The organism is Amycolatopsis sp. cmx-4-61, from assembly GCF_046548775.1.
Lineage (GTDB): Bacteria > Actinomycetota > Actinomycetes > Mycobacteriales > Pseudonocardiaceae > Amycolatopsis.
This window is the reverse complement of the sequence record NZ_JAEBEI010000016.1, coordinates 57,145-111,060: the sequence shown is the minus strand read 5'-3', so window position 1 is coordinate 111,060 and position 53,916 is coordinate 57,145. Positions and strand designations below refer to the sequence as shown.

Annotated in this window: 53 protein-coding genes, 1 tRNA gene and 2 pseudogenes (1 of these 56 only partly in view); 34 read left to right on the top strand and 22 right to left on the bottom strand. The window is 72.9% G+C overall.

Annotated features, from left to right (window positions below; genetic code table 11):
• Positions 1–28: 28 nt before the first annotated feature.
• A complete protein-coding gene (locus tag ACLJOU_RS34470) occupies positions 29–1,081 on the bottom strand; it encodes an NlpC/P60 family protein (RefSeq protein ID WP_410573437.1) in 1,053 nt (350 codons plus the stop codon).
• A gap of 535 nt (positions 1,082–1,616) precedes the next feature.
• On the opposite strand from ACLJOU_RS34470, the gene ACLJOU_RS34465 reads away from it, so the two are divergent.
• Both ACLJOU_RS34465 and ACLJOU_RS34460 read left to right on the top strand, forming a co-directional pair.
• Positions 1,617–2,447 carry a peptidoglycan-binding domain-containing protein gene (locus ACLJOU_RS34465; protein WP_410573436.1) on the top strand — a complete coding sequence of 277 codons (831 nt, stop codon included), beginning with the start codon at positions 1,617–1,619 and terminating at the stop codon, positions 2,445–2,447.
• An 83-nt stretch (positions 2,448–2,530) separates the two neighbouring features.
• On the top strand, positions 2,531–3,349 hold the full coding sequence (locus tag ACLJOU_RS34460) for an LLM class flavin-dependent oxidoreductase (RefSeq protein ID WP_410573435.1): 819 nt from the start codon (positions 2,531–2,533) through the stop codon (positions 3,347–3,349).
• On the opposite strand, the gene ACLJOU_RS34455 is transcribed toward ACLJOU_RS34460, so the two are convergent.
• Positions 3,291–4,241, bottom strand: a complete 951-nt coding sequence (locus tag ACLJOU_RS34455; protein WP_410573434.1) for a threonine/serine dehydratase — start codon at positions 4,239–4,241, stop codon at positions 3,291–3,293. The two genes, ACLJOU_RS34460 and ACLJOU_RS34455, sit on opposite strands and share 59 nt — an antisense overlap.
• 85 nt (positions 4,242–4,326) lie before the next feature.
• Here ACLJOU_RS34455 and ACLJOU_RS34450 point away from each other — a divergent pair, with 85 nt between their 5' ends.
• The gene (locus ACLJOU_RS34450; protein ID WP_410573433.1) at positions 4,327–5,208 is read left to right on the top strand and encodes a LysR substrate-binding domain-containing protein; all 882 of its coding nucleotides are present in this window, start codon (positions 4,327–4,329) and stop codon (positions 5,206–5,208) included.
• On the opposite strand, the gene ACLJOU_RS34445 is transcribed toward ACLJOU_RS34450, so the two are convergent.
• Positions 5,192–5,737 carry a helix-turn-helix domain-containing protein gene (locus ACLJOU_RS34445; protein ID WP_410573432.1) on the bottom strand — a complete coding sequence of 182 codons (546 nt, stop codon included), beginning with the start codon at positions 5,735–5,737 and terminating at the stop codon, positions 5,192–5,194. The genes ACLJOU_RS34450 and ACLJOU_RS34445 overlap by 17 nt on opposite strands.
• A gap of 63 nt (positions 5,738–5,800) precedes the next feature.
• Between ACLJOU_RS34445 and ACLJOU_RS34440 the strand changes: the two genes are divergently transcribed.
• On the top strand, positions 5,801–6,679 hold the full coding sequence (locus tag ACLJOU_RS34440; protein ID WP_410573431.1) for an alpha/beta fold hydrolase: 879 nt from the start codon (positions 5,801–5,803) through the stop codon (positions 6,677–6,679).
• A gap of 4 nt (positions 6,680–6,683) precedes the next feature.
• Here ACLJOU_RS34440 and ACLJOU_RS34435 read toward each other — a convergent pair.
• A pseudogene (locus ACLJOU_RS34435) lies at positions 6,684–7,608 on the bottom strand (LysR family transcriptional regulator).
• Positions 7,609–7,681: 73 nt separating this feature from the next.
• Here ACLJOU_RS34435 and ACLJOU_RS34430 point away from each other — a divergent pair.
• From ACLJOU_RS34430 to ACLJOU_RS34415, 4 genes are read left to right on the top strand one after another with little or no spacing between them, the layout of a single operon-like run.
• A complete protein-coding gene (locus ACLJOU_RS34430; protein ID WP_410573430.1) occupies positions 7,682–8,605 on the top strand; it encodes a DMT family transporter in 924 nt (307 codons plus the stop codon).
• A 10-nt stretch (positions 8,606–8,615) separates the two neighbouring features.
• A complete protein-coding gene (locus tag ACLJOU_RS34425) occupies positions 8,616–9,512 on the top strand; it encodes an NAD(P)H-binding protein (RefSeq protein WP_410573429.1) in 897 nt (298 codons plus the stop codon).
• Positions 9,509–10,123: a CPBP family intramembrane glutamic endopeptidase gene (locus ACLJOU_RS34420; RefSeq protein ID WP_410573428.1), complete on the top strand. Its 615-nt coding sequence runs from the start codon at positions 9,509–9,511 to the stop codon at positions 10,121–10,123. The genes ACLJOU_RS34425 and ACLJOU_RS34420 overlap by 4 nt, the downstream gene beginning before the upstream one ends.
• 6 nt (positions 10,124–10,129) lie before the next feature.
• A complete protein-coding gene (locus tag ACLJOU_RS34415; RefSeq protein ID WP_410573427.1) occupies positions 10,130–10,732 on the top strand; it encodes a SecDF P1 head subdomain-containing protein in 603 nt (200 codons plus the stop codon).
• Between the two features lie 3 nt (positions 10,733–10,735).
• Here ACLJOU_RS34415 and ACLJOU_RS34410 read toward each other — a convergent pair whose 3' ends face one another.
• Positions 10,736–11,206 carry a MarR family winged helix-turn-helix transcriptional regulator gene (locus tag ACLJOU_RS34410; protein WP_410573426.1) on the bottom strand — a complete coding sequence of 157 codons (471 nt, stop codon included), beginning with the start codon at positions 11,204–11,206 and terminating at the stop codon, positions 10,736–10,738.
• 82 nt (positions 11,207–11,288) lie between these two features.
• Here ACLJOU_RS34410 and ACLJOU_RS34405 point away from each other — a divergent pair, with 82 nt between their 5' ends.
• From ACLJOU_RS34405 to ACLJOU_RS34395, 3 genes are all read left to right on the top strand, one after another.
• Positions 11,289–11,930 (top strand): FMN-dependent NADH-azoreductase, encoded by a 642-nt coding sequence (locus ACLJOU_RS34405; protein WP_410573425.1) that lies wholly within the window; start codon positions 11,289–11,291, stop codon positions 11,928–11,930.
• A 108-nt stretch (positions 11,931–12,038) separates the two neighbouring features.
• Positions 12,039–12,545, top strand: coding sequence for an ATP-binding protein (locus ACLJOU_RS34400; RefSeq protein WP_410573424.1), 507 nt, complete (start codon positions 12,039–12,041; stop codon positions 12,543–12,545).
• Positions 12,546–12,610: 65 nt separating this feature from the next.
• Entirely contained in the window at positions 12,611–13,237 is a 627-nt protein-coding gene (locus ACLJOU_RS34395) for a response regulator (RefSeq protein WP_410573423.1), read from the top strand.
• Here ACLJOU_RS34395 and ACLJOU_RS34390 read toward each other — a convergent pair.
• On the bottom strand, positions 13,218–16,583 hold the full coding sequence (locus ACLJOU_RS34390; RefSeq protein ID WP_410573422.1) for an indolepyruvate ferredoxin oxidoreductase family protein: 3,366 nt from the start codon (positions 16,581–16,583) through the stop codon (positions 13,218–13,220). The two genes, ACLJOU_RS34395 and ACLJOU_RS34390, sit on opposite strands and share 20 nt — an antisense overlap.
• Before the next feature lie 148 nt (positions 16,584–16,731).
• Here ACLJOU_RS34390 and ACLJOU_RS34385 point away from each other — a divergent pair, with 148 nt between their 5' ends.
• Entirely contained in the window at positions 16,732–17,172 is a 441-nt protein-coding gene (locus tag ACLJOU_RS34385) for an Lrp/AsnC family transcriptional regulator (RefSeq protein WP_410573421.1), read from the top strand.
• 341 nt (positions 17,173–17,513) lie between these two features.
• On the opposite strand, the gene ACLJOU_RS34380 is transcribed toward ACLJOU_RS34385, so the two are convergent.
• From ACLJOU_RS34380 to ACLJOU_RS34370, 3 genes and pseudogenes are all read right to left on the bottom strand, one after another.
• A complete protein-coding gene (locus ACLJOU_RS34380; RefSeq protein ID WP_410573420.1) occupies positions 17,514–18,497 on the bottom strand; it encodes a hypothetical protein in 984 nt (327 codons plus the stop codon).
• Positions 18,498–18,574: 77 nt separating this feature from the next.
• Positions 18,575–20,193 (bottom strand): annotated as a pseudogene (locus ACLJOU_RS34375) (thiamine pyrophosphate-binding protein).
• Positions 20,190–20,963 carry a cyclase family protein gene (locus ACLJOU_RS34370; protein ID WP_410573419.1) on the bottom strand — a complete coding sequence of 258 codons (774 nt, stop codon included), beginning with the start codon at positions 20,961–20,963 and terminating at the stop codon, positions 20,190–20,192. Before ACLJOU_RS34370 ends, ACLJOU_RS34375 begins: the two are co-directional and overlap by 4 nt.
• Positions 20,964–21,072: 109 nt before the next feature.
• Here ACLJOU_RS34370 and ACLJOU_RS34365 point away from each other — a divergent pair, with 109 nt between their 5' ends.
• The 9 genes from ACLJOU_RS34365 to ACLJOU_RS34325 all read left to right on the top strand — a co-directional run bounded on the left by ACLJOU_RS34365 (position 21,073) and on the right by ACLJOU_RS34325 (position 31,471).
• Positions 21,073–21,468 carry a GntR family transcriptional regulator gene (locus ACLJOU_RS34365; RefSeq protein ID WP_410573572.1) on the top strand — a complete coding sequence of 132 codons (396 nt, stop codon included), beginning with the start codon at positions 21,073–21,075 and terminating at the stop codon, positions 21,466–21,468.
• 10 nt (positions 21,469–21,478) lie between these two features.
• Positions 21,479–22,363, top strand: a complete 885-nt coding sequence (locus tag ACLJOU_RS34360) for an ABC transporter ATP-binding protein (protein ID WP_410573418.1) — start codon at positions 21,479–21,481, stop codon at positions 22,361–22,363.
• Positions 22,360–23,331 (top strand): ABC transporter permease, encoded by a 972-nt coding sequence (locus tag ACLJOU_RS34355; RefSeq protein WP_410573417.1) that lies wholly within the window; start codon positions 22,360–22,362, stop codon positions 23,329–23,331. The genes ACLJOU_RS34360 and ACLJOU_RS34355 overlap by 4 nt, the downstream gene beginning before the upstream one ends.
• 138 nt (positions 23,332–23,469) lie before the next feature.
• Entirely contained in the window at positions 23,470–24,993 is a 1,524-nt protein-coding gene (locus ACLJOU_RS34350; protein WP_410573416.1) for a trypsin-like peptidase domain-containing protein, read from the top strand.
• Positions 24,990–27,263 (top strand): tetratricopeptide repeat protein, encoded by a 2,274-nt coding sequence (locus ACLJOU_RS34345; protein ID WP_410573415.1) that lies wholly within the window; start codon positions 24,990–24,992, stop codon positions 27,261–27,263. The genes ACLJOU_RS34350 and ACLJOU_RS34345 overlap by 4 nt, the downstream gene beginning before the upstream one ends.
• Positions 27,264–27,267: 4 nt before the next feature.
• A complete protein-coding gene (locus tag ACLJOU_RS34340; protein WP_410573414.1) occupies positions 27,268–28,683 on the top strand; it encodes a VWA domain-containing protein in 1,416 nt (471 codons plus the stop codon).
• Positions 28,680–29,804 carry a hypothetical protein gene (locus ACLJOU_RS34335; protein ID WP_410573413.1) on the top strand — a complete coding sequence of 375 codons (1,125 nt, stop codon included), beginning with the start codon at positions 28,680–28,682 and terminating at the stop codon, positions 29,802–29,804. Before ACLJOU_RS34340 ends, ACLJOU_RS34335 begins: the two co-directional genes overlap by 4 nt.
• Positions 29,801–31,093, top strand: a complete 1,293-nt coding sequence (locus ACLJOU_RS34330; RefSeq protein WP_410573412.1) for an ABC transporter substrate-binding protein — start codon at positions 29,801–29,803, stop codon at positions 31,091–31,093. Before ACLJOU_RS34335 ends, ACLJOU_RS34330 begins: the two co-directional genes overlap by 4 nt.
• A gap of 24 nt (positions 31,094–31,117) precedes the next feature.
• Positions 31,118–31,471 carry a CU044_2847 family protein gene (locus ACLJOU_RS34325; protein WP_410573411.1) on the top strand — a complete coding sequence of 118 codons (354 nt, stop codon included), beginning with the start codon at positions 31,118–31,120 and terminating at the stop codon, positions 31,469–31,471.
• A gap of 3 nt (positions 31,472–31,474) precedes the next feature.
• On the opposite strand, the gene ACLJOU_RS34320 is transcribed toward ACLJOU_RS34325, so the two are convergent.
• On the bottom strand, positions 31,475–32,329 hold the full coding sequence (locus ACLJOU_RS34320) for an SAM-dependent methyltransferase (RefSeq protein WP_410573410.1): 855 nt from the start codon (positions 32,327–32,329) through the stop codon (positions 31,475–31,477).
• A gap of 88 nt (positions 32,330–32,417) precedes the next feature.
• Positions 32,418–32,612, bottom strand: a complete 195-nt coding sequence (locus ACLJOU_RS34315) for a hypothetical protein (protein WP_410573409.1) — start codon at positions 32,610–32,612, stop codon at positions 32,418–32,420.
• 207 nt (positions 32,613–32,819) lie between these two features.
• Here ACLJOU_RS34315 and ACLJOU_RS34310 point away from each other — a divergent pair, with 207 nt between their 5' ends.
• Positions 32,820–33,563 (top strand): sugar phosphate isomerase/epimerase family protein, encoded by a 744-nt coding sequence (locus tag ACLJOU_RS34310; protein WP_410573408.1) that lies wholly within the window; start codon positions 32,820–32,822, stop codon positions 33,561–33,563.
• Positions 33,560–34,660 carry a Gfo/Idh/MocA family protein gene (locus tag ACLJOU_RS34305; protein ID WP_410573407.1) on the top strand — a complete coding sequence of 367 codons (1,101 nt, stop codon included), beginning with the start codon at positions 33,560–33,562 and terminating at the stop codon, positions 34,658–34,660. Before ACLJOU_RS34310 ends, ACLJOU_RS34305 begins: the two co-directional genes overlap by 4 nt.
• Here the strand turns inward: ACLJOU_RS34305 and ACLJOU_RS34300 are convergent.
• Positions 34,657–35,244 (bottom strand): TetR/AcrR family transcriptional regulator, encoded by a 588-nt coding sequence (locus ACLJOU_RS34300; protein ID WP_410573406.1) that lies wholly within the window; start codon positions 35,242–35,244, stop codon positions 34,657–34,659. The two genes, ACLJOU_RS34305 and ACLJOU_RS34300, sit on opposite strands and share 4 nt — an antisense overlap.
• 123 nt (positions 35,245–35,367) lie before the next feature.
• Here ACLJOU_RS34300 and ACLJOU_RS34295 point away from each other — a divergent pair, with 123 nt between their 5' ends.
• Both ACLJOU_RS34295 and ACLJOU_RS34290 read left to right on the top strand, forming a co-directional pair.
• The gene (locus ACLJOU_RS34295) at positions 35,368–36,144 is read left to right on the top strand and encodes a DeoR/GlpR family DNA-binding transcription regulator (protein WP_410573405.1); all 777 of its coding nucleotides are present in this window, start codon (positions 35,368–35,370) and stop codon (positions 36,142–36,144) included.
• Positions 36,141–37,343, top strand: a complete 1,203-nt coding sequence (locus ACLJOU_RS34290) for an MFS transporter (RefSeq protein WP_410573404.1) — start codon at positions 36,141–36,143, stop codon at positions 37,341–37,343. The genes ACLJOU_RS34295 and ACLJOU_RS34290 overlap by 4 nt, the downstream gene beginning before the upstream one ends.
• 80 nt (positions 37,344–37,423) lie before the next feature.
• Here ACLJOU_RS34290 and ACLJOU_RS34285 read toward each other — a convergent pair whose 3' ends face one another.
• The 3 genes from ACLJOU_RS34285 to ACLJOU_RS34275 all read right to left on the bottom strand — a co-directional run bounded on the left by ACLJOU_RS34285 (position 37,424) and on the right by ACLJOU_RS34275 (position 40,156).
• Positions 37,424–37,981: an SEFIR domain-containing protein gene (locus tag ACLJOU_RS34285; protein WP_410573403.1), complete on the bottom strand. Its 558-nt coding sequence runs from the start codon at positions 37,979–37,981 to the stop codon at positions 37,424–37,426.
• A gap of 74 nt (positions 37,982–38,055) precedes the next feature.
• A complete protein-coding gene (locus ACLJOU_RS34280; RefSeq protein ID WP_410573402.1) occupies positions 38,056–38,874 on the bottom strand; it encodes a MerR family transcriptional regulator in 819 nt (272 codons plus the stop codon).
• Positions 38,858–40,156 (bottom strand): amidase family protein, encoded by a 1,299-nt coding sequence (locus ACLJOU_RS34275; RefSeq protein ID WP_410573401.1) that lies wholly within the window; start codon positions 40,154–40,156, stop codon positions 38,858–38,860. The genes ACLJOU_RS34280 and ACLJOU_RS34275 overlap by 17 nt, the downstream gene beginning before the upstream one ends.
• A 333-nt stretch (positions 40,157–40,489) precedes the next feature.
• Here ACLJOU_RS34275 and ACLJOU_RS34270 point away from each other — a divergent pair, with 333 nt between their 5' ends.
• A complete protein-coding gene (locus ACLJOU_RS34270) occupies positions 40,490–40,936 on the top strand; it encodes a nitroreductase family deazaflavin-dependent oxidoreductase (RefSeq protein ID WP_410573400.1) in 447 nt (148 codons plus the stop codon).
• A 138-nt stretch (positions 40,937–41,074) separates the two neighbouring features.
• On the opposite strand, the gene ACLJOU_RS34265 is transcribed toward ACLJOU_RS34270, so the two are convergent.
• Complete coding sequence (locus ACLJOU_RS34265; RefSeq protein WP_410573399.1) at positions 41,075–41,506, bottom strand: Hsp20/alpha crystallin family protein; 432 nt, start codon at positions 41,504–41,506, stop codon at positions 41,075–41,077.
• 105 nt (positions 41,507–41,611) lie between these two features.
• Between ACLJOU_RS34265 and ACLJOU_RS34260 the strand changes: the two genes are divergently transcribed.
• From ACLJOU_RS34260 to ACLJOU_RS34250, 3 genes are all read left to right on the top strand, one after another.
• The gene (locus ACLJOU_RS34260; RefSeq protein ID WP_410573398.1) at positions 41,612–42,220 is read left to right on the top strand and encodes an HSP18 transcriptional regulator; all 609 of its coding nucleotides are present in this window, start codon (positions 41,612–41,614) and stop codon (positions 42,218–42,220) included.
• A gap of 61 nt (positions 42,221–42,281) precedes the next feature.
• Positions 42,282–42,515 carry a DUF6480 family protein gene (locus ACLJOU_RS34255; protein ID WP_410573397.1) on the top strand — a complete coding sequence of 78 codons (234 nt, stop codon included), beginning with the start codon at positions 42,282–42,284 and terminating at the stop codon, positions 42,513–42,515.
• Between the two features lie 29 nt (positions 42,516–42,544).
• Complete coding sequence (locus tag ACLJOU_RS34250; RefSeq protein ID WP_308670572.1) at positions 42,545–42,718, top strand: hypothetical protein; 174 nt, start codon at positions 42,545–42,547, stop codon at positions 42,716–42,718.
• Here ACLJOU_RS34250 and ACLJOU_RS34245 read toward each other — a convergent pair.
• The 4 genes from ACLJOU_RS34245 to mdlC are packed head-to-tail and all read right to left on the bottom strand — an operon-like array spanning position 42,715 to position 47,147.
• Positions 42,715–42,882, bottom strand: a complete 168-nt coding sequence (locus ACLJOU_RS34245) for a hypothetical protein (protein ID WP_410573396.1) — start codon at positions 42,880–42,882, stop codon at positions 42,715–42,717. The genes ACLJOU_RS34250 and ACLJOU_RS34245 overlap by 4 nt on opposite strands.
• Positions 42,883–42,913: 31 nt before the next feature.
• The gene (locus ACLJOU_RS34240; protein ID WP_410573395.1) at positions 42,914–44,131 is read right to left on the bottom strand and encodes an MFS transporter; all 1,218 of its coding nucleotides are present in this window, start codon (positions 44,129–44,131) and stop codon (positions 42,914–42,916) included.
• Positions 44,132–44,148: 17 nt separating this feature from the next.
• Complete coding sequence (locus ACLJOU_RS34235) at positions 44,149–45,576, bottom strand: benzaldehyde dehydrogenase (protein ID WP_410573394.1); 1,428 nt, start codon at positions 45,574–45,576, stop codon at positions 44,149–44,151.
• 2 nt (positions 45,577–45,578) lie between these two features.
• Positions 45,579–47,147 carry a benzoylformate decarboxylase gene (gene mdlC, locus ACLJOU_RS34230; protein ID WP_410573393.1) on the bottom strand — a complete coding sequence of 523 codons (1,569 nt, stop codon included), beginning with the start codon at positions 47,145–47,147 and terminating at the stop codon, positions 45,579–45,581.
• Between the two features lie 93 nt (positions 47,148–47,240).
• Between mdlC and ACLJOU_RS34225 the strand changes: the two genes are divergently transcribed.
• Positions 47,241–48,131, top strand: a complete 891-nt coding sequence (locus ACLJOU_RS34225; protein ID WP_410573392.1) for a LysR family transcriptional regulator — start codon at positions 47,241–47,243, stop codon at positions 48,129–48,131.
• Here the strand turns inward: ACLJOU_RS34225 and ACLJOU_RS34220 are convergent.
• Positions 48,128–48,922, bottom strand: coding sequence for a cellulose-binding domain-containing protein (locus ACLJOU_RS34220; RefSeq protein WP_410573391.1), 795 nt, complete (start codon positions 48,920–48,922; stop codon positions 48,128–48,130). The genes ACLJOU_RS34225 and ACLJOU_RS34220 overlap by 4 nt on opposite strands.
• Positions 48,923–49,165: 243 nt before the next feature.
• On the opposite strand from ACLJOU_RS34220, the gene ACLJOU_RS34215 reads away from it, so the two are divergent.
• From ACLJOU_RS34215 to ACLJOU_RS34205, 3 genes are all read left to right on the top strand, one after another.
• Positions 49,166–49,249 (top strand) — tRNA-Leu (locus tag ACLJOU_RS34215).
• 140 nt (positions 49,250–49,389) lie between these two features.
• Positions 49,390–49,854 carry a hypothetical protein gene (locus tag ACLJOU_RS34210; RefSeq protein ID WP_410573390.1) on the top strand — a complete coding sequence of 155 codons (465 nt, stop codon included), beginning with the start codon at positions 49,390–49,392 and terminating at the stop codon, positions 49,852–49,854.
• Positions 49,851–50,906, top strand: a complete 1,056-nt coding sequence (locus ACLJOU_RS34205) for a tyrosine-type recombinase/integrase (protein ID WP_410573389.1) — start codon at positions 49,851–49,853, stop codon at positions 50,904–50,906. The genes ACLJOU_RS34210 and ACLJOU_RS34205 overlap by 4 nt, the downstream gene beginning before the upstream one ends.
• Positions 50,907–50,942: 36 nt before the next feature.
• Here ACLJOU_RS34205 and ACLJOU_RS34200 read toward each other — a convergent pair whose 3' ends face one another.
• The gene (locus ACLJOU_RS34200; RefSeq protein WP_410573388.1) at positions 50,943–51,350 is read right to left on the bottom strand and encodes a hypothetical protein; all 408 of its coding nucleotides are present in this window, start codon (positions 51,348–51,350) and stop codon (positions 50,943–50,945) included.
• Positions 51,351–51,892: 542 nt separating this feature from the next.
• Here ACLJOU_RS34200 and ACLJOU_RS34195 point away from each other — a divergent pair.
• Positions 51,893–53,916, top strand: the 5' portion of a protein-coding gene (locus ACLJOU_RS34195; RefSeq protein WP_410573387.1) for a DEAD/DEAH box helicase. 1,168 nt of this gene lie beyond the right edge of the window; only the first 2,024 of its 3,192 coding nucleotides appear in the window; it begins with the start codon at positions 51,893–51,895; the stop codon falls past the right edge of the window.

The window sequence follows — 53,916 nt, the reverse complement described above, 5'->3', positions numbered from 1 at the left end:
CGCGGAACGGGGCACCCGGGCCGGAGAATCACGCCGTGGGGCGCGTGGCTCCCGCGTACTGGCTCATCAGCGGCGAGATCTTGACGACGTCGCCGCTCGTCGGCGCGTGCACCATCTTGCCGTCGCCGATGTACATGCCGATGTGGGACACGGGGGAGTAGTAGGCGACCAGGTCACCGGGCTGCAGCTGGTCTCGCGACACCGGGGTGCCGAACCCGGCCTGCGCCGACGACGTCCGGGGCAGCGAAATGCCGGCCTGCTTGTACGCCCACTGCATCAATCCGGAGCAGTCGAACGTGCTCGGGCCGGTGGCGCCCCACACGTAGGCGCTGCCGAGCTTGCTGAGCGCCGCATTGACCGCGGTCTGCGCGGCGGCGGTGGGGGCCTTGACGACGGGCGCCGCGCCACCGGTGTCCTTCTGGGCGGCCCGGTCCGCGCTGCTGAGGTTCCGGCTCTGCGCCTCGATCTGGTCGATCTGCGCCTGCAGGTCCTTCTTCTTCGCTTCGATGTTCGAAGCCAGCTTCGCGGCCGCGTCCCGGGCGTCCTGCGCCCGCTTCGCCGCGTCGGCGGCGGACTTCTCGGCCGCGGTCGCCTTCGCCGCCGCGGCGTTGAAGTTGTCCAGTGCGGCGTTCTTGCCGGTCGCGATGACCTCGAGCGCCGCGGAGCGGTCCAGGAAGTCCTGGGTGGACGTTCCGGCCAGCAGTGCCGACAGCTTGTTCAGCTGGACGCCGCTGGTGAACGACGCGTCGGCGAACTTGTCCACTTCGGACTGGTACTGCCGCTTCGCGTCGATCGCCTGTGCACCGGCGTTCTTCGCGGCCGTGACGTCGGCGTTGGCCTTGTCGAGCTGACCCTGCTTGGCGGTCAGGTCGTCCTGGGCCCGGAGCAGGTCTTCGTTGAGCTTTTCCGCCTGTGCCGCGAGGTCGCGGTACTTGGCGAGGGCGTCCGACCCGGCGGGCGGCGCCTGGAGGACGGGGACGGGGGCGGCGGTGGCCACCGGCTGGGCCATGGTGACGACGGTGATCACCGAGGCCGCGGCGAGGGCACCTGACACCACGCGCTTGACGGGATGCGAACGCATTCTCGCGCGGGTCTCCTTTGCTGATCGGCCGCCGACGGGTACCGGGACGGCGAGTCGGGGGCCTCGCCCGTGCCCGGGGCGCGCTCGACCGCTACAGGAAGAGCCCGCGGGGGGTCCGGTACCCAGCAGGGGGGTATCGGCGGCGATCTCGCGTCGCCGTCTGGGGACGACCGGGGGCCGCGAGATCTCGAACAGGTTACGAAACGAGCACGGCGCCGTCCAGGGCGGGGCATCGGAAACTCTGCGTGACGTCGGACAACACGGCTGGACCAGTGGTAATGCACCCGACTGTGGCAGAGATTACACACTGTCACCGACCCTTCTTACCCTACCCCTCTAGGGTATTACGAGGGCACAGATTGAACTCGACCCTCAACCCGATGCTCGCCGGCGCGGCGGTGGCCGTCAGCTCGGGCTTCGTGGTGACGAACAGCCTGCGCGGGTTCCGGGCCGGGGGAATCCGGTTTGTACGTCCCTTGTACCCGGTTGCGCGATCGTCCTTCCCGTAGCGAATTCCGACCCATGGAGGACAAGGATGTTCACGAAGGCCGCCGTGCTCACGGCGCTCACCGCCGCGACGCTCGCCGTGGCCGCGCCGGCCCAGGCCGAAACCGCGGCCACGACGGTGCTGCCCGGAGCGAACATGGAGGCCGTGCTGAAGGCGGCCCAGATCGATCCGCGCCGCGCCGACGACACGCAGACCCCGGGTGCGCACGACAGCGTCCTGCTCGTCGAGCAGGCGCTGCAGGCGAAGGGGCTGCTCGACAGCAAGTACGTCGACGGGTACTTCGGCACCACCACGATCACGGCGTACTCGCAGTACCAGAAGTCGTTGGGCTACACCGGCCTCGACGCTTCCGGCCTGCCCGGCAAGACGTCGCTGGAGAAGCTGGGCGAAGGCCGGTACACGGTCACGAACCCGGTCTCCGCCGGCAGCCAGGTCACCTACCACGGCAAGACCCTCAACACCCGCACGAAGGCCATGCTCGTTGCGGCGGAAGGAAAGGCGGGCTTCCAGGTCGCCCTGACGCAGGGGTCGTACAACCCGGGCGGCGTCGACGCCTCGGCCGGGACGCACGACGGTGGCGGCGCGATGGACATCTCGGTGTCCGGCATGTCCTCGACCAACCGCAACAACCTGCTGAAGGCGCTCCGCAACGTCGGTTTCGCGGCCTGGTACCGGACCCCGGCCCAGGGCTTCGAGTACCACATCCACGCGATGGCCGTGTCGGACCCGGACCTGTCGTCGGGTGCCCAGCACCAGACCGGTGACTACTACCTGGGGATGAACGGCCTGGCCGGCCGCGGCGCCGACGACGGCCCGCAGGTCCCGAAGGTCACCTGGGAGGAGTACCAGCGCGGCTGACGCCGGTGGTGGGCCCGGCCGTGGTGGCACGGCCGGGCGCACCGGTGGTTTGATCGAAGGACCAACGACTTGGGGGTGCTTCAATGCCGCAGAAGGCGTTCCGGTTCGGCGTGGTCGCGGGCGCGACCGAGGGCGGGGCGAAGTGGCTCGCCACCGCTCGCCGCGCCGAAGAACTCGGCTATTCGACGCTGCTGTGCCCGGACAACCTGAACATGCCGACGCCGACCGCGGCGCTCGCGGCGGCTGCGGCCGTGACGAGCGAGCTGCGCGTCGGCTCGTTCGTCCTGGCCAGTCCGCTGCGGACCGCGCGGGCGGCGGCCTGGGAGGCGCACAGCCTCACCGTCGTCACCGACGGGCGGTTCGAGCTGGGCCTCGGCACCGGACGGCCGGAAATGCGGCAGCAGGCCGGGGAACTCGGGCTGCCCTACGGTTCGGGGCAGGAGCGGCTCGACTCGATTTCCGAGACGATCGACCACGTCCGCCGGCTCGACGGCGACGCGCACACGCCGGTGATGATCGCCGCGGGCGGTCCGAAGGCACGCCGGCTGGCGGGAGCGAAGGCCGACATCGTCACGATGGCCGGCGGCGTGCTGACCACCCGCGACGAAATGACCGGGTACGTCGAGGAAGTCCGTTCGGCGGCCGGCGACCGCGAACTCGAGTTCGCGATGAACATCTGGGTCGTCGGCGAGCAGGTGCCGCCGTGGATCCGCGGCTTCATCGGCGTCGACGCCGAGACGCTCGTCGAGCACGACTCGCTGGCCATCCTCCGCGGCGGCGTCGACGACATGGTGGCCGAGCTCGAACGCCGTCGCGCGGAACAGGGGCTGTCCTACATCAGCGTCAACGGCGCGTTCCTCGAGGAGTTCGCCCCGGTGGTGGCGCGGCTGTCGGGGAAGTGAGCGTCGCGGGGTCGGTGTTGGCGCCACAGAGCAGGACGGCGACCCGCTCGCCGGGCGCCGGCCGGTAGGCGCCGGAGAGCAGGGCGGCGAACGCCGTTGCCCCGCCGGGTTCGACGGCGAGCCGGTAACGGTCCCACAGCGCCGCCCGGGCTGCGACGATCGCGGCGTCGTCCACCAGCACCGAGCCCGTGTTCGTGCGGGTGGCGACGGCGAAGGCGATGTCGCCGAGCCGGGACGCGCCGAGGGAGTCGGCGGCGACGCCGCCGACGTCGACGGTGACCGGCTCGCCCGCGGCCAGCGCCGAGTGCAGCGTCGGGATCGGGCGCGGTTCGACGCCGACCACGCGCGCCCGGCCTTCGACCGCGGCGGCGACGCCGGCCAGCAGCCCGCCGCCGCCGACCGCGACGAGGATCGTGTCCAGGCCGCCGGTCTGCTCCAGCAGTTCGAGGCCGAGGGTGCCCTGCCCGGCGCAGATGTCGGGGTGGTCGTAGGCGTGGCAGAAGAGCGCGCCGGAGTCGGCAGCGTCCTTGACGGCGGCGTCGTAGGCGTCGGCGTACTTCTCGCCGACCAGCTCCACCGCCGCGCCGAGCTGCCGCAGTTTCGCGACCTTGACCGCGGGCGCGGTCGTCGGGACGTAGACCCGCGCGGGCAGGCCGAACTCGCGGGCGGCGTAGGCGACGGCGAGGCCGGCGTTGCCGCCCGAGGCGGCCACGACCGCGGTCTGCTCGCCGGCGGACAGGATCCGGTTGAACGCCCCGCGGGCCTTGAACGACCCGGTGTGCTGCAGCTGTTCCAGCTTGAACCACACGCCTTCGTCGGCGAACACCGGCGTCCGGCGGACCCGGCCCTCGATGCGCGCGGCGGCCCGTTCCACATCCGCAGTGCTGATCATGGGCTCCAGCATGCGCGCGGGCCGCCGTAAGCACCAGCGGCGTCTCCTATGCTGGCGTTAGCGGAACTTACGGCTGGAGGCCTCCGTGCTCGACGCCCACCGCCTCGCCCTGCTGGCCGAGGTCGCGCACGCCGGCTCGATCGCCGCGGCCGCGCAGCGGCTTTCCTTCACGCCGTCCGCGGTCTCGCAGCAGCTGGCCAAGCTGGAGCGCGACGTCGGCGCCCGCGTGCTGCACCGCCACGCCCGCGGCGTCACCCTCACGCCGGTCGGGGAGGCGCTGCTGACCCACGCCGAGGCGATCGCCGGGGAACTGCGAACCGCCGAGCGGACGGCCCGCGCCCTGCTGGAGGAGGAGCTGACCGTCGGCACGTTCGCGAGCGCGGGCATGACCCTGGTGCCCGCCGCGCTCGCCGGGTTCCGCCGTGCTCACCCGAAGGTGGCCCTGCGGCTGCTGGACCTGGAGCCGCCCGACGGGTACGGGCTGGTCCGCTCGCGCGAGCTGGACCTGCTGATCACCCACCGCTACCCCGGCGCGCCGCTGCCGGACCCGCGTGGCCTGGAACGGACGCTGCTGCGTTCCGAGCGGTTCCGGCTGATCCTGCCGAAGGGGCACGAGAAGGCCCGCGCCCGCCGGCTCACCCTGCCGGAGCTGGCCGCGGAGGACTGGATTTCCGGCAACCCGGGCGTGCCCAACCGCGCCTGCCTCGAGCAGCTCGCCGACGCCGCCGGCGCCGAACTGCGGGTGGCGTACGAGACGCGGGACTACCAGGTGATCCTGGCCCTGGTGGAGGCCGGGCTCGGCGTCGCGTTCGTGCCGGAGAGCGTGCTCGACCGGGCGGGCCCGGCGCGGGTCGAGGTGCGCGACGCGGCGGACGCGAAGCCGGCGCGGGACATCTTCCTGGTGCACCACCGGCGGCCGGGGGAGCTGGTGACCGAGATGGTCGCGCGGCTCAGCCGTCCGCAGTAGCGGGCTCGGCGGCCGGGAACTGGACGGGGCTCAGCAGGTAGCGGACGCGGTCCGGGGCCGGCTCGTGGCCCACCCGGCGCACGATGGCCTCCCGCAGCTCGCCGATCAGGTCGGTCAGCTCGGCTCGGCTGAGCCACAGGGCGTGCTGCCGGTAGCCGACGAGATCGGCCGCGGGGTCGGCGTCCTCGCGGTCGAGGTAGGCGTTGAACTCCGCGATGAGCGTCGCCATCGCCGTCGCGAACACGCGCCGGTGGTCCTCTTTGGACACCGAGGCCGCGGTGGCGGCGTCCACCACCGCGCGGTCCCGGCGCAGGCGGTACCGCCGCTCGACGGCGCCGTGCACCCGCTGCTCGCCCTCGACCTCGAGGATCCCGCCCTCGGCGAGGACGCCGACGTGCCGGTAGACGGTCGCCTTCGAGACGTCGGGCAGGCGTTCGCACAGCTCGGCCGTCGTGCGGGTCCGGCCACCCGCCATCGCGTGCACGATCCGCAGCCGCACCGGGTGCACCAGCAGGTTCAGGGAATCCACGGAAGGATGTTCTCACGCGTGATACCGTTCTCAAAATTGAGAACGCACACTTCTGGAGGAACCATGCCCGGCACCGAACTCCCGCTCGGCCGGACCTGCGACGTCGCCGGGCGCGCGTTGTGGCTGGACCGGGCGGGCACCGGCGGCCCACCGGTCGTGGTGCTGCCCGGGGCCGGGCTGGTCGGCCTGGACTACCTCAACGTCCACACCGCAGCCGCGGGCTTCACGACGAGCGTGCTCCACGACCGCGCGGGCACGGGCTGGAGCGGCCCGGCCCGGTTGCCGCGCACCGCGGCCGAGGTGGCGACGGAGCTGCGGGACCTCCTGCGCGCCGCCGGTGTCTCCGGGCCCTGCGTGCTCGCCGGGCACTCCCTCGGCGCGGCGTACGCCCGGCGGTTCGCCCAGCTCTTCCCGGCCGACGTCGCCGGATTGCTGTTGCTCGACCCCGGGCACGAAGACCTCTTCGCCCACCTGCCCGCGGAGGCGGCCGCGCTGAACGAAGAGATGAAGCGGGCCGCCGCGGAGCTGCCCGACCTGACCGACGACCAGGTCCGCGCCGCGCGGGCGCAGTACACGCAGCTGTTCGCGGAATGGCCCCCTCGGGTGCGCGAGCCGCTGATCGACCACCACCTGACGACCTGGCGGACGGTGATCGACGAGACGAAGAACGAGGACGACGTTTACGCGGAACTGCGCGGCGGCGGCGAGCTCCCGGACGTCCCGCTGATCGTGCTCACCGCGATGGGGCGCAACCCGTACTGGGCCCGGTTCGGCTCCGAGGAGCTCATCGCGGCGGCCCAGCGCGGGATCCGGGACCTGCACGCGTCGATCGCCGCCGCCGTTCCGCGGGGCGAGCACCGCGTGCTCGACGACGCGGCGCACCAGTTCCTGCACATCCAGCGCCAAGACGCCGTGGTGCAGGCCATCCGCGACCTCTGTTGAGGTCTCAGCCCACCGGCCGTCCCGCGCTCTCGAACCGCGCCGACGCCGCCCGCAACGCATCCAGGCACGCCCGCACCGCCCCACGGTCCTCCTCACCCGCCCGGCAGATCGCGTGGATGGTGCGGCTCAAGGCCGGGCGGGTGGTCAGGATCCGCACCCCGTCGGGCAGCCGGTCGCGGGCCAGCCGGGGGACCAGCGCCGCGCCGACGTTGCCCGCCACCAGGGCCAGCTGGGTCGGGTAACCGCCGACCGTGCAGCTGATCCGCGGCTCCAGCCGCTGCTTGCGCAGCACCTGCACCCAGCCACTCGTGGCAGCCGGACCCGGCGGTCCAGCCGATCCACGGCAGGTCGTCCACTTCAGACAGGTCGACCGCCTTGCGGTGGGCCAGCCGGTGCCCGGCGGGCAGGGCGAGGTCCGCGACGTCCGAGAGCAGCGCGACGCGCGTCGTCGACGGCGGGATCACCGTCGGGCGGTCGTTCCAGCTCTCCAGCACCGCCACGTCGAGATCGCCGACCAGCACGCGCGGCATCGTCTGCTCCGCCTCGCCCTCGTGCAGCGTCACCGCCAGCCGCGGGTGCTGGGCGGCGAGCGTGGCCAGCGCGGGCGGCAGCAGCGCGTGCACCGTCGTCGGGATCGCGCCGATCCGCAGCGGCCCGATGACGTCTTCGCGCAGCAGCTCCAGGTCCGCCTTCGCCTCGGCGACCTGCGCGAGGATCCGCTCGGCGTGCCCGGCCAGCACCTGGCCCGCCTTCGTCAGCCGCACGCCGCGGCCGCGGGGTTCGAGCAGCGCCTGGCCCGCCTCCCGTTCCAGCTTCGCCAGCTGCTGCGACACCCCGGACGGCGTGACGTGCAGGGCCTCGGCCGCCGCGGCCACCGAGCCGTGGGTCGCGACGGCGTGCAGCGCGCGCATCCGCTCGAGTCCGAACACGGTAGTGATGCTACCGAATTCGGCGCAGAAACATTCGCTTGTCGTTGACAGTCGCCGCCCGCAGGCTGGAGGCGTGACCACCACCGCGTCCCGGCCCGCCCCGGCGTTCACCCACCGCTTCGACCCGCGGCTGCTCGCCGCGCTCGGCAGCTGCTGCATCTCGCTGTCGTCGGTCTTCATCAAGGTTTCGCACGTCAGCGGCAGCACGAGCGCGTTCTGGCGCTGCCTGCTCGCCCTGCCCGTGCTGCTCGTGCTCGCCGGGCGCGAACGGCGGACGGCCGGCCCGGCGGCCCGCCGCCGCGTGCTCTTCCCCCTGCTGGCCGGAACCGGGCTCGGCCTCGACTTCGTGCTGTGGGGCGAGGCGATCCCGCGGGTGGGTGCCGGCATCGCGACCGTCCTCCTCGCCGTGCAGGTGGTGATCGTGCCGCTGCTGGCGTTCGCCTTCCTGGCCGAGCGGCCGTCGAAGCGGTTCCTCGTCGCGGTGCCCGTGCTGCTGGGCGGGATCGTGCTGGCCGGCGGGTTCGCCGGCACCGGTTCGTTCGGCCCGGACCCGGTGACCGGTGCCGTGGCGGCCCTGCTGGCCGGCGCCGGGTACGCCGGCTACCTCTTCCTGATCCGGCTCAGCGGCGGCACGGGGACGCAGGCGCACTCGCTGGTGCTGGCCACGGTGTCCGCCGGCGTGGTCGCCGTCGTGCTCGGCGTCCCGACCGGCACGCTCGACCTGGCGCCCGGCTGGCCGGCGTTCGGCTGGCTGGTCGCGCTCGCCGGCGTCGGCCAGCTGGCTGGCTGGCTGCTGATCTCCGCGGCGCTGCCCCGGATGTCCGCCCCCACGGGCGCGACCCTGATGCTGCTGCAGCCGGTCGGCGCGGTGCTGCTCGGCATCGGGCTGCTCGGCGAGACGCCCGGGTGGGCGCAGCTGGCCGGGTGCGCGGGTGTCGTCGCCGCGGTCTGCTTCGCCGGCGGCGGACGATCTGCGCGCGAAGGCCGGCCCGGCTAACGTCGCGGGCATGCGAGTGCTGGTGGCCGGGGCGTCGGGGTTCGTCGGCAGCCGGCTGTGCCCGGCGCTCGAGGCGGCCGGGCACGAGGTCCTCGCGATGACCCGCCACCCCGCGAAGTACCGCGGCGCCGGGAAAGCCGTCCGCGGCGATGTCGCCGACGTCGGTTCCCTGCGTGACGCGCTCAAGGGCGTCGACGCCGCGTACTACCTCGTGCATTCACTCGACAGTGCGGACTTCAAGCGCCGCGACGCCGACGCCGCGCGCGCGTTCGCGCGGGCCGCCGAGGGCGCGGGCCTGCGCCGGATCGTCTACCTCGGCGGGCTCGGGGACGACGACGACGCGCTGTCGGACCACCTGGCCAGCCGCCGCGAGGTCGAGCGGCTGCTGGGGGAGACCGGCGTGCCGGTGACCGTGCTGCGCGCCGGGATCGTCATCGGCCACGGCGGGACGTCGTGGGAGCTGACCCGGCAACTGGTCGAGCACCTGCCGGCGATGGTCACCCCGCGCTGGGTCAACACGCGCACCCAGCCGATCGCGGTCGCCGACGTCGTCCGCTACCTGGTCGGCGTCCTCGACCACCCGGAGGCCGCCGGGCGCACGTTCGACATCGGCGGTCCGGAAGTCCTGGCCTACCGCGACATGCTGCAGCGCGTCGCGGCGATCGAGGGCAGGCCGCTGGTGATCCTGCCGGTGCCGCTGCTGTCCCCGCGCCTGTCGTCGTACTGGCTCTCGCTCGTCACGGACATCGACGCCACGACCGGGCGCGCGCTGATCGACTCGATGGCCAACGAGGTCGTCGTCCGCGACGACGCCATCCGCCGGATCGTCGAGTTCGAGCCGCTGGGCTACGACGAAGCCGTCCTGCAGGCCTTGGGCGAGCGCGCGAAGAGCAGGCGTCCCACGTGAAGCCGTTCCTCACGGCGGTGACCGCCGCCGGCTCCGGCCTGCTCGGCGCGTCACTCGCCAGCCGCCCCGGCTCCCGCCGGTTCCACGTGCTCACGGCGTCGGTCGCGGCGACGTGGTTCGCCGGCGCCCAGGCGGCCGGGCCGGTGACCCGCGGCCGCCGCGACGTCGTTCAGCCGGTGGCGGCGGGCGCGGGCGCGTTCGGCGTGTTCTACGGCTGCGCGCTGGTGGCCCGCCGCATCCCGCCGCTGCGGAGGGCGATCGCGGGAGTGCTGGACCACGCCCACCAGGGGGCGACGGCCTCGGTGGCGGCGACGGCGTTGCTCACGGGCGCGGCGGAAGAGGTGTTCTTCCGCGGTGCGCTCTACGACGCGACCGGACCCCGGACGTCGACGGCGGTGTACGTGCTGTCCACGACGGCGACCCGGAACCCGGCACTGGTCCTGGCGTCGGCGGCGATGGGGACGTTGTTCGCCTGGCAGCGCGGACGGTCCGGCGGGGTGCAGGCGCCGATGCTGACGCACGTGGTCTGGTCGGCGCTGATGCTGGCGTTCATGCCGCGCTTGTTCCCGCCCGAAACACTCGACCCGCCCGGGGCGCCCACGCCAGGATGACTGCTCGTGCGGATCTTCCTCGCGGCCATCGCCGTTCTCCTTGCCGCTGCCGCTGCCGCTGCCGCTGCCGTTGCCGGATGCCAGGCCGGTGTGCCGGTCAAGGAGGGGACGCACCTGCGGTTCCGGCCGGTCCTGAGCGAGCTGCCCGCCGGACCTGCGGTCGGGCCGCCGGGACAGCGGCAGAGCACGGACCCCGCCACCCAGGACGCCGCCGCGCGAGCGCTGCCGTGCGTGCCGGAGCAGCCGGATGAGCTCGACGGCCGCGACGACCCGGCGCTGCCGCTGGCCGGCTGCGACCGCACGCGAGGCACCCGGTACGTGCTCGGTCCCGGCTTCCTCAGCGGCGCGGAAGTGGCCTCGGTCGAGGCGGGCGTCGATCCCCTGACGGGTGGTTCCGTCATCACCTTCGGCTTCACCGAAGCCGGGACGGCGACGTGGGCCGAGTGGACCGGTCACCACCTCGGCAAGCCGCTCGCGGTGGTCTTGCGGGGCCGGGTGATCGGTACGGCGGTGATCCGCTCGGCCATCACCGACGGGACGGTGCGGATCAAGGTGACGTCCCCGCGCCCGGGCGCGCAGCAGCTGGTGCGGGAGATCACCGGCGCCTGAGGCTCAGCAGGGCCGGACTTCCCGGCAGGCCTCCGCGGCCGTCTTCCTCGTGGCCTGCTGCAGCAGCGTGTAGAGCGTCTCGCGCTGCTCGTCGCTCAGCCCGCTGAACACCTCGTCCTCGACCGCCGCCAGGGCGAACTCCGCGCGCGCCAGCAGTTTCGCGCCCACGTCGGTCAGCTCGACCAGGTGGCGGCGGCGGTCCTCGGGGGACCGGCGCCGCTCGATCAGGTTCTCGGTCTCCAGCTCGTTGAGCAGGGTGACCACGTTCGTGCTGTCCATCTCCAGGATCTTCGCCAGCTCCTGCTGCGAGCTGCCGCCGCGGTCGCGCAGCACCGTGAGTGGGATCAGATGCCGCGGCCGCAGGCCGAGCGGGGCCAGCACCGACTCGCTGCGCAGCCGGAGCCGGCGCGCGAGGTGGTCGACCAGCGCGCCGCAGCGGTGCGGGGGCTGGTTGACGACCGGGAGCGAGCTCATGCGCCCAGTATATGGGCAGACAGACGGTACATGTGCTATCAATAGTTTGTCCTACACCAACGATCTATGGACGGCTAACGACATGGCTCATCTCCTGCACATCGACTCGAGCATCCAGGGCGACGCCTCGGTGAGCCGGCGGCTCAGCGCGCGGGCCGCGGCGGCGTGGCGGTCCGCGCACCCGGAGGGCACGGTCACCTACCGCGACCTGGGCGCGCACCCGGTCCCGCACGTCGACGCGGCCGGCGGGCTGGCCGCCCGGGTCCCGGCCGGACAGCACACGCCCGAGCAGGCCGCGGCCTGGGCGCGGACGGTCGAGCTCGTCGAGGAGGTCAAGGCGGCCGACACCGTGCTGCTCGGCCTGCCCCTGTACAACTTCGGGCCGCCGAGCAGCGTCAAGGCCTGGGTCGACCACCTCATCGCGCCGGGCCTGTCGGTCGACCCCGAGACCAACGCCGGCCTGCTCGGCGGCCGCGAGTTCGTCGTGCTGGCCAGCCGGGGCGGCGGTTACGGCGAAGGCACGCCCCGCGAGGGCTGGGACCACGCCCAGCAGTGGCTGCCCCACGGCGTCTCCCTCACCGGGCTCGAGCCGCGCTTCATCACCGCGGAACTGACGCTGGCCCCGGTGCGCCCGGCGCTGGCGGAACTCATCCCGCTCGCCGAGGAGAGCCTCGCCGCGGCGGAACGCGCGATCGACGAGCTCTGGGCCCCGGTCCGGGTCTGACCGGCTCGCCCCCACCCGACCGCGGTACCGCCCGGCCCGGGCGGTACCGTGCCGCGGCGGGCGGACTGACGTGCGGCACCTGCCGCACCCGGGCGAGGAAGGTCGGGTTTGAGCGCGCACACCTCCCAGATGGACGACATCCGGCTCGTCGCGCAGCCCAGTGCGCTGCCGGTCACCGAGCTGTTCGTCCGCCTGATCCTCACCGACTGGTCCCTGCTGCCGATGCTGGAGCAGGTGACGGCCACCGCAAAACGCATGGTCGGGGCGGTGATCGACGCCAGTGACCCGAAGGCGCCCGCCTTCGTCACGCTGCGGCTGCGGCTGCGCGCCGAGGTGCTGTCGATCGAGGTCGACGACGACGTGCCCGGCCGGCCGGACACCCCGGCCCGGCCCGGCGAGCGGCTGGGCGTCTCGCCCGCCGACGGCGGCGGCCGCACCACCTGGTGCGAACTGCCGCTGCCGGGCGGGATGACCGCGCGGCAGGTGCGCCTGCCGCGGCGGCAGGAACGCCGGACGCTCGTCGACGAGCCCGTCTCGGGTGACCCGGTGGCCGCGGATCCCGAGGTCCTCGAGCGCCTGCTGACCCGGCTGAGCGGCTGGTCCGGCCAGAGCTGAACGCTTCCGCCCGCGCGTCCGTGCCTCCAGGCAGGGGATGACGTGGACGCGAGGAGGCAGCCGTCGTGCGGATCGTGATCGCGGAGGACGACGCCCTGCTGCGCGAAGGGCTGGTACTGCTCCTGCGCAGCGAGGGGTTCGACGTGGTCGCCGCGGTCGACCACCCCGACGACCTGGTGACGTCGGTCGAGGCCGCGGAACCGGACCTGGCCGTCGTCGACGTCCGGATGCCGCCGACGTTCACCGACGAAGGCCTCCAGGCCGCCCTCGAAGCCCGTCGCCGCGTGCCCGGCCTGGCGATCCTCGCGCTTTCGGCGTTCATCGAAGACGGCTACGCGGGCGACCTCCTGGCCGTCGGCGGCGGGGGAGCCGGGTACCTGCTCAAGGAGCGCGTCGGCAAGCCCGGCGAGTTCCTCGACGCCCTCCGGCGCGTCGCCACCGGCGGCACGGTCCTGGACCGGGACGTCGTGGCGGTCCAGCTCGCGCGGCCCCGGCCCGGCGACCCCGTGGCGACGTTGACCGCCCGCGAGCGCGAAGTCGTGGCGTTGCTGGCCGAGGGCCATTCGGTGCCCACGATCGGGCGGCTGCTCGGCATCGGCACCGCCGCGGCGCGGCAGCACGCCGGGGACGTCAGCACGAAGCTGCGCGTCCCCGACGGCGCCCGGGCGATGCTCAGCTACCTGCGGGCGTGAGGACCTCGGCCTGCCGCTCGCGGTACCGGGCCACGTTGGCCAGCTTGACGTCTTCGTAGCCGCGGACGAGGTCGGGCAGTTCGGCGAGCGCCAGCACCCGCGCCCGGTCCCGGGTCTCGAACGCCCGCAGGACGACGGTGCGGTAGTCCTCGATCAGCTCGCGCTCGACCTTGCGCACTTCGGCGCGGCCGAACGGGTCGAAGCGCGCGCCGCGCAGCCGCCGCAGCGCGTGCAGCAGCCGGAACGCCGGGCGGAACCACGTCCCGAGGCTGATCTTGCGCCGCATCCCGAGCGCCCGCAGCACCGGCGGGTGCAGCCGGTAAGCGTACTTCGTGCCCGCGCCGAACTGCTCTTCGAGACCGTCGGTGAACGCCGGGTCCAGGGACAACCGGGCGACCTCGTACTCGTCCTTGTACGCCATCAGCTTGTACAGGTGCTTCGCGACGGCCTCGGTGATCTCCGTCGGCCCGTCCTCCAGCACCCGCACCCGCTCGACGAACTCCGCGTACGCACGGGCGTAGGCCTTGTCCTGGTAGGCGATCAGCTCGGGGATCCGGATGTCGAGCAGCCGCGCCAGCTCGGAGCCGGGCTCGGCGTGCACCAGCTTCCGCACCGACGTCGGCTTCGGGGTGGCCACGGTCTTGGGAGCTTCCGCCGGGGGTTGCGCGACGAGCAGGCGGCCGCGGCGGAACGCCTGCAGGTTCGCGGCGACCTGCGTGCCGTTCAGCTCGATGGCGCGCTCGATCACCGACGCGGGCAGCGGGATCGCGCCGGTCTGGTAGGCGGCGCCGAGCTGCAGGACGTTGGCGTACTGGTCGTCGTCGAAGAACTCCTCGGCCAGGCCGCGCGCGTCCAGCGAGACCGTGCGCGCCGCCGCGGCCTCCAACGGCGCGAGAACGCTGCCGCGGTCGGGGAAGGACACCGTCGTGTCGACGACCATCCGGCCGGTCGGGACCTCGGTCGTGGAGACGACGGCGACGGTACGGGCCGGGTCGGCGACACCAAGGTTCGCCGCGTCCGCCCCGACCAGCGCGTCGCAGGCCAGGTAGAGGTCGCACTCGCCGGCGGCGAGCTTCGGGGCCTGTTCGACCGGTTCCGCCGTCACCTTGAGGTCGGAGACGACCGCGCCGCCCTTCTGCGCGAGCCCGGTCTGGTCGAGCGTGCGGACGTGCCGCCCGTCGAGCACCGCGGCGGTGGCCAGGATCTGGGTCACGGTGACGACGCCGGTACCGCCGATCCCGGTGATCCGCACGGTGAAGTCCGTTCCGGCCGATGCGGGCGCCGGGACCGCGTCGGCGCTCAGGTCGGCCGGCTTCCGGCGCTGCTTGCGGCCGGACGGCACGACCGTGACGAACGACGGGCAGTCACCGGCCAGGCAGGAGTAGTCGACGTTGCACGAAGACTGGTGGATCGCGGTCTTGCGGCCGAACTCGGTGTCCACCGGCTGCACGGACAGGCAGTTCGACTTGGTGCCGCAGTCGCCGCAGCCTTCGCAGACGCGCTCGTTGATGACCACACGCGTGGCGGGCGCGGTCTGCTTGCCGCGACGGCGTTTCCGGCGCTTCTCGGCCGCGCACTCCTGCTCGTGGATCAGCACGGTGACGCCCTTGACCGCGGCCAGTTCCTCCTGCGTGCGCAGGAGTTCGGTGCGGTCGCGGACCTCGACGCCGGCGGGCGGCTTCCGGTGCTTCGCCGGTGCGTCGCTGGTGATGACGACCCGCTTCGCGCCCTCCAGGAGCAGCAGCTGGGCGATCTTTTCGACCGGCAGGCCGCCGACGGCGTCCTGGCCGCCGGTCATCGCCACGGCGGAGTTGTAAAGCAGCTTGTAGGTGATGTTGACCCCGGCGGCCACCGCCGCGCGCACGGCGAGGCTGCCGGAGTGGGTGAAGGTGCCGTCGCCGATGTTCTGGACGAAGTGCTCCGCGTCGACGAACGGCGCCATGCCGATCCACTGCGTGCCTTCGCCGCCCATCTGCGTCAGGCCCAGGACGGTGCCGACCTGGTCGGGCTCCATGAACAGGGCCATGGTGTGGCAGCCGATGCCCGCCCCGACCAGCGTGCCTTCCGCGACCTTCGTCGAGGAGTTGTGCGGGCACCCCGAGCAGAAGTACGGCGTCCGCGCGAGCAGCGGGACGGCGATGCGCTCGCGACGGCGCCGTCCCCGGTAGGCGTCGACCGACGGGATGCCCGGCGGCAGGACCTTGGCGAGCCCGGCGGCGATGCCGTCCGGGTCCAGCTCGCCGAGCTCGGTGAACAGCGTCCGGCCGTCGTGGTCCTTCTTGCCGATGATCCTCGGTGCGTCCGGGACGCCGTAGAGGAGTTCCTTGAGCGCGGTTTCGACGAACGCGCGCTTCTCCTCCACGACGACGATCTCGTCGAGCCCGTCGGCGAACTCGCGGACGATCGTGGGCTCGACGGGGTGGATCGCGCCGAGCTTGAGGATGCGGATGCCGTGGTCTTCCGCGTCCAGGCCCAGGGTGCGCAGGGCCTGCTGGAGGTCCAGGTAGGACTTTCCGGCGGAGACGATGCCGATCCGGTCGGCCGGGCCGCGCCGGGTGATCCGGTTGATGTCGCTCGCGCGCAGGTAGTCGAGCACGAGCGGCAGCCGGACGGTGAAGAAGCTGCGTTCCAGCTCGGCCAGGCCGGCACCGAGCAGGCGGGAGGTCGGCGTGTGGCGGTACCCACCGGGGATTCCGGGTGCGCTCCACTGTGGACTGACGGTGGCGGTGCCCGAGGCGTCGGCGACGTTGGCGACGATCTTCAGCGACGTCCACAGCCCGCTGGCCCGCGACAGCTCGACGGCGTGCATGCCGAGGCCGAGGACGTCCTGGGCGTCGGCGGGGAAGAGCACGGGGATGGCCAGGTCGGCGAGGGCGAGCTCGGACGCGCAGGGAACCGTGGAGGACTTCGCGTTGGGGTCGTCGCCGACGAGCGCGACGGCACCGCCGCGCGGGTCGGTACCGGCCAGGTTCGCGTGGCGGAGGGCATCGGTGGCGCGGTCGAGGCCGGGCGCCTTGCCGTACCAGAAGCCGGTGACCCCCCTTCGTCCGCCGGCGCCCGCGACGAGCTGGCTGCCCATGACGGACGTCGCAGCGAGCTCTTCGTTCAGCCCGGGCCGGTGGACGACGTCGTGCTTTTCGAGGAGGGTGGAGCGGCGCCCGAGTTCGAGGTCGTACCCGGCCAGCGGCGAGCCCTCGTAGCCGGAGACGAAGACGGCGGGGTCCCCACCGCGGGCCCGGTCGTGGCGGACGCGGTCGAACAGCAGCCGGACCAGGGCCTGCACCCCGGTCAGGTGCACGGTCCCCGCCTCCCGCAGATAGCGGTCTTCCAGCGTGAACGTCTCCACGGCCCGGCTCCTCTCCGTCGGTGTTCGGAGCACGATGCGACGTGGACCACAGTGACGCAACGGGCAGGCAGGTTTCGGGGCCTCGAACGCAAAGTTCGGTGCGTTGTGGGTCGGTTTGGTGCGGATTTTTGCGTGTAGGCTCCGGCGCATGCCCGAAGAGCTGCTCGACGCGACCGACCACGAGATCCTCGGCCTGCTGCGCGAAGACGCCCGCCGCACGCTGTCCGACATCGCGGCCCGCGTCACGCTGTCCACGGCGGCGGTCAAGCGCCGCATCGACCGGCTGCGGGAGAGCGGCGTGATCACCGGGTTCACGGTCCAGGTCGACCACGCGAAACTGGGCTGGGGGATCGAGGCGTTCACCGAGCTGCGGTTCGTGGGCAACGCCAAGGTGGCCGAGATCCTCCGGACGACCACGAGGATGCCGGAGGCCCAGGCGGTGTTCACGATAGCGGGCGACCCGGACGCGCTGGTGTGGCTGCGGGTCCGGGACATGGCCCACCTGCAGAAGACGATCGACGAGATCCGCCGCCACCACCAGGTGACGGGGACGAAGACGTTGATCGCGTTGGAATCCTGGTCGCGTTAGCCGTGGAGGTCGTGACGCTGGCGCAGCGGCCGGAGCTTTCCGAGGCGGTGTACGGGATTCCTTATCCGCCGGGGTCGCCTCGGTTCATGCAGGGCAGCTTGACGAGCCTCCTGGTGCGGGGGAAGCAGGTGGCCCGGCGGTGGCCGCATCTGGTCGTGGCGGTCCTGGAGGGTGGGGTTGCCGGGGCGCGGAGCCGGGCGCGGGTGCGGGTCCCGGGCGCCCCAATGTGGCCTTCGGTGCGTCAGACGCACCGAAGGCCGCCTTGGGTGCGTCAGACGCAACCAAGGCCGCCTTGGGGCGCTTGAGCCGGGCCGCTGTCAACGAACCTCGGACGCGCGACCCTAGCCGCGCAGCAGAACCCCCGAAGCGCGCTCTCGGGCGAAGAACGTCTCCGGCCACTCGATCGAATCCGGCGGCGCGTCGATCGCGGCCGCCCGGCGGCGCAGCTCCGCCACGTACTCCTCATCCAGCACCGCTCGGGCCGACAACGGTTCCCGCAGCAACAGGTCCGCCGGGCCCTCGTACATGTACGCATCCACTCCGGGGTACCCGCGTGTTCCCGGCGGGTAGTCGCGGTTCACCGGGAAGTACGTCGTCTCCAGCGCCCCCAGCCAGGAACTCTGCAGCGGGACCAACGCCGGCCACGGGCCCAACCGCTGCTCCAACCTGGTGTTGTCCGCAGTGAACCCCCGGTGGTCCGCGATCACATACGCCGCCCCCGGGTAGGAGCGCTCCAGCTGGGCCACTGCGGCGCTGCCGCCGTCGTGGGTCAAATGGCCCAGCCCGAACAGCAGCAATGCCTTGCGGTTCTTCTGCAGTACCTGCGTCTTCACCACAGATACGATCGACGCGTCGCGGTCCAGGAACGGCTCCAGGTCCGCCGGTGAGTGGACCCGGCTCCAGTCCACCGGGGGATCGGTCGCCAGCACGCGGATTTTCCGCGCGGCCGGCAGCGTCGTGTTCACTTGGCGGACCAGCGCGAACAACTGCTCGTAGAACGTCGAGAACCCGCAGCTCGGCTGCGTGGTGTCACGCCACACGTGGCTGATCTCGGGGACCGGGGCCCCCGCGGTGTACGCGTCCAGCAGCGGCTGGAGGCGGGCGTTGCCGCACTCCACCGCTATGTCGTTCACGCGGGCCGGGAACCTCGGGTCGCGGATCAGGTCGAACACGAACGTTCCCACGTCCGGGCTGCTCTTCGCCACGATCGGGTGGCTGTCGTACGCCGCCAGCAGTGCGGCCGCCGGATCGGGACGCTGCTGGGCCGCGTCCGCCGGTGAGACCAGCAGCGTCGCGGCAGCCAGTACGGCCAGGAAGAGTCGCACGGAAGCTCCTCGGGTAGTTTACCTGCTGTACTAGGACAGTAAGACAAGTAACCCGGAGCTTGTCAAGGAGCGCAGGATCAGTGGCGGAACGCCTCCGCCAGCCACCACGATCCGCCGTCGTCGGCGATCTTGGCGTCGATCACCAGTGGTGCCGACCGGGGGCCCGCCAGCCAGTCACGCACCGCCGGCAAGTCCGAAGGCGATCGCACCGTCACGCCCGTGCAGCCGAAGCCGCGGGCTATTGCCGCCAAGTCGGAATCCGGGAACCGGACCGTCGTCATGTCCGCGTCGCCGAAGTGGTGGATCTCCGCTCCGTACGCCGCGTCGTTGTAGACGATCACCACCAGGGGCAGGCCCAGGCGGGCCGCGTGTCCAGTTCGGACAGTGCCATGTGGAACCCGCCGTCGCCCGTGCCCAGCACCGGCAGGCGGTCCGGGCGGGCCAGGGCCGCCCCGATCGCCGTGCCCAGACCCAGGCCGATGCTCTGGAACGCCTGCGTGAAGCAGAACCCCCGCTCGTCCGGCACCCGCAAATAGGCGCTCGGGTAGCCCATGAAGTTGCCCGAATCGATCGAGACGATCCGCTCGACCGGCAGCAGCTCGTCCAGCAGCCAGCTCAGCGTGCGCGGGTCGATGCGGCCGTCGCCGGAGAGGTCCTCGTGCTCGACGTCGGTCCAGCGGCCCGTCGCGATCCGGGCCGCCACCTCGTCCGTGCGGTAGCCCGTGCGCTCCGGAACCGAAGCGAGCGCGTCCGTGGCGGTGCACCCGACGTCGCCGACCACGCCCAGGTCGATCGGGCGGTGCGCGCCCAGCGCCGCTTGCTCGACGTCGACCTGGACCAGCTTCGCGTGCGGGCTGAGGAGCCTGCCGTGGCGGGTCGTCCACGTGTTCAGCGCGCAGCCCCAGCCCACGACCAGGTCGGCGCCCACGATCAGCTCGGCCGCCACCGGGGACGCGAAGCCGCCCGAGATGCCCAGTGCGAACGGGTCGTCGTGGAACAGGCCGTGCGCGACGGCGGACGTCGCCAGCAGTGCGCCGCACCGCGAAGCCAGCTCCCGCAGTGGCTCCCGGCTCGAGCGGGCGCCGCGGCCGGCGATGAACACCGGTCGCTCGGCGGCCGCCAGGAGGCCGGCCAGCGCCGCCGCCGAAGCGGTGTCCGGGCGCACCGGCGCGGGCCCCGGGACGGCCGGCAGGGGCACCTCCGGCGGGGCCGGTTGGGCCTGGACGTCGAGCGGCAGGTTGAGCACCACCGTGCGGCGCTGCTGGCGGGCCGTCCGGAACGCCCGCACGGTGTCGGCCGCCGCGGTCGCGGCCGAATGCACCCGCTCGGGCACCGCGCCGACCGCCGCGGCCAGGCCGTCCTGGTCGATGCGGAAGTTGGACAGCACCGACGCGGCCGCGGAGTCCGCGGTCAGCACCAGCATCGGCGTCCGGCTCTTGGCCGCTTCGGTGATCCCGGTGACGGCGTTGGTCAGGCCGCAGCCCTGGTGCAGCGACAACACCGACACCTTCCCGCTCATCCGGGCGTACGCGTCGGCCATGCTCGCCGCGCCGCCCTCGTGGCGGGCCGCGACGAACCGGACGCCGCCCGCGCGCAGTGCGTTGGTCACCTCGAAGTTGCCGCTGCCCACCACGCCGAACGCCGTGCCGACGCCGAGGCCGGCCAGCGTCCGGCCGACCAGTTCGGCGACGTTCACCGTTCCACCAGAGCCAGCACGCGGGCGGGGCTGCCCGAACCGCCGACGATCGGCAGCGGCGAGACCAGCAGCAGCACGCCGGTCGGCGGCAGCGACGCCAGGTTCTGCAGCTGCGTCAGGCCGTGTTTCCCCGCGCCCAGGAGCAGCTCGTGGCAGGGGAACATCGGCTCCAGACCCGGTGCCTGCCCGGCGTCGGTGCCGACCGTTTCGACGCCGAGCCCGGTGATGGGCGTTTCCTCGGCGAGCCAGCGCGCGCAGCCGGGGGAGACGCCGGGGGTGTGCGAGCCCGTTTCGTCGGCGTTGAGGAACTCCTCCTGGTCGGCGCTGCGCGCGTCCCAGCCCGTGCGGTAGAGCAGCCAGCCGCCGTCGGGCAGCGGCCCGTGCTCGGCCGTCCAGCCGCGGACGTCGTCGATCGAGAGCAGGAAGTCCGGGTCTTCGGCCGCCCGGGCCGAGAAGTCGAGCACGACCGCGGGCGCCACCAGCGTCTTCAGCGGGACCTGCGAGACGTCATGACCGTCCTTTCCGGACACCCAGTGCACCGGGACGTCGAGGTGGGTGCCGGTGTGCTCGCCGGTGTGGATGTCGTTCCAGTACCACCGCGGGCCGCGCTCGTCGTAGCGGCTGATCTCCTCCAGCCGGAACGGGATCGTGTTGGCGAACGGTTCCGGCAACCGCAGGATCGGCGTGCTCGAGCTGAGGGGAGCGGTGAGGTCGACGATCTCGATCGTCCCGCCCGCGATCGCCTTGCCGAGTTCGTCCAACAACGACATGCCTGCCTCCTGGTGCCGGGTGCGTCCGCCGAGGCGAACCCTATGCCTTGACAGGTCCGCGCCGGGAGGTGTTGTCTTAATGTCGTAAGACAATAGGAGGGTGGGCAGGGTGATCGAGTTCGTCCTCGACGGCCGTTCCCGGGTGGCCACGTACATGCAGCTCGTCGTCCAGGTGAAGCAGGCGCTGCGCGTCGGCCTGCTGCGGCCCGGCGACCAGCTGCCGAAGGTGCGGGACGTCGCCGAGGCGCTGGCGATCAACCCGAACACCGTGCTGAAGGCCTACCGCGAGCTGGTGCTGGAGGGGCTGGCCGAGGGCCGCCCGGGGGTGGGCACGTTCGTCACCGGCAGCCTGGCCGGGCCCTCGCTGGGCCACCAGGCGCAGCTGCGCGACGAGCTGGTGGCCTGGCTGGCGCGCGCCGAATCCGCGGGGATGTCGCCCGACGACATCGCCGCGCTGATCGAGACCACGATCCGCGGCACCCGGGTGTCGCACGACCTGTCGTAGGGAGTCCGGAATGGAACTGGCGGTGGAAGCCCGGGCGCTGGGCAAGCGCTACGGGCGCACCTGGGCATTGCGCGACTGCGCGCTGGCGGTGCCTGCCGGGCGGATCGCCGCGCTGGTCGGCCCGAACGGCGCCGGCAAGACGACGCTGCTGCACCTGGCCGTCGGCCTGCTGGAACCCGACGAGGGACAGGTGCGCGTCTTCGGGCGGGAGCCGCGCTCCGCGCTCGCGGACATCGGGTTCGTCGCGCAGGACACCCCGCTCTACCGCGACTTCACCGCGGCCGAGCTGGTCACCATGGGCGCCAAGCTGAACCGCCGCCGCTGGGACACCGCGCTGGCCCGGAACCGGCTCGCCGTGCTCGGCATCCCGCCGGACAAGCCGGTCGGCAAGCTGTCCGGCGGGCAGCGCGCCCAGGTCGCCCTGGCGCTCGCGCTGGCCAAGCGGCCACGGCTGCTGCTGCTCGACGAGCCCATCGCCAGCCTGGACCCGCTCGCCCGCCGCGAGTTCATGCAGACGCTGATGGGTGCCGTCGCCGAAAGCGGGACGACCGTCCTGCTGTCCTCGCACCTGCTCGCCGACCTCGAACGCAGCTGTGACCACCTGATCGTCCTGCAGCGGTCCCGCGTCCGGCTGGCCGGCGCGGTCGACGAGCTGCTCGAGGGCCACCGCACGCTCACCGGGCCGCGGGCCGGGAGCGAGTCCATCGCCGGGGTCGCGGAGGTGGTCCGGGCCACGCACACCGAACGCCAGTCGACGCTGCTGGTCCGCCGCGGCGACGGCCCGATCGATCCACTGTGGACGGAGCACGGAGTGACCCTGGAAGACGTGGTGCTGGGCCACCTCGCCGAAGCCGAGGCGCGCGTCCCGGCGTCCGCCTGGGAGGTGCCGGCATGATCTGGCTGGTCTGGCGGCAGCACCGCAGGCAGATGCTGTTCACCCTCGCCGCCCTGGCCGCGCTCGCCGCGATCATGGTGCCCACGGGCCTGGCGATGCACACGAAGTACGACGACCTCGGCCTCGGCACGTGCCGCTCGGCGCTCGGCAGCGCGTCGCTGGTCACGCAGACCGAGGCGGTTTCGCGCTGCGAAAGCCTCGGCCACCGGTTCCAGCAGGAGTTCGGCGGCATGGTCTCCATCGCCATCCTGTTCGTGGTCCTGCCGCTGCTGGTCGGCGTGTTCTTCGGCGCGCCGCTCGTCGCCCGCGAGGTCGAGCAGGGCACCCACCGTCTGGTGTGGACACAGGGGGTGACCCGCCTGCAGTGGGCGCTGGCCAAGTTCGGCCTGACCGGCGCGCTGACCACGGTGCTGGCGGTCGGGTACGCGCTGGGGGTGTCGTGGTGGTTCGAGCCGCTGGTCGGCGCGAGCGCCGGCCGGCTGGCCTACCTTTCGTTCGACGTCCAGGGGATCGTCCCGGTCGCGTACACGTTGTTCGCGCTCGCGCTGGGCGTTTTCGCCGGGACGTACTGGCGGAAAGTCGTGCCCGCCATGGGGATCGCCCTGATCGGGTTCGCTGCGGTCCGCGTCGCGATCGAGGTGCTGGCGCGGCCGCGGTACCTGCCCGCGCAGAGCCTCACGTTCTCCCCGGGCGGCGACCAGACGCCGAACCCGGCGGCGGGCAACTGGGTGATGGACGTCGGCGTCCGCAACGCGGCGGGGGAGCTGGTCCTGCCGAACGCCCAGCTGGGCCCGTGCCCGCCCGGCGGCTGCCTCGACCCCGTGGCGGGCCCCGGCGCCCAGAACTGGGTGCAGTACCAGCCGGGGGACCGGTTCTGGCTGTTCCAAGGCATCGAAACGGGGATCTTCGTGCTCCTGGCCGGGCTGCTGGTGTTCTTCGCCCTCCGCCGGCTGCGCACGATCGCCTGACACCGCCCGCCGGACGCCGGCGCCGGTTCGTGAGTTCTCCACGGTGGCGCCGGGTCCGGCGGCCGATCGGGTGATCTGCCGGGTCAAGCGGGCGAACCCGGCCCGGAGAGCCGGTGCCGGGTCGTAAGGTCCCACCCGGTGAGGGAGCACAACGGTTCTGCCGAGGGGCACGCGGGGGATCCGGAGCCGTGGCGAGTGTGCTTGGTCGACTCGTCGGGCCGGGCACTGGGCGCCGGGATGCTGCTGGGCGAATCCGTGGTGCTCACCTGCGCGCACGTGGTGCAGGCCGCGGGGGAGGAAGCGCTTTCGGGCGCGCACGTGCACGTGCGGTTCGTCGGCCTGGACGGCATGCCGGAGACGCTCGCGTCCGTGCGGCCCGGCTGCTGGGTGCCGCCGTCGGAGGACGGCCGGGGCGACATCGCCCTGCTCGACCTCGCCGAAGCGTTCTCCCACGTGCCCGGCGCGCCGCTGGTGCGCCTCGGTGCCGTGCGCGACCGGGTGGTCCACACCTACGGCTTCCCGGCTCCGCACCGCTACGGCGTCTGGGTGAACAACGCCGAACTGGCCGGCCCCGCGGGCGCCGGCGGGGAGTGGATCCAGCTCAATTCGCCGCTGCCCGGCGAGCGGGTGCGACGCGGGTTCAGCGGCGCGGGCGTGATCGACAAGGCGACCGGCGCGGTGCTGGGCATGGTCGTCACCGAATACACCGACGAACGGGCCGGACTGGCCTACCTCATCCCGGTCGAGGTGATCGTCCGGCACGTGCCCGACGTCGCCCGGTGGGTGGGCGAGCCGCCGCGGCCGTCGGCCGGGCCGCTGATCGTCGTGATCGGCGACCGCGACTCGGCCGTCCGGGAGGGGTTCCTGGCGCAGGTGCGGCGCGAGCGCCGGGGAGCACGGGGCACCGAGCGGCTCGCCGCGATCGTCGACGCCACCGGCAAGACCGCCGGCGAGGTGGCCGAGCACGTCAGCGCGGGCATCAGCACCGGCGAAGTCGTCACCGTGCTGGAAACCAACCCGGAGGACGTCGCCGTGGCGGTGACCGGCGTCGAAGACGCGCGGGCGCCGGAGGAAGTGCTCACCGATGTGGTGCGGCCGCTGGTGGACAAGGGCGCCACCGTCCTCGTCCAGTTCAGCGGACCCGACTCGCCCGGCGTGCGGCTGGCCCGCCGCTGGGAGACCGAGCGGAACGCGCGGCGCCTGGACCGGCTCGCGCTGCTGGTCGACATGGTGGAGCACGAGGAGGACCGCACGCGGGAGCGGGCCGCCCGGCTCGGTTCGCGCACCGCGGTGCCCGGCAGCTCCGCGGATCTGCGCCTGCGGCTGGGCGCTCTGCGCTCGGCGGGCGAGCGGATCGAACCGGGCCGCGTGCGGCGGGCCTTGGCGGCGACCGAACGGGACGCCGAAGCAGCCCGGTGGGCGCTGGTGCGGCTGTACGCCGACCTCGACGCGCTGGCCGCCCGGCACGACGAACTGCTCGGACGGCTGCGCGGCTACAACGCCAAAGCGACCGACGCCGGCCTGATGGAGGACGAGGAGCTCGCCGAGCTGTACCGCCCGGCCATGGCGGCGCTGACTCACCGGCCGGACGAGCCGGAGGCCGCGGCCGGGCTCGTCGAGCGGTACGTGCGCGCGGTCCGCCGCCGGCTGGAGGGCGCATGACGACGGAAACGGTGTGGTGCCACGGCCGTCCGGTCGGGCCGATCGGGTTCTGCGAGGTGTGCGGCCGCCGCCGGGTGCCTGCCGAGCCGCCGGCCGCGCCCCCGGAAAGCACCCGGCGCAGTGTCGAGCTCTGGAGCGGTGAGGCCGACTTCCAGTCGCTGCCCGCGATCGAGGTGCCGGACCCGGAGAAGCTCGTCCTGGCCGATCCGGACTACCCCGAGCAGCACCGGTTCTGCGGCCACTGCGGGGAAGCCGTCGGCCGGGCCTACGCCGGGGAACCGGCGTTCGCCGAAGGGTTCTGCGAAAACTGCGGCGAGCGCTTTTCCTTCCTGCCCAAGCTGCACCGCGGTGAGCGGGTCGGCGACCGCTACGACATCCTCGGCTGCTTCGCCCGCGGCGGGCTCGGCTGGGTGTACCTGGCCGCCGACACCGCGCTCGCCGGCCAGCACGTCGCCCTCAAGGGCGTGATCAACAGCGGCAACGCCGTGCTGCGGGCGATGGCGCGGGTCGAGCGGGACGTGCTGGTCCGGCTCGACCACCCGAACATCGTGCGCGTCAGCGACTTCGTCGAGCACGTGCCGCCCGGCGGCGGCGAACCGGACACCTACCTGGTGATGGAGTACGTCGGCGGCCGGTCGCTGCGGGACCTGCTCAAGCAGGGGCCGCCGCCGCGGGTCGAGCACGTCATCGTCTACGGGCGCGCGATCCTCGGCGCGCTCGACTACCTGCACGGCGAGGGCCTGCTGTACTGCGACATGAAGCCGGAGAACGTGATCCACGGCGACAAGCGCGTCAAGGTGATCGACCTCGGGGCGGCCCGCCCGATCGAGGACGCGACCGGGCCGAGCGTCGGCACCGAAGGCTTCCAGGCCCCGGCGCACGAGCTGGCCCGCTACGGCCTGACCGTGCGCTCGGACCTGCACACCGTGGGCCGGACACTGCAGGTGCTGCTCGAAGCCGCGAGCGAAGACGCCGACCCGGACCGCGTCGCCGGCGGCCTGGACTCGCTGCACCGCGTGCTCGAACGCGCGGTAGCCCCGTTCGAGCGGCGGTTCGCCACGGCGGCCGAAATGGCCGAGCAGCTCGACGGCGTGCGCCGGGAAATCCTTTCGCTGCGCGACGAACGGCCGCGGCCGGCGCCGTCGGCGCTGTTCGAGGACACCGCGGAACTGCTCGACGACGGCCTCGGCGCGGTACCCGGCCTCGACCACTGGGTCACCGGGGAACGCACGGCCGGGCTGGACCTCGGCCTGCCCGCGGCCGCCGTCGGCGCCGGACGGCTGCCGATCCCGCGGGTCGCCCCGGAAGACGCCGCGGCCGGGTTCATCGCCGCCGCGGGAGCGCCCGGGCCGCACCGCTGGCTGGACAAGCTGGCGATGTTCGGCGAGCGGTCGCCCGAAATCGCCTTCGCCCGCACGCGGGCACTGGTCGCGCTCGGCGATCCCGGTGCCGCGGCCGCCGCACTGGCGGACGCCGAAGAGCAGCTCGGCACCGAGGCCGCGCGGGACTGGCGGGCGGCGTGGCACCACGGGCTGCTGGCGCTGGCCCGCGACGACGCCGAGCAGGCCGCGGCCGCCTTCGACCGGGTGCACCGCAGCTGGCCCGGCGAGCTCGCGCCGAAACTGGCGCTCGGGTTCTGCGCCGAGCTGCGCGGGACGACCGAGCAGGCGCAGCGCTGCTACCGCTCGGTATGGCACCGCGACCACGCCCAGGTCAGCGCCGCCTTCGGCCTCGCCCGCGGCCACCTGCGGACGCACGGCCGGGACGCCGCGGTCGCGCTGCTCGACGCCGTGCCCCCGATCTCGCGCCACTACGACGCCGCGCGGATCGCCGCCGTGCGCATCCGGGCGGGACGCCTGCCCGCCGGTGCGCCGAGCCGCGACGACTTCGCCGACGCGGCCCGGCGGCTGCCCGAGCTCTACCTCGACCGGGAGGCCCAGGACCGGCTGGAGGCGCTCGTCCGCGAGGCCGCGCTGACCGCACTGGGCCGTGCCGATCACAAAGCCGATGGCAGTGCCGATGACAGTGCCGATGACAGTGCCGACCACACTGCCGATCACGGTGCCGATCACCCTGCCGATCACGGTGCCGATGGCCGGGACGACGGCTGGGACGGCGGCGCGCTGCTCGGCGAGCGCGTCACCGAACGCGGTTTGCGGGCGCTGCTGGAGCAGTCCCTGCGCCGGCTCGCCGAGCGGGCACCGGACCGCAACTCCCACGGCGTGCTCGTCGATCTCGCGAACTCCGTCCGGCCGAAGACGAGAAGGTGATCGGATGCCCGAACCGTCGTTCGCCCTCCAGCTGAGCCAGCGGAAGTACCTGGCCCCGGACGACGACCGGATGGACGTCGTCCTCACCGTGCGGGTGGGCGACGCCGGCGCGCCCGCGGCCGGGCCGCCACCGACCGCCGAACTGCTGCTGGTGGACTGTTCCAGCTCGATGGACTGGCCGCCGACGAAGATCGAGGCCGCCCGGCACGCCTGCCGGGCGGCCATCGGCTCGCTGCGGGACGGCGTGCTGTTCGGCGTGGTCGAGTGCACCGGCCACGCCCGGCTGGTCTACCCGGCCGAGCCGCCGCTGGCCGTGGCCGGCGAGCGGACCCGCCACGAGGCCAAGGCCGCGGCGTCCGGGCTGATCGCCGGCGGTGGCACCGCGATGAGCACGTGGCTGGACCTCGCCCGCGACCTGTTCGGGCAGACCCCGGCCGCCATCCGGCACGCCGTGCTGCTCACCGACGGCAAGAACGAGACCGACCGCGCGGGCGCGTTGGAGGCCGCGCTCGACCGCTGCCGGGGCCAGTTCGCCTGCGACGCCCGGGGAATCGGCGACGACTGGGAACCGCGGGACCTGCAGCGCATCGCGTCGGTCCTGCGCGGCAGCGCCGACGCCGTCCTGGAGGACGCCGAGCTCGCCGGGGACTTCCGGCGCCTGGTCGAGCGGGCGATGGGCCGGACCGTGCCGGACGTCCGGCTGCGGCTGACCACCCTGCCCTACAGCCGCCTGCGGTTCGTCAAGCAGGTCTTCCCGACCGAGGTCGAGCTCACCCCGCAGTGTCACGTCGAAGGACATGCGGTCGAGCTGCCCACCGGGGCGTGGGGTGACGAGCAGCGCGAGTACCACCTCTGCCTCGACGTCGAAACCGCGCAGCTGACGCGGTACGAGGACCGGTTGCTGGGCACCGCCACCCTCTTCGCCGGGGCCGGCGAAGCTGTCACGGAACAGGTGGCGATCGTCGGCTACCTGACCGACGACCTGGCGCTGTCCAGCGTGCCGGACGACAACGTCGCCCGCGTCACCGGGCAGGCCGAGCTGGGCCGCGCGGTCCGGGCGGGCTGGGACGCCTTCGAGCGCGACGACCGCGCGGAGGCGGCGCGCGAATGGGGTACCGCCGTCCGGCTGGCGACCGAGCTGGGCAACGCGGAGATCCTCAAGCGCCTGGGCCGGTTGATCGACGTGCGCGAGGACGGCACGGTCGCGATCAAGGACGGCGTGCGCCCCCGCGACGGCTTCTCCCTCGTGCTCGGCTCGACGATCTCCACCTACACCGGTGCCGGAGAACCCGCCGCCGTCACCCCGCCCGAAGCCGCCGGTGCCCCGCGGGAGTGCGTCCGATGTGGACACAAGGCACGGCCGACGGCGAAGCGGTGCGGGCACTGTGGTGAGCCGTTCGAGGCCGGAGCGCCCTCGTGACCGCGACCAGCACCACCCGGCAGACCCTCTGGTGGCTGCGGCTGGGGCTCGTGGCCGCCAGTGTCGTGGTGCTGGGGACGGCGCTGGCGACCTTCCTCGGCGTGCGGGCCAGCATCGCCGAGGTGCGGGAGCGGACCGCGCCCGCGGTGCTCGAGGTGTCGCTGGCCAAGGAGGCGATCGTCGCCGCCCACGGCGCCGCGGTGGCCGCCTTCGAGCACGGGCAGGCGAAACTGACCGGCCCGAGCGAACAGTACGAAGACGAGATCGCCCGGGCCGGCCAGCAGCTCGCGCAGGTCGCCGAGCACAACGCGGCCGGGCCGGCGGGCAGCCGGACGCTGCGGCTGATCGAAGGACTGCTGCCGGCGTACAACGGCTTCATCGGTCACGCCGACGCCCATTTCCGGGAGGAGGGCGGCGGCCCGCTCGCCGCGAGCGACCTGCTGTCGGCGTCGGACCTGCTCACCGCACCGGAGAACGGCATCCTCGCGCGGCTCGACGCGTTGGAAGCCGCCCAGCGCGCCGCGCTCGACGACCAGCTCGACGCCGACTGGCTCGATCCCGCGATCACGCTGCTCTGGGCGCTGCCGCTGGTCGTCCTGCTCGGCACGCTCGCGTGGACCCAGCGGTTCCTCACCCGGCGGTTCCGGCGCGCGGTCAACACCGCGCTGCTGGCGGCGACGGCGGCGGGCGTGCTGCTGGGCGCGGGAACGGCGCTGCTGCTGGGCATCCAGGCCGAGGCGAGGAACAGCGGAACCGCGCTGGCGCAGACCGTGGCCGCGCGCTCGGCGGCCACCACGGCCGCCGCCGGCCGGGCCCAGTGGACGCTCGCCCAGGTCCTGGCCGCCCAGTGCGGGCCGGGCGGAGCGGCCGCCTGCGGTGACACGGTGGCCACGTTCGCCGCCGCGACGGCCACCCCGCCCGCCGCACCGGCCGCACCGCCCGGTGCGGCCGGTGCGGCGGGCGAGGCGGCGCTGCTGGGCCCGGGCCTCACCGAACCGGGCTGGACCGGGGTGCTCGGCTACGGAATTCCGGTGCTGGCCGCCGGGATCGGGGTCCTGGTGGTGGGCGGCCTGCAACCGCGCCTCGACGAATACCGGTTCCGCGCGGGGAGGCAGCCGTGAGGAAACGCTGGGCCGGCTGGGCAATGGCCGTCGTCCTCCTGCTGTCCGGGTGTTCCGCCGGCGGCGGCACGGAGGAGGTGGCGGTCCTGGGGCCGTGGACCGGCGACGAGCAGGCGGCGTTCCAGCGGGTGCTCGACGGGTTCACCCGGGCGACCGGGATTCCCGTGCGCTACCAGGGCACCCGCGCCCAGAACCAGGTGCTGCGCGGGGACCTCCAGCAGGGCACCCCGCCCGACGTGGCGGTGCTGTCGAACCCGGCCGAACTCGCCGGGTACGCGCGCTCGGGCGAGCTGAAACCCCTCGACGCCGTCCTCGGGACGGAGGCCACCGCGGCCTACAGCTCGCAGTGGCGGCAGCTGCAGCAGCTCGGCGGCAACGCCGTCCACGCGGTCGTGGTGAAGGCCGACCTGAAGAGCATCCTCTGGTACACGCCGAACTCGTTCGCCGGGCCGATTCCGTCCACTTGGGACGAACTCGTGGCGGTTTCGCACCGGCTTTCCGCGGCGGGGCAGCAGCCGTGGTGCCTCGGCATGGGCGCCCCGCCCAACTCCGGGTTCCCCGGTACCGACTGGCTGGAGGACATCCTCCTGCACCGCGCCGGGCCGGGGGTCTACCGCAGCTGGGCCGCGGGGCGGCTGGCCTGGTCCGACGCGGCGGTGGTCGACGCGTGGCAGAGCTGGGGCACGCTGGTCCTGGCGCCGGGCGCGGTGCGCGGCGGCAGCACGGCCGCGCTGCTCACGTCGTTCTCCGACGCCGGCCGGCCCATGTTCGCCGATCCGCCCGGCTGCGCGCTGGAGCACCTCGGCTCGTTCGCGATCGGCGGGTACTCCGCGATCCGCCGGCCGGGCGGTTCGCCGGTCCCCGACCGGGACTTCCGGTTCTTCCCCTTCCCCGGTTCCGGCGCCGCCGGCCCGTCGGAGGTGTCGGCCGACCTCGCCGGGATGTTCCGCGACACCCCGGCCGCGCGGCGGCTGATGGCCTACCTGGCCGGGGCGGAGGGCCAGCGCATCTGGCCCTCCGGCGGGACCACGTTCTCGGTGCACCGGCGCCTCGTCGGCGAGGACGTCTACCGCAGCGACGTGACGCGGCGGATCGCCGCGACCCTGGCCGGCGGCGGTGACCTGTGCTTCGACGCGTCGGACCTGATGCCGTCGGCGATGACCAGCGCCTTCTACCAGGCGGTGCTGGAGTACCTGGCCCGGCCCGACCGGCTGCCCTTCCTGCTCCGGCAGCTGGACCAGGTCCGGCTCGGCGTCCCGCGAGAGCAGTGGCTCGACTTGCCGTGTTGATTCCCGTGGCGGAAAGGAGATCAGGTGCAGGAGTTCGTGCGGTTCCCGCTGGCCGGCGGTGGTTCGGTGGTCGTCGAGGTGGAGGGCGAACCGGGCCTGGAACAGGCATCGGCGCCTTCGGGCGTGCTGCGCAAGGCGACCACCACCTTCGAGCACGCGCTGCGCGAGGTCCGTGCGGCCGCGGCCGCCGCGCTGACCCAGTTCCGCGACCTCGGGCCGGACGAGGTCGAGCTCAAGTTCGGCGTCAAGCTCGACGCCCAGGCCGGGGCGGTGATCGCGCGCACGGGGCTGCAGGGCCAGTTCGAGGTCAAGCTCAAATGGGTGCGCGAAGGGGTTACGCCCGCCGAAGCGGCGCCGGCGGAGGAACCGGAGGACTGAAGGTCACGGCTTGTAGCCGACGATCCCGGCGACGCACCGGGCCGAGTCACTGAGCGGGGTGAGCCGGGGGCCGTCCGGCCACCACTCGTCGCAGACCGCCAGGCCCGGCTGCGATGTCGCGTTCGGCTGGACGAGTTCGAGGCCGTCCATCATCGCTTCGATCTCCGCGCGGGTGCGGAAGCGGCCGGCGCCGAGCGGGCCGGAGACCAGGATCTGCTCGATGCGCTTGGCGATCGCGGTCAGCTCCGGCACCTCGGGGTCGAAGAAGTGCGACAGCACCACGTACGAGCCCGACGGCAGTGCGTCGATGTACGCGCGCATGATGTCGTTGACGCCGTCGCCCTCGAAGTGGTGCATCGTGCCCACCTGCAGCAGCGCGACCGGCTCGGAGAAGTCGATGTGGGCGAGGACTTCCTCGTGGCCCAGCACTTCCCGCGGCTGGAAGATGTCCGACTCGACCATGTGCGTGAAGTCGTTCTCGACGAGCAGGGCCCGGCCGTGGGCGAGGACCACCGGGTCGTTGTCGACGTAGACGACCGTGTGGTCCTTGTCGATGCGCTGCACGATCTGGTGGGTGTTCTCGGCGGTCGGCAGCCCGGACCCGCAGTCGAGGTACTGGCGGATCCCGGTCTGGTTGGCCAGCATCCGCAGCGCCCGGTTGTGGAAGCCGCGGTTGCCGCGGGCGATGTCCACCGCTTCCGGGACCGCCGTGCGGATCTTGTCCATCACCATGCGGTCGACTTCGTAGAAGTTGTTCCCGCCCAGGAAACCGTCGTAGATCCGCGCGATGCTCGGCCGGTCGGGGTCGACCCCCACCGGCGTCTGGCTCGGGGACAGCACGGACGGCGTGTCGGGCATGGCGACCTCGCAGGACTTTCGGCGGGTGGCGTTGGGCCACCCAGAGTAGTAGGTCGCGTCCGCGCGGTGAACGCGAGGTGGCCCCTCGCTACCCCAGCCGCCGAAGCCGCTGGGCGGGGATGTCGGCGGCGCGCTCGGCGCGTTCCCGGCGCAGCCGCTCGAGGTGCTGGTCGATCCGCCGGTCGAGGTCGCGGGCGGCTTCGGACAGGTCCGTCAGGTCGCCCCGGGATCCGGGGTGCCCGACGGCGGTCCACGTGTCCCGATCGTCTCCTGCCCTGTCCACTACCGCCACCTCCCGGATCGGCTCTGGCTGCCTGCTCTTCGCGTTACTGCCCCATCGGGCGGTGGGCAAAACACCGTCCGGCGTGAATCGACGCACGCCGCCGTCCGGATGGACCGGCCCTAAAACCCCTGGTCACAATTTTGACCAGGTGGTAGAAATTGGGAAGCCGTGGCGGACGACCGCCACGGGCGAGTGGAGGAGCCGGTGATGAGCGTGCCTTCCGTCCAGCTGTATTCGGTCCGCGACGCGTTCGCGGCCGATCCCGCCGACACCCTGCGGCGGCTCGCCGCGATCGGCTTCACCCGAGTCGAGCCGTACGGCGTGCTCGAGAACGTCGAGGCACTGCGGGCCGGGTTGCCCGCCAACGGCCTGACCGCCCCGACCGCGCACGCGCAGCTGATCGGGGTGGACGGGCAAGCCGTCTTCGCCGCCGCGGCCGAGCTGGGCATCGGCCTCGTGATCGACCCGTACGTACCGGCCGAACGGTGGCAGGACCCGGCCGACATCGCGGCCACGGCGGAGGCGCTCAACGCCGCCGCGAAGCTCGCGGCCGAGCACGGCGTCCGCGTCGGCTACCACAACCACTGGTGGGAACTGGAGTCCCGGATCGACGGACGCAGCGCGTTCGAGGTGTTCGCCGACCAGCTCGACCCGGCGGTCGCGCTGGAGGTCGACACCTACTGGGCCACCGCGGGCGGCGAGGACGCTCCCGCCCTGCTGCGGCGGCTGGGCGACCGGGTGCGGGCCATCCACGTCAAGGACGGCGGGCTCGCCACCGACGCCACCGGCCAGGTCCCGGCCGGCCAGGGCCGGGTGCCGGTCGCCGAGGTGCTGGCCGCCGCGCCGGACGCACTGCGCGTGGTGGAGTTCGACGCCTACAGCGGCCCGGCCGGTGACCTCTTCGAGGCCATCGCCACCAGCTTCGCCTTCCTGACCGGCGCGGACCGGTGACCGGCGGCCCGGTCGGCGTCGGGATCATCGGCACCGGCGTCATCAGCGGCACCTACCTCGAGAACCTCACCGCGTTCCCGGACGTCCGCGTGGTGCGGGTCGCCGACCTCGACACCGCCCGCGCGGCGGCCCGCGCGGCCGAGTACGGCGTGCCGCGCTCGGGCACCGTCGCCGAGCTGCTGGGCGACCCGGACGTCGAGCTCGTCGTCAACCTGACCGTCCCGGCCGCGCACGTCGAGGTCGGGCTGGCCGCGCTCGACGCGGGCAAGCACGTCTGGGCGGAGAAGCCGCTGGCCCTGGACCGCCAGACCGGCCGCAAGCTGCTGGATCGCGCCCGGGAGAAGAACCTGCGCGTGGCGAGCTCACCCGACACCGTGCTCGGCGCCGCGCTGCAGACCGCGCGCCACGCCGTCGACGCGGGCCGGGTCGGCCGCCCGCTCACCGCGCTCGCGCTGTTCCAGGTGCCGGGCCCGGAACTGTGGCACCCGGCGCCGGAGTTCTACTTCCAGCCCGGCGGCGGACCGCTGCTCGACATGGGCCCGTACTACCTGACGGCGCTGGTGCACCTGCTGGGCCCGATCCGGCGCGTCACGGGCGCGGGCGGGCGGGGGCGCGACACCCGGGTCGTCGGGTCCGGGCCGCGGGCGGGTACGGAGTTCCCCGTGTCGGTGCCGACCACGGTCACCGCGCTCGTCGAGTTCGAAAGCGCTTCCGCCCTGCTGGTCCTGAGCTTCGACTCGGCGCTCAAGCGGGCCGGCGTGGTCGAGCTGACCGGCACGCTCGGCACCGCCGTGCTGCCCGACCCCAACCGGTTCGACGAGCCGACCCGGCTGCACCTGCTCGACCGGGACGAGCCGGAAGAGCTGGCGCCGCAAGGACACGCGGCTTCGCGCGGCACCGGTGCCCTCGAACTCGCGCGGGCGATCCGGGCCGGGGTGCCCGAACGCGCGTCCGGCGAGCTGGCCTACCACGTGCTCGACGCGATGCTGGCGATCGACGAATCCCTGACCCGCGGGCAGAGTGTCGAGGTCACCAGCACCGTCGAGGTGCCGCCGCTGCTGCCGGCGGGGTGGGACCCGTACGCGGAGACCCTCTAGAGCGGGACGGTGAGCAGGTTCTGCAGGTAGAAGCGCAGCGAGCCGACCAGGTCGACGTCGCCGGGGACGGTGAGCCACTGCACCTGCAGGCCGTCCATCAGCGCGATGAACGTCAGCGCCGCCATCGCGGGGTCGGCGCCGTCCCGGAGTTCGCCGCGGGCCGCGAGCGCTTGGAACGACTCGTGCACGCCGTCGCGCGCGGCGCGGTAGTGGCGCACGAAGTACTCGTGGGCCGGGTGGTCGGGGACGACCGCTTCGGCGGCGAGCCGGGAGTAGAGGTCGACGATCCCGGGGTGGCGGACGTTGTGCTCGGCGAGCGCGACGAAGTGACGCAGGACCGCGAGCCCGGGCGGCACGGTGAGCTGCTCGCGCTCGGCGTCTTCATCGTCCCGGCGTTCGAGGACGGCGGCGAGCAGCGCCTCCTTGGTGGGGAAGTAGTAGAGGAGGCCGGCGTGCGAAATCCCGACGCGCTTGGCGATCTCCCGCAGCGACGAGCCGTGGTAGCCGAGTTCGCCGTACGCCGCGGCTGCCGCCGTGATGATGTCCTCGCGGCGGATGCGGCCCTTCAGGTAGCCCCCGGTCACGGGGTCGCGGTGGTCTCGGCGGCGTGCACGGCACCATCATGCCGCAGCGGGGCTGCGCACAAAATGCGTGAGCGGACGAACAATCAGGTTGTGCGAACGCGCGCGGCTTGCGAGCATCGCGGGGTGAAGAGCGCGGACCGGCAACGGGTGATCGTGGAGCGGTTGCGCGAAGCCGACCAGGTGGGCGTCGCCGAGCTGGCCGAAGCGACCGGCGCGTCGGAGATGACCGTCCGCCGCGACCTCGACCAGCTGGCGTCCCGCGGCGTGCTGCGCCGGGTGCACGGCGGCGCGGTTCCGGCGTCGCCGTCGGGGGTCGAACCGCCGTTCGCGGCTCGTGCGACGGCCGGGGTCGAGGCGAAGCGGGCCATCGCCGCCGCGGCGGCCGAGCTGGTCCGGGACGGCGAGACGATCGTCCTCGACAGCGGCACGACGGCGCTGGAGCTGGCGCGGCTGCTGCGCGGGCGGCCGATCACCGTGATGCCGCTGTCGCTGCACGCGGCCCGCGAGCTGGCCGAGGCGCCCGGCGTCCGGCTGCTGCTGCCCGGCGGCGAACCGCGGCCGGGGGAGCAGGCGCTGGTCGGACCGCTGACCTTGGCGTCGCTGCGGGCACTGCGGTTCGACGTCGCCGTGCTGAGCCCCTGCGCGCTCGACCTCGATTCCGGGCTCACCGCCTTCGACCTGGGCGACGCCGAGGTCAAGCAGGCGGCGCTCGACGTCGCGGCCCGGGCGATCGTGCTCGCCGACGGCGCCAAGTGGGGCCGCGCCGCGCTCGCCTGCATCTGTCCCGCCGACCGCGCCGACGTGGTCGTCACCGACCCCGGCGCACCCGAAGACCAGCGTGCCGCGCTGGCCGAGCGCGGCGTGCTCGTGCACGTCGCCGTCCCCGTGGAGAACCGATGACCGTCCTGCCCCGCCCGCGCGCCGCCCGGTTCGCGACCTTCATGTTCTTCGGCCTCAACGGGTTCGCGATGGGCATGTGGGTCGTGCACATCCCGAACGTCGAGCGGGCGACCGGCATCTCGCACAGCACGCTGGGCGCGCTGCTGCTGGTGCTCGGCGGCGCCGCGTTCGCCGGCATGCAGGTGGCGGGCCCGCTCGTCGACCGGCTCGGGCACCGGCGGCTGGTGCCGGCCGCGGGGGTGCTGCTCGGCCTCGCCCTGTGCGGGCCCGGGTTCGCGACCTCGTGGTGGACGCTGGGTTTGGCGCTGATCGGCTTCGGCTTCGGCAACGGTGCCATCGACGTCGGGATGAACTCCCACGCGGTCGTGGTCGAACGGGCCTACCCGCGCCCGATCATGGCGGCGTTCCACGCGATGTGGTCGATCGGCGGCGCCATCGCCGCGGTCATCGGCGCGGCGACGCTCGGCGCGGGGGTGCCCACCGGCGTCACGCTCACCGGCACCGGCCTGCTGTGCGTGCTGCTTTCCGTGGTGTCGGCGCGGTTCCTCATGGAGCCGGCGGCGGTGCCGGCTGAGGTGCCGTCCGCCGCTTCTCCGGGCGAGCCGGAGCCGGTGGTGCGCCGCCGGAGCCCGGGCCGCACGGTTTGGCTGCTCGGCCTGCTCGCGCTGGCGCTGATGCTGTCGGAGGGCGTCGCGAACGACTGGGCCGCGCTGCACATGGAAAAGGTGCTCGGCACCTCGGCTTCGACGGCGGCGCTCGCGTACGGCGCGTTCGCGGTGGCGATGACGACCGGCCGGTTCCTCACCGACCGCGTCGCGGCCTGGGCCGGCCCGGCGGCGATCGTCCGGTACGGCGCGGCGCTGGCCGCGGTGGGCCTGACGACGGCCGCGGCGGCCCCCTGGGTGCCGGTGTCGCTGGTGGGGTGGGCGCTGTTCGGCCTGGGCCTCTCCGGGGGTGTTCCGCAGCTGTTCACGGCGGCGGGAAACCTGGACACCCGGGCCTCAGGTGCGTTGATGGCCCGCGTGGTCGGCCTCGGGTACGTCGGTCTGCTGGCCGGTCCGGCGCTCATCGGCGGGCTGACGCGGTGGATGCCGTTGAACCTGACCTTCGCGCTGCCGGTGGTGCTGTGCGTGCTCGCGGCCGTGTTCGCCGGGGTGCTGAACCCGGCACCGGAGCCGGCGGAGCAGCCCGTCGCCTGATCGGCCGGCACCACACCGGAACCACGGCGGCGGGTGGTTTCGCCGACGACGGATCAGCGGGTTCGCCGCAGCCGGGCCGATCAGGACATCGACCGCGGTGGCAGGACCACGCGGGGCCCGAGCTGCGGCGGGACGTCGCGCGGTTGCCGGGTCAGCACCCGCAGCAGCGACTCCGCCGCCTCCGGTGTGTTGGCCGGGACCTCGTACCGGTCCGCCGCGTTGGGCTGGAGGAACTTCGGGATCTCCTCCTTGCCGTGGCCGCGCAGGAGCACCGGCAGGAGCTTGGCCGTCCAGGTGGCGCGGTCGCCTTGGAGCAGGTCGCGCAGCAGGGCCGCTTCCGACTGGCCGCCCAGGTTCAGGTGGTTGGGCCCGGTCCCGTCGCCCATCCGCCGGTAACCCTCGGACGCGATGACCAGGACGTAGTCCGACTCGGTGATGCTCCGGGTCATCCAGGCCTGCCAGTCCCGCCGCCGGTCGGTCGCCCAGCGGTCGAGCACCACGTCGATGCCGTGCCGCATCAGGAAATCGGCGAAGGCCAGCACGGCTTCGCGGTGCTGCTCGCTGTCGTGGGTGTAGGAGACGAAGACCTTCGGGTGCTCCCCGGGCTCGTGGCTGTCGTACTGGTTCGCTTGCGCCATCGGAAGCCCTCGTCGTCGGCGGAACACCGGGCGAATCCCGGACAGGGCCGCATCAGGCGCTCTCCCGTTCGCGATCAGGAGAGGGTACTGATCGGTTCCTGCAGTTCCGTCACCCAGGCCGCCGGGTCCGCCGGGCAGTCCAGGTAGACCTCCCGCTGCGGCCCGGCCGAGCGGCAGCCGTGGTCGTCGATCCAGCGCACCACCGCCTGCCAGCTCGGCAGGACGGCGTCCATCGCGCCGCGGTGGACGAGCGTGGCCGCGCGGGTGGGTGGCAGGTCCGCCACCGCCAGGCCGTTGAGGTCGCCGCCGCCGACCGACGCCGGGACCGCGGCGTGCACGACGACTTCGTCCTCGGCGCGCTGTTCGTAGTAGCAGGTCAGCCGTCCGGCCGGCGTCACGTCCGCCTGCGGGAGGCGGCGGCCGAGCTCCGCGCACAGCGGGTGGACGACCGGGCCGATCGCCTCCGGCGCGAAGCCCGCCGCGATCCCCGTCAGCTCCACCACCCGCATCGCGGGCAGTTCCTTGACGACGACGTCGTGCGCGGGCGGCCGGCCTTCCGCTTCGATCGTCCGCAGCCGCGCCTCGACCCGCGCCAGCCGCGCCGCGCCTTCGGCCAGCGCGGCCTCCAGTTCGGCGCGCCGCAGCGCCAGCATGCCGCGCACCTGTTCCACCGTGACCTCGTCGGCCAGCAGCGTGGCCACCTGCTCCAGCGTGAACCCGAGGTCTTTCAGCGCGACGATCCGGTTGAGCCGCGCCAGCTGGCCCGCGGTGTAGCTGCGGTAGCCGGTCGCGGGGTCGACGCGTGCCGGGCGCAGCAGCCCGAGCGCGTCGTAGTGGCGCAGCATCCGCACCGACACCCGGCCGTGGCGGGCGAAGTCACCGATCGAGAACACGGTCCGATCCTTCCCCAGGCGGGACGAACCCGCCGACGACGTCCGCGGCGAGTTCCGCGAACGTGAGCGCGGTGTCGTCCTCGTGGGCCGGCCCGACCACCTGCAGCCCGGCCGGCAGCGCCCCGCCGGCCGGGGCGCTGACCGCCGGCAGCCCGGGCAGCGACGCCTGCGCGATCCAGAACACCTGGTCGTCGTAGCGGTGCCGGTCGTCGTGGGTGCGCGCGGTGGTGAACACCGTCGGGCAGAGAAACGCGTCGACGTCGGCGAAGTACCGGCCCCACGCGGCGGTCAGGGCCGCCCGCCGCCGCTCCTGCTCCGCGGTCCCGGCCGGCGTCCGCCCTTCCTGGCTCGCGAAGAACAGGTCCACCTGGAAGCCGAACGCCTCCGCCTGAGCGACCGGGTCGACGTCCGGCGGCCAGCCCGCGCGGATCCGCACCCCGGCGCGGCTCAGCGCGTCGACGGCGTCCGACAGCGCCGCGCCGACCTCGCCGGTGACCGGGCAGGCCGGATCGTCGAGCACCACGCCGACGCGGAAGTCCCCGAGCCGGGACCGCCGGGCCGGCCGCAGCGGCCCGCCGGTGACTTCCAGGGCGAGGCGCAGGTCGGCCGCGGACCGGGCCAGGGGACCGGCCGCCGAGGGGAATTCCCGGGCGAGCGGCACGGGCGGCCCCGGCGGCTGGAACCCGCGCAGCGGCACGGTGCCCGGGGTCGGTTTGAGGCCGTAGACCCCGCAGTAGGCCGCCGGGATCCGGATCGACCCGGCCAGGTCGGAGCCGTACTCGAGGTAGGTCAAGCCGGCGGCGAGCGCGGCCGCGGCACCGCCGCTCGAGCCGCCCGGCGTCCGGGTGGGGTCGCGCGGGTTGAGCGTCCGTCCGTGGAGCGGGTTCTCGGTCCGGCCGAAATCGGCGAGCAGGTGGTGCACGTTCGACTTGCCCACGATGATCGCCCCGGCGGCCCGCAGCCGCTCGACGACCGCCGCGTCCTCGTCCGCGACGCAGCCCGCGAACGCCGGTTCGCCCCAGGTCGTGGGCAGGCCTTGCACGGCGAAGGCGTCCTTGACCGTCATCGGGACGCCGTGCAACGGCCCGACGTCGGCGCCGCGTGCCACGGCCCGGTCGGCCTCCGAAGCGGCCTGCAGCGCGGAGTCGCGGCAGGTCGCGACGACGGCGTTGACGGTGGCGGCGTCGATGCGGGCGAAGAGCTGTTCGGTCAGGTCGCGGGACCGGAGTTCGCCGCGGCGGATCCCGGCGGTGACCTCGATCGCGGTGCGGAAAGGCGTCATGGGTCCGGGGTAGCGGCTGACACGGTGTCAGGGTCAATGCGTTTCCCCGGGCCCCCGGACGGGGTAGCTCACGGGAAGATCGCCGACCGGCCCACGGGCGGCGCAGCGTCGCGGAGGGAAGACCGATGTCGACCGCACCCCCGGTCCCGCCCGGACCGATCCAGCCCGAGCCCCTCGTCCCGGAGGAGCCGGAACCGGGCCGGCCGCTGCCGGAGCCCGGCAGCGTGCCCGTCCCGGACCCGCTGCCCCCGGACCCGAAGCCGGGTCCGGCACGCGATTCCATATGATGCTCAGAACATACGAGTCTCGTATGACTTCGTGTACCGTCGGAGTATGACAACAGCGCAGAGCTACCGCCGGATGGTCAACGCCGGCAACAAGATCGTCGTGGGGCTGCATCGGCTCGGCGTCGCCTTCGGCCCGATGCAGCTGCTCACCGTGCCCGGACGCCGCACCGGCGTCCCGCGCACGTTCCCCATCGCGGTCATGGCCCTCGACGGGGAGCACTACATCTTCCAGGCCTATCCGAAGGCGGCCTGGGTGGCGAACGTCCGGGCCGCGGGCGAGGTGACGCTCACCCGCGGCCGCCGCTCCTCGACCGCGCGGCTGGCCGAGCTGCCGGTGGAGGCGCGGCGGCCCGTCCTGCGCCGGCTCGTCGAGACGAGCCCGGCCAGTGTGGGGAAGCGGTTCGTAACGACCGGCCTGGCGGACGCGCCGACGCCGGACGCCGTCGCGGCGGCCGCGGACCGCATCGCGGTCTTCCGCGTCGAACGGGTCTGAGGTCGAGGGGCCCGAGTCGGAGTCCGTCCAGTGCACGCAGCACTCGCTCGGCGGCCTGCCGTGCGGCCGGGCCGGGGAGGAGCACGCGGTCGTTGCCGGGCTGGGTCCGGGCGCGCGCCCGGACCCCCGGCCCATGGCTCAGGCCTTGATCTCCTTGCGGTCGCCGGCGCCGTCGATCTCGATGCGGCGCGGCTTCGCCTTCTCGACGATCGGGATGCGCACGGTCAGCACCCCGGCGTCGTAGTTCGCGGTGATGTGCTCGGTGTCCAGGGTGTCGCCGAGGAACAGCTGGCGGGAGAACACGCCCAGCCGGCGCTCGGAGACGTGCATCTTGACGTCGTCACCGGTCGGCAGGGGCCGTCGCTCGGCCTTGACCGTGAGGACGTTGCGCTCGACGTCCAGCTCGACGGCGCCGGGATCGACACCGGGCAGGTCGAAGCACACCACGAACTCGTCGCCGGCGCGGTAGGCGTCCATCGGCATCGCGGCCGGCTTCGACCAGGTGCCGGCGCCGAAGACCTGCTGGGCGAACCGGTCGAGGTCGCGGAACGGGTCGGTGCGCATCAACATCGGGATCCACCTCCTGGACTCGACAGCACTGGTGTCAACACGCGGGTCTGTTCTAGCATGTCGTCAAAACGATGACAAGATGCGGGTCGTCGAAAGGATGACGTGATGGACGGAACCGATCCCACCGGCGCTTTGCGCCGGATCCAGGAGGTGGTGGCGGCCGCCCGGGCCGGTACGGGAGACCAGGACCGGCTGCTGGCGGCGTTGTCCGGCCTGCGGCAGCTGCGGGAGGAACTCGCGAGCTGGGAACCCGAACTGATCGCGGCGGCCAGGGCGGCGGGCACCAGCTGGGTCGCGCTCGCGCCCGCCCTGGGTGTCGCGAGCCGTCAGGCCGCGGAACGGCGGTACCTGCGGCTGCAGCCGTCGCACACCGGGGCGAAGACCGGCGAGGCGCGGGTCGACGCGGAACGCGACCGGCGCGCGGGTGACCGGGCCGTCGCCGACTGGGCCCGCCGCAACTCCGCGATCCTGCGCCAGCTCGCCGGCCGGGTCAGCGCACTCGACGGCCTGGGCCCGGCCGCGCAGGAGAGCGCCGACCGACTCGGCGCGGCACTGGGGGACGACGACCCGGCCACGCTGCTCCCGCCGCTGGCCGCCGCGCAGCCGCACCTGACCGGTGCGTACGCCGGACTGGCCGAACAGCTCGGCGAAATCTCCGCCCACACCGCCCAGCTGCGCCGCGACGCCGCCGGCAACCGCCGTTCCCGCGACTGAGCGGGTTTGCCCGGCAGCCCGCCGGGCACCCCTCGCGGAAGCGACGGAAGGACGGTGCCCCATGACCGCCGAACCCCCGGATCCGGACCCGCGCCGGACCCCGGACCTGGAGCCCGGAGGCGGCGTGCCCCCGGGCAGCACGCCACCCGATTCCGGCCAGACGTCGGGGTTGTCGCACCCGCAGCCGATGCCGTCCAAGGCGATGCCGGTGCTGTGGCTGGTCCTCACCGGCGTGCTCGTGCTGATGGTCGCCGGGCTGGTCCTTTCGCTGGCCGTCGGCTGGTTGAGTGTCTGAGATCGGGCCGGAGCGGGTACTCGCCGACCATGGACGACACCCCTGACCGGACGGAGACCCGGGCGGAACTGCTGCCCGAAGAGCAGGCCGTGGAGAGCGCGGACCCCGAGGCCCAGGCCCGCGAGGTCCTGCGCGACTCCGACCGCCGCACCGAGCACCCGGAGGCGACGCTGGGCCGTCGCCGCCCGGAGGACACGGTCTAGCTGCCGCGGAAGTTCTCGTGGGTGGCCGGGTGACCCGGCTTCGCCTTGGCGTCTTCGTCTTCCAGCGGCCCGTCCGGCTCCTGCGGCTCTTCGCGGCGAGGTGGGACGTCGACCGGGTTCCCGCTCGAGTCCACCTCGCCGGCCTCGTCGTGGGGCTGCGACATCGTTCCTCCTCGGGTAGCCGTTCCCTCGCGGCTACCCGGCGGACGCCGGCGTCAACCGCTCTTCGGCACGGGTCTCGCCGCGCAGCAGCAGCACGGCAACCAGGCCGAGCGCCGCCACGACGGCGAAGAAGTAGAAGCCCCACGGGTAGGCGACCCCGGCGGTGACCAGCGCGCCGGTGACGAACGGGCCGAGGATCGAGCCCAGCCGGCCGACCGCCGACGTCAGCCCGAGTGCGGTGCCGCGGGCCGACGCCGGGAACGCGTGCGCCACGTAGCCGTAGATCAGCACCTGCGCGGAGAACACGAACACGCCGGTGAGCAGCACGACCGCGTTCAGCAGCACCGCGTTGCCGATCTTCAGGCTCAGCGCCGCCAGCAGGACCGCCCCGGCGCCGAACCAGATCCGCGCGATCGGCCGGATGCCGAACCGGTCGGCGATCGTGCCCGCCAGCACCAGGCCCAGCACCGCGCCGATGTTGAGCACCAGCAGCAGCGTGATCGACGTCGAGATCGGGTAGCCCGCGGTGCGCATCAGCTGCGGCAGCCAGGTGTTGAGCCCGTAGACCAGCAGCAGTCCCATGAAGGACCCCGTCCACACCGCGATGCTGATCCGCCGGAACCGGGCACCCAGCAGGTCCTTGAGCCCCACGCGTTCGGCCGTCCCGCGGGCCTCGAGGTAGGCCGCCGACTCCGGCAGCTTCCACCACATCAGCGGCACGGCGAGCAGGCCGACGATCCCGCCGCCGTAGAACAGCAGGTGCCAGTCCTCCTTGGCGTACAGCGCGAGGATCGACGTCAGCACCGCGCCGACGTGGTAGCCGGTCATGGTGAAGGTGCTGGCGCTGGCCCGCCGCCGCGCCGGCAGGTTCTCGGACATCACCGTGAGGGCCACCGGCATGCACGCGCCGAGGCCGAGCCCGGCGACGAAGCGGAAGACGCCGAACGTCGCCACGTTCGGCGCGAGCGGCGTCAGCAGGGTGAACAGCGAGAACAGCAGGACCGAGCCGATGAGCATCACCCGGCGGCCGAACCGGTCGGTGAGCGGGCCGAGGCCGGCCGCGCCGACGGCGACGCCGATCAGCGACACCGTCGCGACCAGTGTCGCGCCGGCCGCGGTGAACCCGAGGTAGCCGCTCTTGAGCAGGGTGGGGATGGTCGCGCCGAGCGCGACCAGGTCGTAGCCCTCGAGCAGGACGGTCAGCCAGCAGAGGACTGCCGTCCACGCGCCACGGGCGGGAGACGTCGTCATTGTCGTGCTCCTCGAAGTCAGAAGGGGTAGTTCGCGATGTCCGCGCGGACGGTCAGCCACTGCGTCTCGGTGAAGGCCTCGATGTTCGCCTTCGCCCCGCCGAAGCGGGAACCGTTGCCGGAGTCGCCCACGCCGCCGAAGGGCGCGGTCGGCTCGTCGCCGACGGTCTGCTCGTTGATGTGCACCTTGCCCGAGCGGACCTCCTCGGCCAGCTTCATCGCCGTGCCGACGTCGCCGAGGATGCCGACCGACAGGCCGTACTCGGAGTCGTTGACCAGCCGGGCGGCCTCGTCGAGGTCGCGGTAGGCGCGCACCGGCGCCACCGGGCCGAAGATCTCCTCGCGCCAGGCCGGGCTGTGGTCGTCGAGTCCGAAGAGGACGGTCGGCGGGTAGAAGGGCGCGTCGGGCTTGCCGCCCGCCACGACCTGCGCGCCCGCGGCGACGCTGCGGTCGACGACGTCGGTGACGTGCGCGAGCTGGCGGTCGTCGATGATCGGGCCGAGCGCGACGTCGTCCTCGGCCGGGTTGCCCACCGGCAGCCGGCGCGCCTTTTCGGCCAGCGCCTCGACGTATTCGTCCACTTGGGACTCGTGGACGAGGTGCCGCCCGGTCGTCATGCAGATCTGGCCCTGGTGCAGGAACGAGCCGAACGCGCCCGCCGAGGCCGCCTTGGCGACGTCGGCACCCGGCAGCACGACGAGCGCGTTGTTGCCGCCCAGTTCCAGGTGCACGCGCTTGAGCGAGCGCGCGGCGGCCTCGCCGACCTTCCGCCCGGCCGCGGTGGAGCCGGTGAACGACACGACCGACACCTCCGGCGCGTCGACCACCGCGGCGCCGACGGCGGCGTCCCCGGGCAGCAGGTGCAGCAGGCCTTCGGGCAGCCCGGCCTCCTCGAAGACGCGCAGGATGCTCACGCCGCCGCACACCGCGGTCCGCAGGTCCGGCTTGAGCAGCACGGCGTTGCCGAGCGCGAGCGCCGGGGCGACCGAACGGATGGCCAGGATCAGCGGGAAGTTGAACGGCGAAATCACCGAGACCACGCCGGCCGGCACCCGCCGGGCCAGCGACCAGCGGGGTTCGCCGGTGCTCAGCACCTCGCCGAGCGGGTGCGTCGGCAGGGCCGCGGCCTCGAAGCAGATCCCGGCCGCCATCTCCGTCTCGATCCCGGCCTTGGGCCGCGTCGAGCCGGCTTCGCGGACGATCCAGTCCTGCACCTCGGCGGCGTTTGCCTCCCACAGCTCGCCGGCGCGGCGCAGCACGGCGGCGCGCTCGGCGGGCTTGCGCCGGGCCCAGTCGCGCTGGGCCTTCGCGGCGGCCGCGGCGGCTTCGCGGACGTCGCCGGGGGTCGCGATGCCGACGCGGCCCAGGGTGGCCCCGGTCGCCGGTTCGACGATCGCGTGGGTTCCGCCGGTACCGCCGCGGAATTCGTTCTCGAGCAGGGACATGATCACTCCGGTGTGGTCGGTTCGGTGTCGACCTGGATCAGCCGCGGGCCGTCCGGGGTCGTCTTGAGCTGGGTGCGCAGGTCGTCTTCGTCGGTGACCGTGGTGGCTTCGACGCCGTAGCCGGCCGCGATCGCGGTGAAGTCGAGGCCGGGGATCTCCGTGCCGGGCACGTCCGGCGTTCCCAGCAGCTCGCCGAACCACCGCAGGGCGCCGTAGACGCCGTTGCGCAGGATCACGAAGGTGACCGGTACGCGGTAGTGCGCGGCGCTCCACAACGCCGTGATGCCGTAGTTGGCCGAGCCGTCGCCGATGACGCCGACGACCGGGCGGTCCGGACTGCCCATGGCCACGCCGACCGCGGCGGGCAGGCCGAAGCCGAGCCCGCCGGCGGCCGGGAAGAAGTACGAGCCTTCGCGGCGCAGGTCCATCTGCCGCCACCACGCCGAGTTGGTCGATGTCGACTCGACGACGTAGCGGGTGTCGCCGGGCTGGGTGTCACGCAGGGCGGCGAAGACCTGCTCCGGGTGCAGCGCCTCCTCGCCGGTCTTGGGGGCGGGCGGCTCGACGTGGCCGCGTTCGGCTGCACGGGTGGGCACCTTCCGCAGCAGCGCCTCGATCACCGGCGCGGGGTCGGCGACCAGCGCCTCGCCCATCGGCGCGCGGGCGGCGGCGCCGAAGTCGTCGGTGACCTGGATCAGCCGGGTGCCCTCGGGCAGGTACGCGCCGGGGACGTGCTGGTGGTAGCGGAAAACCGGCGCGCCGAGCACCAGCACGAGGTCGTGCCCGGTCAGCGCGGCCGACACGGGCGCGATGCCGGCGGGCAGCACGCCGCGGAACAGCCGGTGCCGGTTCGGGAAGGGCAGCCGGTGCGGCGACGGCGCCACCCAGGTCGGCAGGCCGAGGTGCTCGGCCAGGGCGACGGCCCGGTCGAAGAGCCCGGTGGCGTCGATGTCGCCACCCAGGACCAGCGCCGGGTTCTTCGCCGCGGCGACGCTCGCGGCGAGGTCGTCGAGTTGGCTTTCGGCGGGGGTGAGACCGCGTTGGACGTCCCGGTCGATCGTCGCGCTCGCGGGCAGCTCGGCGGCCCAGTCGTCGTAGGGCACCGACAGGTAGGTCGGCCGGCGGTGCAGTTCGGCCTCGAACACCGCCTGCGCGAGCGAGCGCGGCACATCCTCGGCGCAGCTCGGCTCGCCCGACCAGGCGACCAGGGGACGCATCAGCTGCGTCGCGTCGACGTTGGCGAGCATCGCCTCCAGCCCGATCGCCGTCCGGACCTGCTGGCCCGCGGTGAGCACCAGGGGAGAGCGGGAGTAGACGGCGTTGGTGAGCGCGCCCATCGCGTTGCCGGAGCCGGCGGCGGCGTGCAGGTTGACCAGCACCGGGCGGCCGGTCACCTGGGCGTAGCCGTCGGCCATCCCGACGACGGCGCCTTCGTGCAGGCCGAGGACGTAGCGGAAGTGCTCCGGCAGTTCGGCGAGGAACGGCAGCTCGTTGGAACCGGGGTTGCCGAAGATGGTGGTCAGGCCTCGGCGGTCCAGGAACTCGTGGGCGAGCCGGCGGGCGGTGGGCATCGATGTCCTCCTCGAAGTTGGGCCTGACCCTATGGAGCTGCGCGCTTGTGTTCCAATAAATGTTGGCTCGTGGCTTCATCGATGGGATCGATAATGCAGGAGTTCGACCTGAACCTGGTGCGGACGTTCGTGCTGCTCTACGAGACCCGCAGCGTGACCGCCACGGCCGAATCCCTGCACGTCACGCAGCCGACGATCAGCTACAGCCTGCAGAAGCTGCGGCGCCGGTTCTCCGACGAGCTGTTCCGCCGCACCGGCGGCGGCCTCGTGCCGACGACGACCGCCCGCGCGCTCTACGAGCCGCTGCACAGCGCGCTGTCGGAGATCGAGACGGCGGTCAGCGGCGCGAAGTCGTTCTCGCCGTCGACCGCACGGACGGCGTTCACGCTGTCCCTGTCCGACCTGGGGGAGATCTCGCTGCTCCCGCGCCTGATGGCGGCGCTGCCCGGACGCGCGCCCGGAGTGACGCTGACCGTCCGGCCGCTCGACGTCGAGCGCGCGGCCGACCAGCTCGGCCGCGGCGAGATCGACGCGTTCATCGCGTCCTCGCTGATCAGTTCCCAGCGCGTCGCCCGGATACCGCTGTTTTCCGAGGGCTACCTGGGCATGGTGGCTTCGGACCACCCGCGGCTGGCCTCGGCCGTCACCTTCGAGGAGCTGGCGGCGGAACGCCACGTGACGGTGTTCGGCCCGACCGGCCACGACGGCCCGCGCCGCGCGCTGGAGGCGTGCGGCCTGCTCGACCGCGTGGTCCTCGAGGTGACGCGGTTCGCGGCGCTGCCGTACCTGGTGCAGGACGGCGAGCTGGTGGCGATGGTGCCGCGGCTGGTGGCGGGGATGTTCGCGGCCCAGCACCGAGTCCGGCTGTTCGAGCTGCCGCTCGAGGTCGAGCCGGCCCAGGTGTCGGTGTACACGCGGCACACACACGCCCGCAGCCCGGCCCAGCACTGGCTGGTGGGCTTCATGCAGTCGGTGCTCGGCTAGCCCGTCTTGCAGCTCGCGCCGTTGAGGGTGAACCCGACGGGCGAGGGGTTGCCGTGGTCGAAGGCGCCGTTGAAGCCGATGTCGACGGTCGCGCCCGGAGCGAGGGTGAGGTTGTAGGAGACCGCTTTCATGGTGACCCGGGAGCCGCTCTGGGAGTAGTCGCCGTTCCAGCTGTGGGTGACCCGCTGCCCGGCGGTGAAGGTCCAGGTGGCGGTCCAGGGGGAGAGCGTCTGGTTGCCGGTGTTGGTGACGGAGACCCCGGCGGTGAACCCGTTGGGCCACTGATCGGTGACGGCGTAGCGGACGGCGCAGGAAGCGATCACCGCGGGCGGCGGCGGAGGCGGAGGGGCCGCCTGGGTCGTGCTGGTGGCCGTGGTCTTGGGCGCGGAGGAGGTCTGCCGCAGCACGGTGGGCACGGGAGCAGGTGCGGCGGTGGTGGTGGCGGTGGTCCGCGGAGTGGTGGTCGCGGGAGCGAGCGGCCCGGGCGCCACGGCGGCCTGCCGCCCGGGCGAGCTTTCCGAGGTCACGGCGATGACGACCAGGCTCCCGACGACGACAGCGGCCCCACAGAGGGCGGAGACCCACCGAATCCGCCGCCCGGCCCGCTGCTGCGCGGCGGCGGCCTCCCGCGCCCGCTGCTCGAGCCGTTCCCGGTACCCGGCATCGGTATCGGCTTCCCGCGCCCGCGTGACGGGGACATGCTCCCCGAGCGCCCGCGGCATGGCCCCGGTTTCCCGCAGCAGATCATCGACGGAGAAGTCATCATCAGGCCGCCACCCGGCGCGCGCCATACCGGAACCTCCAGGTCCTGAGGGCGCTGGAACGCGCTGGCTTTGCCCGGCGAATCCTAGGAACGGAAGGCGCAGTTGTAAACCGGCGTCTCCCAGGTAGCTGGCCGCTCGTCGAGGAGGTTCCTGGGCCCTGGATCGATGCAGGAGGTCGAAACTGGTCGATCATGCCAGAGGCTTGCTGCCGGTGGATCGACACCCCCCTGAAGGAGGGGTGGGGGTGGCCGTATACTCTTTCTTCAGCAGGTCCGAGTGGCGGAATGGCAGACGCGCTAGCTTGAGGTGCTAGTGCCCTTAACGGGCGTGGGGGTTCAAGTCCCCCCTCGGACACAAATACGTGGGAGATCTCCCAAACCACAGAGTAACCGACCCGCCACGGCGGGTCTTTCTCGCGTTCAGCGTCCGTCGATCTCGGATAGGCTGATCTTGAACGCGCCCTCCCTTCGCGCAGCACGCAGCGGAGGTGTCGCATGACCCGCATCCCCTCCCTGCCCCTACCTGGCCGGATCGCCACGCCCGACGCCGAACGCGTGGCTTCCCTGACTGTCCCGATGGATCTACCGCCGTTGCGAGATCTCGGTACGGCGGATGGTCCACGGCTGTCGATCGCGCTGATGGACGGGGGAGGGCGGCTGCAGGACCGCGGGGCCGTCGCCGCCCTCGGCTGGAACCCGGGAGATCGGCTGCTGATCACCCTCGTCAGGACCTCGGTGGTGATCCGCCGGCGTCCGGACGGGGTGTTCGTCATGCCCCGCAAGCCCTACGTCGCGCTGCCTGCTCCGGTGCGCCGCGGCTGCGGAGCCCTGGCGGGCAGTCGCCTGCTGCTGGTCGCCGACCCCGTCCACGACGTGCTCATCGTGCATCCGGAAGTCGCCGTGCAGGCAATGCTGCGCACCTTCCACACCTCCCTCGCCGCCCCCGAGGAGGCATCATGACCGCCACCACCCAAGACCTCGAAGCCGCGCGGCTGCTGCTGTCCCGCCTCGGCGTCGATCCCGCCGACCTCATCGGTGACGCACCCGCCGGCAACACCGACGACGAGCGCCCGCCGATGCCGACGCTGAGCGAATGGATCCCCGTCGTCTCGGACCTCGTGTCGCCGAGCACGGCCAGCTCCTACGGGTCGTACTGGAAGAAGGCCGAAGCCCGATGGGGCGAGCGGCCCATGGACACGATCACGGCCACCGAGATCAAGGCGATGGCCGAGCACGTCCGCAGCACCGCTCGCGTCCGCCGCAACTCCCGCGGCGGACGCAACGCCGCGGAGAACTTCATCGCCGCCATGCGCTGCCTCTACAAGCACCTGGTCAACGACGGACGCCTCGACGAGCGCGCCAACCCCGCCATGCGGGTCACCAAACCACGGCGCAACGCCTCCACCCGCCGGGCCCTCGCGTCCGACCGGGTCAACGAGCTCAACGACATCGCTTCCAGCACCGGCGACGACCCGGAACTGGACGCGCTGATCTGCCGGCTGCACGAGGAAAGCGCCTGCCGACGTGGCGGTGCACTCGCCTTGCGCCGCCGCGACCTGGACCGAACGCAGTGCACGATCCTGCTGCGGGAGAAGGGCGAGACCGAACGCTGGCAACCGGTCTCGCCGACCCTGATGCGTCACCTCATCGCCCACTTCGACGAACGCGGCGACGGCAACCCCGAGAGCCAGTTGCTGCGCTACGCCAACGGCAACCCGATCACCAAGCGCCGCTACGACTACATCTTCGGCCGTGTCCAGAAGGCGCTGGATTGGGCAAGGTCACTGCAGGTCAGCGCCCACTGGCTGCGTCATACCACGCTGACCTGGGTCGAGCGCAACTTTGGCATCGGCGTGGCTCGTGCCTACGCCGGACACGCCGAGTCGGGCAGCGATCTGACAACCACCACCTACGTCAAGGCCGACATCACCGAGGTCGCCGAAGCCCTGGCCGCGCTCACCGGGGAACCGCACCCCCTCGCGCCGGTCCGGACGCCGAGGACGACGGAGTGATCCACGGCGGGCGCGGTCGTGCAGACCGCGTCCGCCTCAGTCCCTGTGAGCGGTCCTATCCGGGATCTTGACGAGATTGTCGTGGAAGGCGGTGACCATTGTGTACAGCGCGTGCTGCGGATAGACGACCAGCAGGTCATGTTCCAGCACGGCAGCGAGCAGCACCTGATCTTCAGTCCGGATGCGGCACTGCGCCCGCAGCCGGGCCGGCAAGGTCAAATTCATCCTCGGCGGAACTGACGCAGCCGAGGGCTTCTCGCTCGGCGCTACCACGAGCAGACCCGAGGACACCGAGAGCCGCAGCTGCAGGCCTGGAGCCCAGCTCAGCCGCTCCAGCGGGACCCGTGCAGCCACCACGCCGTTCGCGCCGACCCGGGCCAGGCTGAACGCGACCGACCCACCGTCCACCAACGGGCCCAGATCCGCAACCGGCAGGGGAACCACGGGTTCGCCGCTACGCCTCCGCCCCGGTAGGAGCAGCGACGCGACGATTCTGTTGCCAGCTCCCTCCGATGTCGAGCTCGGAACCGCGTTGGCCGTGTCGGCGTCGATTGACATCGGGCTTTCGCCAGCATGACGTTCTCGCGCATACGACATGACTGCTCCCAGAACTCTCGCGTGGGAGGGCGAGGGAACCAGCGTCCGACGGCTTCATAGCGCCGAGCTGAACGTAATTGAGTTTAGCCGTGATTGCCCCAGCCTGAAACTGAGCGCCAGAACGACGCGGGCGAACGTCAGCGCGACCCACGCCGAGCTGCGGGACGGCCAAGAACGCCTCGACCAGTTGCTCTGGCGCGAAGCGTAGAACGCGGGACGGAGCGGGGACAAGGAGTGAGCCACGCTAGCGGATTTCGTGCTCGCAACGAAAATCCCACCCATTCGAGTGAATATTATGCCGGTATTCTCGAACCGGGGCCACTGCGCCGTTCGGTTGCTGCCGCCGCGCACGGAGTCAGCGATGTCGAGGCGAGGAGTGCAAGGCCGGCATGAAGATCCAGACCGCCAACGTCTGGGCGCGCCCGCGTCGGTGCGGTGGGAACGAGGTCCGGCAACTCCTCGTACCGGCCGCGGCCGACTGGGCGGTCGTCGACGAGCCGGGCGAACTGGCCGTGAGCGGCCGGTTCGGAACGTGGCCGGCGGTCCGGGGAGCGACGGTGGCCGAAGACGGCCCGCTCACCGCCAGAATCCCCACAGTCGAACAGGCGACGCACCGGCTTTCCTGGTCCGGCTCGCGTGAGCCGGTGCCGCCCGAGGTGGTCCGGGAGTCGTTCGCCGAGGCGATCGGGTTCCGGTCGCACGAGGAGCCGCATAGCCTGCGCCGGCCGCAGATCGGCGCCCTACACGCCATCGTTGGCTTCCAGGCGTCCGGTGTGGACGAGCCCGCGGTGGTGGTCATGCCAACGGGCACAGGCAAGACGGAGACGATGCTCGCCTGGACGGTGGCCGCCCGGCCTGAACTGCTGCTGGTCGTGGTACCAACGGCGGCATTGCGCGACCAGATCGCGGCGAAGTTCGAGCGGCTGGGAGTCCTGCAGGAGCTGGAGATCGTCGCCCCGCACGCGCTGCGGCCGAACGTCGGGCGGCTCGAGCACTCACTCAAATCCGTGGCCGACGCGGTCGAGCTCGCCGCCGCGTGCAACGTCATCGTCGCGACGCCGCACGTCCTGCACGTCTGCGGTGCGGACGCGCGCAGCGCTCTCCTCGGCGCGTGCAGCCACCTGATCGTCGACGAAGCGCACCACGCGCCGGCGGACACCTGGACGCACGTGATCCGCAGATTCCCCGGCGCCCGGACCCTATTGTTCACGGCGACGCCGTTCCGCGGCGACGGCCGCCGGCTGCCGGGTCGCGTGATCTTCCGGTTCCCGCTCCGCGAGGCCCAGCGTGACGGCCACTTCAGCACGATCAAGTTCCGGTCCGTCGTCGGAATCGAGGACGTGGATGAGGAACTCGCGGCCGCAGCGGTGGCCCGTCTTCGGGAAGACCTGGCCGCCGGGCTGGACCACGTGCTGCTGGTGCGGGTGAAGACTAAGGTCCGCGCGGCCGAGATCCTCGGGCTCTACGAGCACCTCGCGCCGGAGCAGGGCGCGGCGGTCCTGCACGACACCGTCACCGTCAAGCGGCGCAAGGCCGTGCTGGCGGCCCTCGGCAACCGCGCCTGCCGGATCGTCATCTGCGTGGACATGCTGGGAGAGGGCTTCGACCTACCGGCGTTGAAGGTCGCGGCCATCCACGACAGCAGGCAATCGCTGAGCCCGATGCTCCAGCTCATCGGCCGGCTGGCCCGGACCTCGTCGCCCACGAAGATCGGGCATGCCAGCGTCTTCGTCGCGCGCGACCCCGCCATGGCCCTGTCGCCGATGCGGGAGCTGCTCCGGGAGGACCCCGACTGGGACGTGATTCTCAGCGACGTCACCGAGCGCGCCACCCGGCGGGCCCTTGAAGTCGGAGAGTTCGACGAGTCCTTCCCGTACACCCCGGTCGAGGTGCCCATCGGGTTGCTCGAACCGAAGATGAGCGCCATCGCCTACTCGACGTCGAAGCACGACTGGGAGCCGGACAAGGCCAAGCAGGTCTACCCCGGGATGGTGTTGGACGACCTGGTCAGCGTCAACACCGGGAACGACTTCGCATGGTTCGTACTGCGCGCGGAGGCCGACCCGAGGTGGGGGCGGGTTCCCGGGCTGGAGAACACGTCGTTCGACCTGGTCATGCTCTACTTCGACCGGGACCACGGCACGCTCTACGTCCACGGTTCGAACACGAAGGCCAAGTATGACCGGTTGGTGGAAGTCGTGCTCGACGAAGAACCTTCGCCGGTGAACGGGATGCGGACCTTCCGCGTCCTCGCGCACATCGACCGGCTGATCCCGACGAACCTGGGGCTGCTGGACGCGCGCGACCGGGACCGGCGGTTCTCGATGCACGTCGGCAGCGACGTCGAAGCCGCCTTGCAAGAGGCCGAGAGCGACCACAAGACCCAGACGCACATCGCGACGAAGGGGTTCGA

Bases quoted from the DNA above. Each gene is read 5' to 3' on its own strand.
- ACLJOU_RS34470 (WP_410573437.1), bottom strand. From the start codon at position 1,081: ATGCGTTCGCATCCCGTCAAGCGCGTGGTGTCAGGTGCCCTCGCCGCG.
- ACLJOU_RS34460 (WP_410573435.1), top strand. From the start codon at position 2,531: ATGCCGCAGAAGGCGTTCCGGTTCGGCGTGGTCGCGGGCGCGACCGAG.
- ACLJOU_RS34265 (WP_410573399.1), bottom strand. From the start codon at position 41,506: ATGTTGATGCGCACCGACCCGTTCCGCGACCTCGACCGGTTCGCCCAG.
- ACLJOU_RS34425 (WP_410573429.1), top strand. From the start codon at position 8,616: ATGCGAGTGCTGGTGGCCGGGGCGTCGGGGTTCGTCGGCAGCCGGCTG.
- ACLJOU_RS34440 (WP_410573431.1), top strand. From the start codon at position 5,801: ATGCCCGGCACCGAACTCCCGCTCGGCCGGACCTGCGACGTCGCCGGG.
- ACLJOU_RS34235 (WP_410573394.1), bottom strand. From the start codon at position 45,576: ATGTCCCTGCTCGAGAACGAATTCCGCGGCGGTACCGGCGGAACCCAC.
- ACLJOU_RS34360 (WP_410573418.1), top strand. From the start codon at position 21,479: ATGGAACTGGCGGTGGAAGCCCGGGCGCTGGGCAAGCGCTACGGGCGC.
- ACLJOU_RS34405 (WP_410573425.1), top strand. From the start codon at position 11,289: ATGGCTCATCTCCTGCACATCGACTCGAGCATCCAGGGCGACGCCTCG.
- ACLJOU_RS34410 (WP_410573426.1), bottom strand. From the start codon at position 11,206: ATGAGCTCGCTCCCGGTCGTCAACCAGCCCCCGCACCGCTGCGGCGCG.
- ACLJOU_RS34225 (WP_410573392.1), top strand. From the start codon at position 47,241: ATGCAGGAGTTCGACCTGAACCTGGTGCGGACGTTCGTGCTGCTCTAC.
- ACLJOU_RS34290 (WP_410573404.1), top strand. From the start codon at position 36,141: ATGACCGTCCTGCCCCGCCCGCGCGCCGCCCGGTTCGCGACCTTCATG.
- mdlC (WP_410573393.1), bottom strand. From the start codon at position 47,147: ATGCCCACCGCCCGCCGGCTCGCCCACGAGTTCCTGGACCGCCGAGGC.
- ACLJOU_RS34370 (WP_410573419.1), bottom strand. From the start codon at position 20,963: ATGTCGTTGTTGGACGAACTCGGCAAGGCGATCGCGGGCGGGACGATC.
- ACLJOU_RS34355 (WP_410573417.1), top strand. From the start codon at position 22,360: ATGATCTGGCTGGTCTGGCGGCAGCACCGCAGGCAGATGCTGTTCACC.
- ACLJOU_RS34250 (WP_308670572.1), top strand. From the start codon at position 42,545: ATGGACGACACCCCTGACCGGACGGAGACCCGGGCGGAACTGCTGCCC.
- ACLJOU_RS34240 (WP_410573395.1), bottom strand. From the start codon at position 44,131: ATGACGACGTCTCCCGCCCGTGGCGCGTGGACGGCAGTCCTCTGCTGG.
- ACLJOU_RS34310 (WP_410573408.1), top strand. From the start codon at position 32,820: ATGAGCGTGCCTTCCGTCCAGCTGTATTCGGTCCGCGACGCGTTCGCG.
- ACLJOU_RS34210 (WP_410573390.1), top strand. From the start codon at position 49,390: ATGACCCGCATCCCCTCCCTGCCCCTACCTGGCCGGATCGCCACGCCC.
- ACLJOU_RS34220 (WP_410573391.1), bottom strand. From the start codon at position 48,922: ATGGCGCGCGCCGGGTGGCGGCCTGATGATGACTTCTCCGTCGATGAT.
- ACLJOU_RS34255 (WP_410573397.1), top strand. From the start codon at position 42,282: ATGACCGCCGAACCCCCGGATCCGGACCCGCGCCGGACCCCGGACCTG.
- ACLJOU_RS34275 (WP_410573401.1), bottom strand. From the start codon at position 40,156: ATGACGCCTTTCCGCACCGCGATCGAGGTCACCGCCGGGATCCGCCGC.
- ACLJOU_RS34340 (WP_410573414.1), top strand. From the start codon at position 27,268: ATGCCCGAACCGTCGTTCGCCCTCCAGCTGAGCCAGCGGAAGTACCTG.
- ACLJOU_RS34285 (WP_410573403.1), bottom strand. From the start codon at position 37,981: ATGGCGCAAGCGAACCAGTACGACAGCCACGAGCCCGGGGAGCACCCG.
- ACLJOU_RS34320 (WP_410573410.1), bottom strand. From the start codon at position 32,329: ATGCCCGACACGCCGTCCGTGCTGTCCCCGAGCCAGACGCCGGTGGGG.
- ACLJOU_RS34455 (WP_410573434.1), bottom strand. From the start codon at position 4,241: ATGATCAGCACTGCGGATGTGGAACGGGCCGCCGCGCGCATCGAGGGC.
- ACLJOU_RS34205 (WP_410573389.1), top strand. From the start codon at position 49,851: ATGACCGCCACCACCCAAGACCTCGAAGCCGCGCGGCTGCTGCTGTCC.
- ACLJOU_RS34465 (WP_410573436.1), top strand. From the start codon at position 1,617: ATGTTCACGAAGGCCGCCGTGCTCACGGCGCTCACCGCCGCGACGCTC.
- ACLJOU_RS34245 (WP_410573396.1), bottom strand. From the start codon at position 42,882: ATGTCGCAGCCCCACGACGAGGCCGGCGAGGTGGACTCGAGCGGGAAC.
- ACLJOU_RS34345 (WP_410573415.1), top strand. From the start codon at position 24,990: ATGACGACGGAAACGGTGTGGTGCCACGGCCGTCCGGTCGGGCCGATC.
- ACLJOU_RS34270 (WP_410573400.1), top strand. From the start codon at position 40,490: ATGACAACAGCGCAGAGCTACCGCCGGATGGTCAACGCCGGCAACAAG.
- ACLJOU_RS34385 (WP_410573421.1), top strand. From the start codon at position 16,732: ATGCCCGAAGAGCTGCTCGACGCGACCGACCACGAGATCCTCGGCCTG.
- ACLJOU_RS34260 (WP_410573398.1), top strand. From the start codon at position 41,612: ATGGACGGAACCGATCCCACCGGCGCTTTGCGCCGGATCCAGGAGGTG.